Source organism: Streptomyces sp. NPDC031497 (assembly GCF_055580905.1).
Genome location: NZ_JBVIKO010000007.1, coordinates 114,092 through 170,840, shown reverse-complemented (window position 1 = coordinate 170,840; position 56,749 = coordinate 114,092). Strand labels below are relative to the sequence as shown.

Sequence of the window (56,749 nt, the reverse complement as noted above, 5' to 3'; positions counted from 1 at the left end):
TCAGTCGTACGGGGGATCGAGTGCGCTCGGGGAGACGGCGTATCTGCCGCCGGTCGACGAGGAGACCGTGGCGCTGCGGATCCCCGATCCGCCGCCTATATCGGCTTCTGCGGGCACGGCAGCCTCTTCTGCCCCTGGACTCCCAGGCGGCGGCCGTGCGGCCCGCAGAAAGGCAGCCAAGCGGCGCGGTGGCCGTCATGGCGGCGCGTCGGAGGCGGCGCCGTCGGAGAACAGCCCGTCGGGGCGGCCGCTCTCCCGGGTCGAGGCCCGTCGGCAGGCGCGGTTGCGCAAGCCGAGCCCGGCTGTCATGGCGAGCCGGGCGATAGGCGAGGTGTTCATCACCACCGGTGTGCTGATGCTGCTGTTCGTCACCTACCAGCTGTGGTGGACGAACGTCCGTGCCCATGCCCAGGCGGGCAAGGAGACCAGCAGCCTCCAGCAGGACTGGGCGAGCGGCAAGCGGGCCCCGGGTGTCTTCGAGCCGGGTCAGGGTTTCGCCATCCTGCACATCCCCAAGCTGGATGTGGAGGCGCCGATCGCCGAGGGCGTCAGCAACAAGAAGGTTCTCGACAAGGGCATGGTCGGCCACTACGGCGAGGGTGTGCTGAAGACCGCGATGCCGCAGGACAAGACCGGCAACTTCGGCCTCGCCGCGCACCGCAACACGCACGGTGAGCCGTTCCGGTACATCAACAGGCTGGTTGCCGGTGACTCGGTCGTCGTCGAGACACAGGACGAGTACTTCGTGTACAAGGTGACGTCGATGCTGCCGGTGACGTCGCCGAGCAACGTGAGTGTGCTGAACCCGATTCCGAAGGGTTCGGGTTTCACCAAGGCGGGCCGGTACATCACCCTGACCACCTGCACACCGGAGTTCACCAGCAAGTACCGGTTGATCGTGTGGGGCAAGATGGTCGAGGAACGCCCGCGCAGCAAGGGCAAGCCAGACGCGCTCGTCGAGTAAGGGCAGAGGCAGAGGAACAGTGGCAGCGACCGCCGACGACACCGAAGAGCAGACCGACGCGCCGGACGGGGCGCCCGCGCCAGGCCGTCGGCCGATCGGCCCGATCGCGATGGCGGTCAGCGTCTTCGGCGAACTCCTCATCACGGCGGGCCTGGTGCTGGGCCTGTTCGTCGTCTACTCGCTGTGGTGGACGAACGTCGTCGCGGACCGCAAGGCGGACCGGGAGGGCGACAAGGTCCGTGACACCTGGGCCCAGCAGGACACCGGCCCGGGTGCGCTGAACACGAAGAACGGCATCGGCTTCCTGCACGTGCCGTCCATGAAGAACGGCGAGGTGCTGGTCGAGAAGGGCACGTCGACGGACGTCCTGAACGACGGGGTGGCCGGCTACTACACCGACCCGGCCAAGGCCACGCTCCCCACCACCGGCAAGACCGGCAACTTCACCCTCGCCGCCCACCGCGACGGCCACGGCGCGAAGTTCCACAACATCGACAAGGTGAAGGTCGGTGACCCGGTCGTCTTCGAGACGCGGGACGACTGGTACGTCTACAAGGTCTACGACATCCTCCCGGAGACCTCGAAGTACAACGTCAAGGTCCTCTCCCAGGTCCCCAAGGAGTCCGGCAAGACCAAGCCGGGCCACTACATCACCCTGACGACCTGCACACCGGTGTACACAAGCCGGTACCGGTACGTGGTGTGGGGCGAGTTGGTCCGCGTGCAGAAGGTGGACAGCGAGCGGACTCCGCCGAAGGAGCTGAGCTGACTGAGCTCCTTGCAGGAGCTCGGTCACCTAGCATGGCGGAGGCCCGAAGCCGCAACTTGCTCTTGCGACTTCGGGCCTCTGTGTGTCGCGTCCCGCCTACTCCAGAACCTTCAGCGGTTCGCCGGCACTCCAGTCCTCCAGCGCCCCGCGGTGTACGGCGGTGATCCCGGCTTCGGCGGCGATGCTCAGTGCCTCCGGAGTGAAGGGGCACGTGGCCACACACGCACCTGACGTGCGACTTCGCTGTCGCGGAGGAGCATGGCGACGTTGAGGACGGCTCGGCGGGAGAAGAGAGCCAGGCTGGAGCGGGGCTGTGGTCCACCATAGGAACTCAAGTTGAGTTCCTTAAACTCGCGTAGTTCAGGGCCGCGGAGCACGCGTAGCCCGCTGGACTCAAGCTCCTGCCGATGACGGCTGAGCAGGTTGTTGATCACAGTTTCGGCGACTTCGAAGTACACCGCCACCATCGCCGTAGTCACATGCATCCCGTCCGGCAGCAGCGACAGAGCCTTCACTTTGTCGAGGACGTCGGTGCGCTCCAGCACGCTGTCGCGCAGGCTCTTCGATTCCAGCAGTGCTGATTCGTTGATCATGGTTCTGCCCTTCTGTCGGGTTCAGGGCAGAGCACGCGCACCCCACCCCATCCGATCAACGCGTCGGGATGAAGGAAGGCACGAGCGAGCGAGTGGGGAAGGTACGTGCGGCTGTGGTGGGCAAGACGAAGCCCCGACGTCCTTCCGGGAGGAGGGGCGCCGGGGCTCCGCTGAACGGGAGCGGGGTCAGCCGTCGGTACCGCCGAAGAAGTTGGTACCGCCGTTGTTGTTCCCGCCGTTGTTGTTGTTGCCGCCGACCGTGGTGAGGGTGATCGTCGTGTTGCCCGGGTCGTCGACGCCGGTGTTGGGCTGCGGGTCCTCGTTGGTGACGATCGCGTCGTCGCTGGAGTTGCCGTTGAACTGGATCTTGGTGAAGCCGGCCGCCTGCAGGGTCTGCTTGGCCTGGCTCACGGTCTGACCCCGTACCTCCGGCACGGCCGTCTGCTGCTTGGCCTGGCCGATCTGGATGTTCACCGCGGTGTTCTTCTTGACCTGATCGCCGGGCTGCGGGTCGGTCGAGACGACCTTGTTGACCAGGTTGGGGTCGGTGGTGTCCACCTGGGTGCAGTTGCCGGTCAGGCCGGCGGCCGTCATCAGGGCCTTGGCCTCGTCGCAGCTTTTGCCGCTGGCGTCGGGGACGGTCGACTTCTCCTCGGCCTTGGCGACCGTGAGGGTGATCGTGGTGCCCTTCTCCCGCTCCGAGTCGCCCACGGGGTCCTGGCCGATGACGACTCCCGCGGTCTGTTCGGAGACCTGGGTCTTCTTCTCGACCTTGAAGCCCTTGGCGGTGAGCTGTTCCTCCGCCTTGTCGAAGGTCAGACCCTGGACGTCGGGCACCGCGATCTTCGGCGAACCCGTGGACACCACCAGCGTGATCGTGTCGCCCTTGTTGACGTCCGAGGTGGCCGCCGGGTCCTGGGAGCAGACGCTGCCCTTGGGGGCGTTGTCGCAGGCCTTCTTGGTCGGTGTCCCCAGCTTCAGGCCCGAATTCACGGCCATCTTCTGCGCGTCCGCGTAGGTGTGGCCGACGAAGTTCGGGGCGGCGAAGGGCTTGTCCGCGCCGTTCCCGCTGACCACCCATTTCCCGATCAGGATGGAGCCGACCAGCACCAGGATGCCGGCGACCACGAGCAGAATTGTGGAGGTGTTGTTCTTCTTCTGCTGGCGGCGTCGGTCCGGGCGTTCGTCGTAGCCGTAGCCGCCGTCGTCCGGGTTCATCGGCGGGAGCATGGTGGTCGCGCCGGCGTCGGAGCGCAGCGCGGTGGTCGCCTGGTCGTCCGGGTAGCCGTAGCCCACCGAGCCCATCGCCGCGGTGGCGGCGACCGGCTGGCCGTCGAGGCACGCCTCGATGTCGGCGCGCATCTCGTCGGCCGACTGGTAGCGGTAGTTCGGGTCCTTGACCAGGGCCTTCAGGACAATGGCGTCCATCTCGGGCGTGATCTCGGGGTCGAACACCGACGGGGGCTGCGGTTCCTCGCGGACGTGCTGGTAGGCGACGGCCACCGGGCTGTCGCCGACGAACGGGGGTCGTACCGTCAGCAGCTCGTAGAGCAGGCAGCCCGTCGAGTAGAGGTCCGAGCGGGCGTCGACCTGCTCGCCCTTCGCCTGCTCCGGGGAGAGGTACTGGGCCGTGCCGATGACCGCGGCCGTCTGGGTCATGGTCATGCCGGAGTCGCCCATGGCGCGGGCGATGCCGAAGTCCATGACCTTGACCTGGCCGTTGCGCGTGAGCATGACGTTCGCCGGCTTGATGTCACGGTGGACGATGCCGCTGCGGTGCGCGTACTCCAGGCCCTGGAGGATGCCGATGGTCATTTCCATCGCGCGCTCGGGCAGCAGCTTGCGGCCGGAGTGCAGCAGCTCGCGGAGCGTCGAACCGTCTACGTACTCCATGACGATGTACGGGATCGAGACCCCGTCGATGTAGTCCTCGCCCGTGTCGTAGACCGCGACGATCGCGGGATGGTTGAGCGAGGCGGCCGACTGGGCCTCCCGGCGGAACCGGGCCTGGAAGGACGGGTCGCGCGCGAGGTCCGCTCGCAGCGTCTTCACCGCCACCGTGCGGCCGAGCCGGGTGTCATGCGCGAGGTAGACCTCCGCCATGCCACCACGGCCGAGCACGTGGCCCAGCTCGTACCGGCCGCCTAGGCGACGCGGCTCTTCCATAGTTCCCTACCAGCCCTCTCCGTCGGTCCCGACCGGCACGGGTGTGCGGTCGGAGGCTGCCGTCCGGGCCTACCGTACCCGGCTGTGTTTGTGTGACCTGGCCAAGCCCGTAACCCGATACAGGACCGGTATGTCAACGTGCACCGATGTGAAGGGGACGTGAGCGGGGTCACTTCTTGGAGTTGATGACCGCCTCCATCACGCTCTTCGCGATCGGGGCCGCGAGGCCGCCGCCGGAGATGTCGTCACGGTTGGCCTGGTCGTCCTCGATCACCACGGCGACCGCGACCGGCTTGCTGCCGTCGGGGAGCTTGGCGTACGAGATGAACCAGGCGTACGGGTTCTCGCTGTTCTCCACGCCGTGCTGGGCGGTACCGGTCTTGCCGCCCACGGTGACGCCGTTGATCTGCGCGTTCTTGCCGGTGCCGTCCTTGACGACCGTCTCCATCATGGACTGGAGGACCTGGGCGTTGGAGGAGGACAGCGGCTCGCTCAGTTCCTGCGGGTCGGTCTGGGAGATGGTGTCGACGCCCGACGTCTGCAGCTTGTCGATCATGTACGGCTTCATCAGCTTGCCGTCGTTGGCGACCGCGGAGGCGACCATGGCCATCTGCAGCGGGGTGGCGGCGGTGTTGAACTGGCCGATCGAGGACAGCGCGGTCTGCGACTGGTTCATGTTGTCGGAGAAGACCGAGGCGCTGGAGCGGACCGGGGTGAACTGTTCCTCGTCGAAGCCGAACTTCTTGGCCTCGGCGAGCATCTTGTCGTTGCCGAGGTCGGCGCCGATCTTGCCGAAGACGGTGTTGCAGGAGTACCGCAGCGCGATCCGCATGGTCGCGTTCTTGCAGGGGATGCTGCCCTCGTTCTTCAGCTCGGTGGTGGTGCCCGGCATGACGTACGGCAGCGGGGACTTCGTGGCCTCGTCGGCGGAGGTGTACAGCCCGTTCTGGAGCGCGGCCGCGGCGGTGACCACCTTGAAGGTGGAGCCCGGCGGGTAGGTCTCGCGCAGCGCCCGGTTCAGCATCGGGTCGTTGGGGTTGTACTTCTTCTGCAGCTTCTTCCAGGCCTCGGCGTCGGTGTCCGAGGTGCCGGCGAAGGCCGAGGGGTCGTACGACGGGTAGGAGGCGAGGGCCAGGATCTTGCCCGTGGAGGGGTCGAGGGCGACGACCGCGCCCTTGCCGCCCTGCTTCTTCAGCCCGTTGTACGCGGCGTTCTGGGCGGCCGCGTTGAGGGTGGTGACGACGTTGCCGCCCTGCTTCTGCTTGCCCGTGATCATGTCGAGGGTGTTGCGGAAGAAGAGCCGGTCGTCGTTGCCGGTGAGGATGCCGTCCTCGAGGGACTCCAGCTGGTTGGCGCCGAAGGCCTGGGAGGCGTAGCCGGTGACCGGGGCCCACATGGGGCCGTTCTTGTAGGTGCGCTTGTACTTCAGGTCGTTCAGGCCCGAGGAACTGGACGCGGTGGACCCGGTGATCGGATTGCCGTCGACGATGATGTCGCCGCGCGCGGTGGAGTAGCGGGCGATGGTGACCCGGCGGTTGGCGGTGTCCTCGCGCAGGGTGTCGGCCTTGACGTACTGGAGCCAGTTGTCGCGCAGCAGCAGGGTGAGGACCAGGAGGCCGCAGAAGATCGCGATCCGGCGCAGGGGCTTGTTCATGAGGGACGGACCACCTGGGTCATCTCGGCGTCGGGGTTGGCGGCAGGGGCGGGGGCCGGGCGCCGGGCGGTGTCGCTGATGCGGATCAGGATGCCGATCAGGGCCCAGTTGGCGATCACGGAGGAGCCGCCGTACGCGAGGAACGGCATGGTCATACCGGTCAGCGGGATGAGGCCCATGACACCGCCGGAGACGACGAACACCTGGAGGGCGAAGGCGCCGGAGAGGCCGATGGCGAGCAGCTTGCCGAACGGGTCGCGGGCGGCGAGGGCGGTGCGTACGCCGCGTTCCACGATCAGGCCGTAGATCAGCAGGAGCGCCATGATGCCGGCCAGGCCCAGTTCCTCGCCGAAGGTGGCGAGGATGAAGTCGGAGTTGGCGGCGAACCGGATGAGTTCGGAGTGGCCCTGGCCGAGGCCGGTGCCGAGGGTGCCGCCGGAGCCGAACGCCCACAGGGCCTGCATCGCCTGCTCGGAGTGGCCGGCGACGCCCTGGCGGCTGAGGGTGAACTCCTTCATCGGGTCGAGCCAGGCCTGGACGCGCTGCTGGACGTGCGGTTCGAAGCTGGCCACGCCGACCGCGCCGGCCCCCGACATCAGCAGACCGAAGACGATCCAGCTGGTCCGCTCGGTGGCGACGTACAGCATGATGACGAACATTCCGAAGAACAGCAGCGAGGTGCCGAGGTCGGTCTCGAAGACCAGGATCAGGATCGAGATGAACCAGACGACCAGGATCGGGCCGAGGTCGCGGCCGCGGGGCAGGTACAGGCCCATGACGCGGCGGCTGGCGAGGGCGAGCGCGTCGCGCTTGACCATCAGGTAGCCGGCGAAGAACACCGCGAGGACGATCTTGGCGAACTCACCGGGCTGGATGGAGAAGCCGGCGACGGAGATCCAGATCTTGGCGCCGTAGATGTTCTGGCCGAGGCCCGGTACCAGCGGCAGCAGCAGCAGGAAGAGCGCGCCGACCATGGAGATGTAGGTGTAGCGCTGCAGGGCGCGGTGATCCTTGAGGAAGATCAGCACGACGATGAACAGTGCGATGCCCATCGCGGTGTACAGCAGCTGGCGCGGTGCCGCGGTGCCCGCCTGCTTGATCGACTGAAGCAGCTTGGACTGGTCGAGCCGCCAGATGACGACGAGCCCGAGCCCGTTCAGCAGGGTGGCCAGGGGCAGCAGCAGCGGGTCCGCGTACGGGGCGAACTTGCGTACGGCGAGGTGGGCGACGCCGGCCAGGAGGCCGAGGCCCAGGCCGTAGCTCAGCAGTCCGGCGGGGACCTTGTCGTTGATGGCCAGGCCCACGTTGGCGTAGGCGAACACCGGGATGGCGACGGCGAACACCAGCAGCGCGAGCTCGGTGTTGCGTCGGCTCGGGGTGCCGATGGAGCCGATGGTGGACGTGTGGTTCGTCGACGTGTTGGTAGTACTGCTCATCGTGTGACGGGGCCTCTCACGGCTTGCCTATTGCTTACCGCACAGCGAGACGACCTTCTGCTCATCCTCCGAGAGGGTGGGGCCGGGGCTGGGGGTCGCTGAGGGGGACGGGGACGATGACGCCGAGGGGGACGCCGAGTTCGTAGGGCTTGGCGAGGCCTTGGACGTGAGAGAGGTCTTGGTGGTTCCCGTGGTGCCTCCGGCCTCGCCCTGGCCGGTCTTGGAGTTGGTCTTGGACTCGGACGCGGTGCGCTCCGACTCCTTCTTGCAGGCGGAGGCCTGCACGGCCAGTTCCTGGACCTTCGACTGGGCGTCCGGGAGACCGCCCTCGGCGATGGTGGCCTTGACCTGCTTCTGCTGGTAGGGCGGCAGGTACTTGAGTTCGATCTCGGGGTGGTCCTTCTCCACCTTCGAGAGCGACACCCAGGCCAGGTCCTGGCTGATGCCCTGGTACAGCGCGACGTGCGTGCCGTTGGCGCCGACGTAGTACTGGGTCTGCGTCCAGCGGTAGCCGCCGTACAGGCCCCCGCCGATCACGGCGAGGGCGAGGATGCTGTAGAAGGATCTCTTCAGCCACCTGCGGCCCTTGCGGGGCTTGACGAAGTCGTCGTCGGTGTAGTCGCCGAAGCTGCCGGCCGGGACGTATCCGGTGGTGTCGCCGGAGCCGGGCGGGCCGAACTCGCCGCCCCCGCCCTGGCCGGGCACCTGGCGGCCGAGGTTCGCGGCACGGCCGGCCGGGGTCTGCATGAAGCCGTTGTCGTGCAGGTGGTGCTGGTTCTCGGCGACGGCGCCGACCACGACCGGGGTGTCGGAGAGCTGCCCGGCGAGGGTGTCTCCGGTGTCCAGGTCGAGGACGTCGGCGATGATGACCGTGATGTTGTCGGGGCCGCCGCCGCGCAGTGCGAGCTGGATCAGCTCCTGCACGGTCTCCTGGGGTCCCTGGTAGCTGGCGAGGGTCTCCTCCAGGGTCTGGTGGGAGACGACCCCGGAGAGCCCGTCGGAGCAGATGAGATAACGGTCACCCGCGCGCACCTCGCGGATGGACAGGTCGGGCTCGACGTGGTCGCCGCTGCCCAGCGCGCGCATCAGCAGCGAGCGCTGCGGGTGGGTGGTGGCCTCTTCCTCGGTGATCCGGCCCTCGTCGACGAGCCGCTGCACCCAGGTGTGGTCCTGGGTGATCTGCGTGAGCAGCCCGTCCCGCAGCAGATACGCGCGCGAGTCGCCGACGTGTACCAGGCCGAGCCGCTGGCCGGTCCACAGCAGGGCGGTGAGGGTGGTCCCCATGCCCTCCAGCTGCGGGTCCTCCTCGACCATGGCGCGCAGCTGGTCGTTGGCACGCTGCACGGCGTGGCCGAGGGAGGTGAGGATGTCGGAGCCGGGCACGTCGTCGTCGAGCGTGACCAGGGTGGAGATCACCTCGGAGGAGGCGACCTCACCGGCGGCCTGGCCGCCCATGCCGTCGGCGATGGCGAGCAGGCGGGGACCGGCGTAACCGGAGTCCTCGTTGCCCTCGCGGATCATGCCTTTGTGCGATCCGGCGGCGAAGCGCAGTGACAGACTCATGCGCACCTCGCCTGTCGGCTCCGGGTACATCCGCACGGTGCCCACCCTCCGGTCGGGAGCGCGCAACGGGCCGGCGTCAGGTCCGCCGCTGCGTGCTCGCTCCGCTCGCGCCTATCCATGATGTAGCACTACTTCCGCAGCTCGATGACGGTTTTGCCGATGCGGATCGGCGCGCCCAGCGGGATCGGTGTGGGAGTCGTCAGGCGGGACCGGTCCAGGTACGTGCCGTTCGTGGACCCGAGGTCCTCGACGATCCACTGGCCGTCGCGGTCCGGGTAGATCCTGGCATGGCGGCTGGAGGCGTAGTCGTCGTCCAGCACGATCGTGGAGTCGTGGGCACGGCCCAGGGTGATGGTCTGTCCCTGGAGCGCGACCGTCGTACCCGTGAGCGTGCCCTCGGAGACGACGAGCTTGCTGGGGGCGTTGCGGCGTCGGCCGCCGCCCGCGGCCGGCTGCTGGCCGCGCTGCTGCGGTGGCGCGGTCTGCTGCCGGGCGGCGGGCTGCTGCCGACGGCTTTCTTCCCTACGCGATCCGCGCTGGGTGACGCGCGTCCCGAACAGGTCGCTGCGGATGACCTGCACGGCCACGATCACGAACAGCCACAGTACGGCCAGGAAACCCAGCCGCATGACCGTGAGGGTCAGCTCTGACATTGCCCCCGCTTCACCCTTCGGCTTGCCGGTAAATGATGGTGCTGCTGCCCACGACGATCCGCGAGCCGTCGCGGAGCGTAGCGCGGGTGGTGTGCTGCCCGTCCACCACGATGCCGTTGGTGGACCCGAGATCCTGGATCGTCGAGGGCGTTCCGGTCCGGATCTCGCAGTGCCGGCGGGAGACGCCGGGGTCGTCGATCCGCACGTCGGCCTCGGTGCTGCGGCCCAGCACGAGCGTCGCGCGGGAGATCTGATGGCGGGTGCCGTTGATCTCGATCCAGTAGCGGGTACGGGCGCCGGGCGCCGGGGCGCCGACCGGCCCGGAGGGCCCTGCGGGCCGCTGGGCGGCGGGCTGGGCCGGCTGCGGGTAGCCGTAGCCGCCGGGGCGCTGCGGGGCGCCGGGGGGCGGTGCGCTCGGCATGGGCGGGGCCGCGGCGGACTGCGGGTAGCCGTAGCCGCCCGATCGCTGCGGGGCGCCGCCGGCCGCGGGCGCGCGCTCCGGGGCGGCCTGCTGGTTGCTGGAGGAGGCGAGGGTGCGGCTGCGCACCCGGTACAGGCCGGTGTCCAGGTCCTCGGCCTTCTCCAGGTTGACCTTGATCGGCCCCATGAAGGTGTAACGCTGCTGCTTGGCGTAGTCGCGGACCATCCCGGCGAGTTCGTCGCCGAGCTGTCCGGAGTAGGGGCTGAGCCGCTCGAAGTCGGGAGCGCTCAGCTCGACGATGAAGTCATTGGGTACGACGGTCCGGTCGCGGTTCCAGATGGTCGCGTTGTTGTCGCACTCGCGCTGCAGCGCACCGGCGATCTCCACGGGCTGGACCTCGGACTTGAACACCTTCGCGAAGGTGCCGTTGACCAGACCTTCGAGACGCTGCTCGAACTTCTTCAGGACTCCCACAGGGCACCTCCTCTGTCGCGTTGCCCGTACGGCTTGCCTTACCGCTACTACTCACTGATCGTATCTACGCGCCCGGCAATCAGCCGGTTCCCCCAGCGGCCCCCCTTCGAACTCCTCGGCACGCTTCTTCCTGTCAAGGATCGGCGCTTCTTCTGCCAAGGATCGTAGAGGTGGCCCATCACCAGTGTCCCGCACCTGACTGTGCACCTGATCCGTCTCCTGGGCAGATGGCCTGGACCGGTACGAGGTTGATACGTGAACGCCGACTGCTCGGTACGTGAGCGTCAGGTGAGCGCTGCCCGGAGACAAGGGATGTGAACCCACCCCCTCCCACGTGCTAGTGTTCTGCGTGTCGGAAGGCGCCGGGCCGAAGGAAACAGAGGCCGGGACCGGAGGACACACCCAATGCGCGGGTGGCGGAATAGGCAGACGCGCTGGATTCAGGTTCCAGTGCCCGCAAGGGCGTGGGGGTTCAACTCCCCCCTCGCGCACAGAGGAGCACCGACGAAAGTGCTCTAGTTGCACCGACGGAACGGGCGGCATCGTGATCACGATGCCGCCCGTTCCTCTTTGTGTGTGCTGTGAGACTCGTCTCTGGCATGCCGGAGCGGACCGTCGAGGGCCTGGTTGGCCATCAGCGGTCCGCGTTGCGTTTTGGATCTTCGGTGATGTGGTCGCTGGAGTTCCCTGTGAGGAAGGTCTCAGGGCTGGGTGAGGTAGCCCTCGGACGTCCAGGTGCCGATCGGCTTGGTCTTGCGGCGTCGGGTCGGACGGCGCCGCGGCCGGTCTCCGTTCAGGGCGATGGCGTCGGCCCAGGTGGCGAGCTTGCGGAGGTTGGCGTGGGCGAGCTGGAAGGCGGCAGGATGGCCGGGGATCCACGGCGCTCGCCTGGGTCCCCACTGTCAGAGGCTGAGCCCGCCCAGGCGATCCAGCGCCCGGCTGAAGAGATCTGTGAGGTCGGGCTCGCCGTCGTGCTCCGCCCAGAACATGAGCGTTTCGGTGATCACCGCGATGAGAACGGCCGCTGTCAGCCTGACCTCGTACGCGTTGGCATCCTTGTCGGCGCGATTGGCGAGCAGCGCCGCTGTGTGGGCCACCCGTCCTTCCTGCTGCTGCCACATGCGTGCCCGCAGGGGTTGCACCCGCGAGGCCAGCTTCAGGCGTGCCAGCATGGTTTCCCGGTCCTGGCTGATTCGCTGCTCAAGTAGGTCGAAGAGCGTTGCACGCACCACGTCAGGAATCGGCTCCGACGGATCCCGTCCGGTGATCGCCTCCTCCACGAACGGGTCGTAGTCGTCTGTGAAGATCACGTCTTCCTTCGTCGGGAAGTAGCGGAAGAACGTGCTCGGTGAGATGTCGACCGCGTCGCAGATCTGCTCGACAGTGGTGCTGTCGTACCCCTGCTCCAGGAAGAGGCGGAGGGCCTCCTGCTGCAAGAGGCGGCGGGTCTTGGCCTTCTTCCTCTCCCGCAGACCGGGCCGGGCTGTCATGGGCATTCACCTTCCTGAAGCGTGGCTCTTGTCCGCGCTCATGGGTGCGGCACAGTCGCGGCACAGCCACGGCGCCGACGCAAGCAGGTTACGGAGACAGACAGGGCCTCTCAAGCGAGAGGCCCATCTCAAGAGACATTCATACGAAAATGAGAGACATTGGCATTTCCTCATCGCCCGTCCGGGACGATCGCCCTGGCTTCCGCCGGCTCATCCGCCTCCTCTGGCGTGGCCTTCGGCGATTGCCGCGGCAGGAACAACCCCGAAAGCAGTGCACCGGCCAGGCACACCATGGCGCAGATCCACATGGTGACCGTCATACCGGAGACGAAGGCGTGCTGCGCGAACGAGCGCAACTCCGCTTTGTAGGGCGCCGGGAGCGCGCCTTGAGGGGGCAGTGTGCGTTGCCTGCTGTGTCCCGCCATCGGACCCCCAGCGGCGTGCGGCAGGCGGGGGGCGGAGTCCGTCCTCGTGTGACCTGTCCGAACAAGTGCGGGGCCTGCGCCTTTACCTCCCGCTGGAGATCTCGTTGCGTACTGGTCATCTGTTCTTGGTCAACATCCCCCAAAGGGAACTTATGTTCGCGGTCAAGTAATGGGCAAGAACAGTAACGGAGGACGTTGTGTCCCTGGATGTTCGTAGGGCTCGGCGGTTCGCCGCTCCCGCAGCCGCCGCAGTCGCCGCTGCGGTCGTGACGATGGTGGTCAACCCGACGCTGGGCGCGTCGGCCTCGGCTCCGCACGCCTCGGCCAAGACCCCGACCGCCAAGAACGTCATCTTCATCAACGGCGACGGCATGGGCGCTGCCACGCGCCAGGCCGCCCGCCTGCACCTGGCCGGCCTGGGCGGTCAGCTCGCGATGGACAAGCTCCCCACCTCGGGCCAGCTGACCACCGAGCCGGACGACCCCAAGGCCGTCGTCACCGACTCGGCCGCCGCGGCGACCGCGTGGGCCACGGGCGAGAAGACCTACAACGGCGCGATCAGTGTCGACGTGGACGGCAACCCGCTGGCCACCCTCGGCCAGCAGGCCAAGGCGGCCGGCAAGGCCACCGGCCTGGTCACCACCGCGCAGGTCACCGACGCGTCGCCGGCGGCGTTCTTCGCGAACACCGCCAACCGTTCGGCGCAGGACGAGATCGCCCGCCAGTACATCGAGGTCAGCAAGCCCGACGTCATCCTGGGCGGTGGCGAGGACTGGTGGCTGCCCGCGGGCAGCGCCGGCGCGTTCAAGGACCAGCCCGCCGAGGATCCGTCCGAGGCGAGCAAGGGCACCAAGGGCAACCTCATCGCCAAGGCCAAGAAGGCCGGTTACTCCTACGTCTCCGACGCGGACCAGCTCAGCCGGGCCAAGGGCGGCAAGCTCCTCGGTCTCTTCGCCAACGAGGAGATGTTCCAGCAGCGCGCTGAGGGCCAGGGCGACGTGTACAGCCCGGTGGTCGGTCTCTCCACCATGACCAGCAAGGCCCTGGGCACGCTGGACAAGAACAAGAAGGGCTTCTTCCTCATGGTCGAGGAAGAGGGTGTCGACGAGTTCGCCCACTCGAACAACGGCACCCGCGTCCTGCAGTCCATGCAGGAGCTCGAGAAGGCGGTGGCCGTGGCCCGTGCCTACGTCGCCACCCACCCCGACACCCTGTTGGTCGTCACCGGCGACCACGAGACCGGTGGCCTGGCCGTCGAGGACTCGGACGCCGCTGACGAGTCCGGCACCGGCATCTCCGCCGAGGACGGTCCCTTCAGCATCCGCGGCAGCGAGAAGAGCTTCTACATCGACTGGACCACGTCCGGCCACACCGGTGTGGACGTCCCCGTGACCGCGGCCGGCCCGCTGTCCGACCGCTTCACCGGCAAGCACGCCAACACCTACGTGTACGACGTGCTGCGCCAGGCCCTGACGCGCCGCTGAACGACGCGCTAACCGACTTGGGGGCAGAAGGGCGTCGTCCGCCCTGTGGGAAATGTTCCTGATGTGCACGGGAAGCGCTTGCTGACCGAGCACTTCAGGCCCTGATCAGCGCATTTCGTCGGTTCCCCACAGAACAGAACAGGGGCAAAGGGCCCATCGTGATCACGATGGGCCCTTTTGCTGTGTCGTTGTGGTTCACGGGGGCGGGCGGGCGGGTGGTCGGTCAGACCGCGTTGGCGGTGTGATTCCTGTTGGTGTGAGGTGTCTCTCACCGGACGGATCGCCGGGTGGATCACTGGGCGGACGCGGACGGGTGTGGTGTTCGGGTGGCCGCGGCGGCTGTGGCGGTCGCGGCCAGGACCGCGAGGGCCGCGCACCCGGCGGTGGTGGCGGCCAGCGCCGGCCAGGGGAGGGTGAGGGCGTCCGGGGCGTGCAGGACGTGCAGGGCGGCCCCGACGGCCGCCAGGTTCAGGACCGTGACCAGCAGGCCCAGCAGGGCGCCGACCACGGCCACCGTCAGCGCCTCGGCGCCGACCAGCCGCAGCACCTGGCGGCGGGTGGCGCCGGCCAGCCGTAGCGCGGCCAGTTCGCGGACCCGGTCGGAGGTGGCCATCACCATGGTGTTGACCAGGGAGATTCCGGTGTAGAGGAGCGCGATGCCGAGGACCAGGAGGAAGCCGAGGCGGGTGGTGCGGTCGGTCCGCGGGTAGGTCGACGCGATCCACTGGTCCGCGGTGCGGACCCGCCCGCCGTCCGCCCGGACCGCCCGGCGCAGGCCGGCGGCCACCGCGGCCGCGTCCGCGCCGTCCGCCAGGGCCACGTCCACCCGGTCGACGGCCGCGCCGGCTGCGTTGGCCGGGGTGACGTACACGCCGTTGTCGCCGGTGCCCCTGGTCATCACGGCGGCGATGCGCAGGGTCTTCCGGGTGCCGTCGCCCAGCCACACCCGCACCCGCTGCCCGACGGTGTGCCGCTCCCACTCCTCGTTGACGATGATCGAGCCGTCGTCCAGACCGGTGGTCCGGCCGGCGGAGAGCGGGAGGCGGGCGGTGGCGGCCAGGGCGTCGGGATCGGCGGCCCTGGCCTCGGACCTGACCAGCGCGACCCCGTCCTCCAGGACGTACACCGCGCTCGCCGAGGTCACGGACACCTCGGTGCCGGGCACCGCGCGCAGCGACTTGAGCGTCGCGCCGTCGAACCCGCCCGCCGAGGGCGTGACGACGAAGGCCGCCGTGGTCCGGGCCCGGTTCTCGGCGGCCCTGGCCGCGTCGAGCGTGGCGGTGGCGCCGAGCAGCGAGCCCGCGAGGGCGACCGTCACCAGCACGGGCGCCGCGACGGAGGCCGTACGGCGCACCGCGGCGGCCGCGTTCTCGCGCACCAGCAGGCCGACGGCGCCCGGGAGCCGCGCCGGGGCCCAGGCGAGCAGCCGGGTCAGCGGGCGGACCAGGGCGGGTGCCAGCAGGGCGACCGCCGTGATCAGCAGCATCGGACGGCTCACATAGCTCTTGCGGTGCAGCAGACCGCCCGGGTCGCCGAGGAACGGCAGCACCGCCGCAGCCAGCAACAGCACCCCGCCGCACAGCCAACGCCCCCAGGTCATCGGCCTGTTGTCCACAGCCGCTTCGCGCAGCGCCTCCGCCGGCCCGGTCCGGCCCGCCCGCCAGGACGCGGCGACCACTCCGCAGAGCGCGACCAGCACTCCGGTCGAGAAGGCCGCGCAGTACGGCCAGACGGCGTCCCCCGTCGCGAACCAGTCCGGGGCGAGTCCGCCGTCGACCGTCCAGCGGACCAGGCGGGGTGCGCCGTACCGGCCGAGCGCACAGCCCGCCGCCGAGGCGGCCACGCCGACCACCAGCGCCTCGGCGGCCACCGTCCGGCGCAACTGCCCGGGCGTCGCGCCGGCGGCACGCAGCAGACCGAACTCGCGACGGCGCTGGGCGACCGCGAAGGCGAACGTCGACGCCACCACGAACACCGACACGAAGGCGGTGACCCCGCCGGCCGTGCCGAACAGGGCGTTCAGCGCGGTCAGCGCCTCCCGGTCACGGTCGGGATCCGGATCGGCGTAGCGGCGGTCGGCGCCTGTGAGGACCCGGACGCCCGTGATGTTCTTCACCGCGTTCCGTACGGCCGTGGCGTCGGCGTCCGTGGCCAACTGCACACTGCGGGGCTGGAGGTGGGCGGCCCGGGCGTCGGTGTAGAAGACGGCGTGTTCGATGCCGCGGTCGGCGACCGTGCCGACGACCCTGACGCTGCCGCGCTGCGTGCGCAGGCGCTGGCCGGGTTTCGCCCAGGTCCCGCTGACCACCACCTCGTCGGCGGCGCGAGGGGCACGCCCCGAGGCGATCTCGTACGGTGCGAACGCGGCGACCGACCAGGGGTGGCCGACCAGATCGCCGGGTCCGCCCCGCGCCCGTACGGCGAAGGACCGGTCCGGGGTGACCCGGCCGAGCCTCTCCAACTCGGCGACGGCCGCGGGGGGTATGGCACGCGGCTCGGCCAGCTTCTGGCTGCGGTCGCCGATCGGGGTGGGCACGCGCAGGGTGTCGGCGCCCTTGACGACGACCGGGGCGGCGGCGAACCGCTCCGGGGCGCGGGTCGGCGCGTCCAGCGAGGCGGCCAGGGTGAGGCCCATCACGGTGAGCAGCCCGACGCCGAGCGCGAGGGCGACGAACCCGCCGACGAAGGTGACCCAGCGGGCGCGCAGGGTGCCCAGGGCGACACTCAGCACGGGAGCGCCTCCGGCCGGGAGGCGGGGCGGGAGCCGGGGGCGGTCCCGCCTCGGGTCTGGGGTGTGGGTTCGGTGTCGGTCGGGGGTCGGGTCTGGGGTGTGGGTTCGGTGTCGGGCCTGGCGGGTGTCTCCAGTTCGGTCATCCGTGTCGCGATGGCGTCGGCGCTCGCGCTCGTCAGTTCGCCGTTGACCCGGCCGTCGACCAGGAAGACCACACGGTCGGCGTAGGAGGCGGCGACGGGGTCGTGGGTGACCATGACGGTGGTCTGGCCCCGGTCGTCGACCATGGCCCGCAGCAGCGTCAGCACCTCCCGGCCGGTCCGTGAGTCCAGGGCGCCGGTCGGCTCGTCGCCGAACAGCACCTCGGGGCGGGTGACCAGGGCACGGGCCAGCGCCACCCGCTGCTGCTGGCCGCCGGACAGCTCGGCCGGCCGGTGCCGGGCGCGTGGGCCGAGACCGACCTGCCCGAGCACCTCGCGGATCCGGGACTTCGGCACGTGCCGGCCGGCCAGCCGCAGCGGCAGCGCCACGTTCTGCTCGGCGGTCAGTGAGGGCAGCAGATTGAACGACTGGAACACGAACCCGACCCGCTCCCGGCGCAGCAGGGTCAGCTTCGTTTCGCTCAGCCCGGTCAGTTCGGTCCCGGCCAGCAGGACCGACCCGGAGGTGGGCCGGTCCAGGCCCGCCGCGCACTGCAACAGCGTCGACTTGCCGGAGCCGGACGGGCCCATGACGGCGGTGAAGGTGCCCCTCGGGAACCCCAGGGAGACCTGGTCGAGCGCGGTGACGGCGCTGTCGCCGGAGCCGTAACGCCTGCTGACGGAGCGCAAGGTGATCGCGTCGCCTGTGCCGCCTGTGTTGCCGGTGTTAGCGGTGTTGTGGGTGTCGCTGGTGTCGCTGGTCATGGGTCCCCACTGCTCCAAGGGTCGTCTGGGGGTGGCCGGGTGGTGATCGGGGGTGGTGGGTCCACGAAACCCTTCGGGGGCGGGGCGGCGCAGTGCGGCGGGACGGAGAGTCGGGGTAGGGCCAGGCATACCTCCACCTCGGTGGCTGGACGGATGGCCGGGGCCGCGGCCCGCCGCCTACGGTGACCGGCATGCAGCCCCCTCCCCGCAGCGTCTGGCAGGCCATGGCCGGGCCCGGCTTCCTGGTTTCCGGCTGGCCCTGGCGTGCCGCCGGTTACCTGCTGACCGGCGCGGTCACCGGTGCCGTACTCCTCGTGGGGCTGGTCACCGCGGTCACGGCCGGCATCGCGCTCGCCGTCGTACTCGTCGGACTGCCACTACTGCTCCTCACGGCGCTCGCGGGCCTTCCGGTGGCCCGGCTCGAACGGCACCGGCTGCGGCTGGTCGACCGGCATCCGGCGTACGACCCGCATGTACGGCCGTCCGCGACCGGCCTGCGGGCCTGGCTGACCACCCGGCTGCGGGAGCGGGCGACCTGGCGCGAGCTCGGCCACGCGCTGCTGTTCGCGGGCCTGTTGTGGCCCCTGGACGCGCTCGCCGTGACCCTCGCCCTGCTCTGCCCGCTGTCGCTGGTCGCCGCCCCGCTGCTGCTCGCCACGGCCGGCGAAGGGCGCGGGACGAAGGTGCTGAAGGCGTGGACGGTCAGCACCTGGCCGGCCGCCTCCGGGGTGGCGGTCCTGGGGTTGTCGCTGCTGGCTCTCGGCGGTTATGCGCTGGGCGTCACGGCCGGCGCCCGGGCCGAGCTGACCCGGCTGCTGATCGCGCCGCGCGAGGCGGAGCTGGGGTCGCGCATGGTCGAACTGGCGCGGTCCCGGGCGCGGTTGGTGGACGCCTTCGAGGCGGAGCGGCGGCGTATCGAACGCGATCTGCACGACGGCGCCCAGCAACGCCTGGTCGCCCTCTCGATGACCCTCGGCCTGGCCCTGCTGGACGCCCCGCCGGGCCCGTATGCCGAGCAACTCGCCAAGGCCCAGCGGGAGGCGGGTGAGGCGCTCGCCGAACTGCGGGAGATCGTGCACGGCATCCATCCCCAGGTGCTCGCCGACCACGGCCTGGCGGCGGCGGTGGCCGACGCGGCCGACCGCACGGCCGTTCCCGTGGACGTCGACTTCCGGCTGCCCGTGCGGTTGCCGCAACCGGTGGAGGCGGCCGCGTACTTCGTGGTGCGCGAGGCGCTCGCCAACGTCGACCGGCACAGCGGCGCGGGCCGCGCCACTGTGCACGGCGGGCATCGGGACGGGCGGCTGTTCCTGGAGGTGCGCGACGACGGCCGGGGCGGCGCGGACGCCTCGGCGGGCAGCGGGCTCACCGGACTCGCGGACCGGGTGTCGGTGCTGGATGGCACACTCTCGGTGTCCAGTCCGCCGGGCGGACCGACCCTGCTGCGTGTGGAGTTGCCGTGCGAACCGACCGACCGCTGCGCGTAGTCCTGGCCGAGGACAGCGTGCTGCTGCGGGAGGGGCTCGTCGGGCTGCTGAGCCGCTGCGGACACGAGGTGGTCGCGGCCGTGGGGGACGCGGAGGCGCTGGTCGCCGCGGTGGCGGAGCATGCGCCGGACGTCGTGGTGACGGACGTGCGGATGCCGCCGGGCTTCCAGGACGAGGGCCTGCACGCGGCGGTGCGACTGCGTGCCGCCCGGCCGACGCTGCCGATCCTGGTGCTCAGTCAGTACGTGCAGCGCAGTTACGCGGCCGACCTTCTCGACTCCGGTGACGGGACGGGCGTCGGTTATCTGCTCAAGGACCGGGTGGGTCAGGTGGCGGACTTCGTCGAGGCGTTGTGCACGGTGGCCGACGGGGGGATGGTGGTCGACCCCGAGGTGGTACGGCAACTGCTGCGCCGGCGCCGGGATCCGCTGGAGCGGCTGTCCCCGCGCGAGCGGGAGGTGCTGGCGCTGGTCGCGGAGGGGAAGTCGAACGGCGCGATCGCCCGGGAGCTGGTCGTCTCGGAGGCGGCGGTGGGCAAGCACATCGGCGGGATCCTGACGAAGCTGGACCTGCCGCCGGCGGAGGAGACACATCGGCGGGTCCTGGCGGTGCTGGCGTTCTTGCGGGCTTGAGGGGGTGGCGACCGGCCCCGACCACCCGCAGAAGCCCGACGACGGCCGCCCCCCGGTTCCTGTCCCCCCTCGAAGTTATCCACAGGGTCTGACGCGTTTCCGGCCCCCACCTGTACCGTTTCCACGAGTTGATGTTCGTGTGGGTGCGTGTGTGGAGTACGGGGGAGGCGGTCGACGTGACCGGAGTGGAAGACCTGACGGCAGCCGGGGCGCGCAAGTTGCCCTCGCCGAAGGGCTTTGCGCAGTGGCCGGTGCAGGGCTCGCCCAAGGAGGAGGGCAAGTCGCTGCGTTCGGCCGTGCCGCGCCGCAGCCATGACGCCCTGGACCTGGACGGCTCCCGGCCCGACGCGGTGAGCGCGGTCGAGGAGTCCAACCGCGACCGTATTCCGGAGCTGATCCCGATAAGGGTCGGCAGGATGGCGGCGAGCCCGTTCGCGTTCCTGCGCGGCTCGGCCGGCCTGATGGCGCACGACCTGGCCCGCACCCCGATGACCAGGATCGCCACCCAGATCTGCGGCGATGCCCACGCGGCCAACTTCGGCCTGTACGGCGACCCGCGCGGCGACCTCGTCATCGATCTGAACGACTTCGACGAGACGGTGCTCGGCCCCTGGGAGTGGGACCTCAAGCGGCTCGCCGCCTCCCTGGTGCTGGCCGGCCGGGAGGCGGGCGCCGACGAGGACATGTGCCGCAAGGCGGCGGGTGACGCGGCCGGCGCCTACCGCCGCACCATGCGCCTGCTGGCGAAGCTCCCGGTGCTGGACGCGTGGAACGCGATCGCGGACGAGGAGCTGGTCTCCCACTCCGACGCCCACGACATGCTCGGCACCCTGCGCCGGGTTTCGGAGAAGGCCCGCGCCAACACCAGCGGCCGGTTCGCGGCCCGTTCCACCGAGCCCACCGAGGACGGCGGGCGCCGCTTCGTCGACGCCCTGCCGGTGCTGCGCCGGGTCGCGGACGAGGAGGCGGAAGCGGTCGTGGCGGCCCTGGAGCACTACGTCACCACGCTCTCCGAGGACCGCCACCCGCTGCTCTCCCGGCATGCCCCGCACGACGTCGCCTTCCGGATAGTCGGCACCGGCAGCGTCGGCACCCGGTCGTATGTCGTGCTGCTCCTGGACCATCGCGGTGAGCCGCTGATCCTCCAGGTCAAGGAGGCCCGCCCGTCCGCGCTCGTCCCGCACCTGGCGACGGCCGGCTTCGAGGCGCCCGCCATCGATCACGAGGGGCGCCGGGTGGTCCTCGGGCAGAAGCGGATGCAGGTGGTCAGCGACATCCTGCTCGGCTGGACCACGGTGGCGGGCCGTCCCTTCCAGGTCCGACAGTTCCGCAACCGCAAGGGCAGCGTCGACCCGGCCGCGTTGTCGCCCGACCAGATCGACGACTACGGCCGGATGACCGGCGCCCTGCTGGCCCGCGCCCACTCCCACAGCGCCGACCCACGCCTGATCGCCGGCTACTGCGGCAAGAACGAGGAGCTGGACGAGGCGATCGCCGCGTTCGCGGTGACCTACGCCGACCGCACGGAGGCGGACCACGAGGAACTGGTGACCGCGATCCGGACGGGCCGGATCCCGGCGGAACTCGGGGTGTGACCGCCGGTGACAGGTCCTGAGGTGCAGAGGTGAAGTACGTCGTCATCGAGGACGGCGAGAGCGAGGATCCGGTCTTCGCCGACGGCGAGAACGCCGGGCCGGTGTCCGTCGATGACGGCGGCGCTGGGCCGGTGTTCGTCGACGGCGAGGGCGTGGAGCCGGTCCGTATCGACGCGGGCCCCTATCTGGCGCGACTCCCGGAGTTCGCCGGTGAGCTGCCGCCCGGTGCCCGCGCCTTCGCCACCGACCCGGACCACTACGACTTCGGCGGCCACCGCTGTGTGAAGGACCTGCGCCCGCTGGAGATGCGGCGCACGGCCCCCGACGACATCGAGATCCGCTTCGGTCACAACTGCTTCAGGCACGACGAGGACCTGGTCGTCCGCTACTCGGGGGTCTCCCGCTTCCAGACGGACGTCCTGGGCGCCTGCGACCTGACCTCGCTCGGCGAGGTGATCCTCGACGAGATCCTCCCGTACTCCGGCGGGTGCACCCACGAGCTGGCCTGCCGCCCCGGAATCCTCGTCGTGGCCTGCAGAGATCTGGTCGCCGAGTGGGTGGCGGCCACCCACGAGGACGACAGGCCCTAGTCTGGTCGGGTGACGACCCCGGAAGCTGAGCAGTCTGAGGCACCGCGGCCCGAGGAACGCCTGGAACGGGCCGTGCGGGCCGCCGAGCAGGCGTTGATCGAGTACGAGATCGCGGTCGAGACCTTCCGTGTCGAGGTCGAGAACTTCTCGCGCCTGCACGAGCAGAAGCTCGGCCCTCTCTATCTCCGCCTCGAAGAACTGGACGCGCGGATCGCCGAGGCCAAGGCCGCCCGGACCGGTGATCCCGAGGACATCCGCGCCGCCGAGGAGGCCCGGGCCCGGGTCCTGCCCATTCCCGGCGTCGAGGAACTGCTGCACGGCTGGATGGACGGCAACGGCCTGTTCCCGGAGGCCGCCGCGATGCTCACCGACCAGGAGGTACGGCCCCCGCAGCGGGTGCGGCCCAGCGAGGAGGCCCGCCGGCTCTACCGCGAGCTGGCCCGCAAGGCCCATCCCGACCTGGTGCAGGACAAGGCCGAGCAGGAGCGGCGCGAGGAGTTCCTCAGCCGGGTCAACGCGGCCTACGCCCGTGGCGACGAGGCCCTGCTGCGGGAGCTGGTCGAGGAGTGGGCGGCCGGCCCGGTCCCGCCCGAGCGCAAGCCGAGTCGCGCCGAGGAGCTGTACGCCCGCCTCGAATGGCTGGCCGAGCGCAAGGAACTGCTCGCCCTGGTCGCCAAGGAACTGGAGGACGGCCCCATCGCCGGCCTGCTCCGGCTGGCCCCCGACGACCCGGACAGCCTCCTCGACGAGATCGCCGAGAAGCTCCACAAGGACGTGGCCGAGCGGGAGACGGAACTGGCCGCGCTGCTCGCCCAGGAGTAGCGGTCGGGTAGCGTCGGAGCCATGAACTTCGCAGCGCGTGTGCCCACGGTGGAGGTCGCGGACCTCAAGGACGGCGACTTCCTGCTGGACGTCCGCGAGGACGACGAGTGGCAGGCGGGCCACGCCGCGGGCGCCCTGCACATCCCGATCAGCGAGTTCGTGGCCCGCTACGGCGAGTTCACCGAGGCCGCTCCCCAGGACGGCCGCGTCCACGTCATCTGCCGCTCCGGCGGCCGCTCGGCCCAGGTCACGATGTACCTGGGCCAGCAGGGCATCGACGCGGTGAACGTGGACGGCGGCATGCAGGTGTGGCAGGCGGCGGGCCGCGAGGTCGTCACGGACGCGGGAGAACCGGGCTTCGTCATCTGAGCCGACTCACCGTCCCCCGCACGGAAGCGCCCCGTAAGGGGCGCGGGGCTGTGTCGACGCGCGGCTTCGCCGCGTGGGCGCGACCAGCCCCCACCGTCCCGCGGATCCCCTCCGACCGAGCGCCCCCCTGATCCCTGATCCCCTACCCCAGTGGATGCGCGGCCAGCAAATCCCCCAGCGCCTCCTCATGGACCCCGGCCCCTCCGAGCGCCAGCTCGATCTGCTTCGCCCAGGCGTGGTACCGGTGGAGCACGTACTCCGTGTCGGCCCCGAAGCCCCCGTGCAGATGCTGCGCGGTCTGCACCACCCGCCGCACCCCCTCCGCCGCCCAGATCTTCGCCACCGCCATGTCCCCGGCCGCCGGCAGCGCCCCGGCCGCCCCGGAGGCGATCCGCCACGCCGCCTGCCACAGCGTCGCCTCCATGGCCCGCAGGTCGATGTACCGGTCGGCGGCCTGCACGGCGACCGCCTGGAACGTGGCGACGGGATGCCCGAACTGTTCCCGCTTCCCCACGTACTCACTGGTCATCCGCAACACCCGCTCACCCACCCCGAGCGCCAGCGCACACGTCCCGGTCGCCAGCAGCTCCCGCAGCCACTCCCAGGCCCCCGCCGCGGTCACCACATCCCGCCCCGCGACCCGCGCCGACTCCAGCCGCAGCTCACCGAGCCGTTCCCCGCTGGTCGACACCTGCTCGGCGAGCGTGACCCCGTCACCCGACGGCGCCACCAGCGCCAGCACGCTCCGGTCGCCGTCGGTATGCGCCGGTACGACGACGAGATCGGCGTCGTACACCCACGGCACCGCCGTCTGCACCCCGTCCAGCACCCAGAGCCCGTCCTCTCGTCGTGCGGTCACCGCCAGGTCGGCCGGGTCGTGCCCGGTGCGCCCGCTCGCGGCGACGGTCAGCACCAGCTCGCCGCGCCCCGCCCGCGTCAGCAGCCGGCCCCCCAGCTCCTCGTCCCCGTAGGCCTGGACGGCCGCCAGGGCCGCGCTGTTCTCCAGCAGCGGTACCCGGGCCAGCACCTTCGCCGACTCCCGGAGCACCAGGCAGAGCGCGATGGCGTCCAGGGCCGCCCCGCCGTACTCCTCGGCCGTCAGCAGACTCAGCAGGTCCGCGGCGGCCAGCCGCTCCCACAGGTCCCGGTCCATGTGCTCGGCCACGGCGCCGGTGGTCAGCGCGGGACTCGGCACTGCGTCCGGTGCCACCCCGGCGAACACCCCGCGCGCCGCCTCGGCCGCCGCCAGCTGCTCCTCGGTGAAGGTGAAGTCCACGGTCCTGTCCTCCCGGCGGGTCCGCTGATCTGACGGTCCGTCAAGATAGAACAGGTCCTGGAAGAAGGGAACCGAAAACCTCTGCGATCACCAGCTCCTTCCGTCGTAGGCTGGCGCCCGCTGCCCGCCGACGGGGGACGGGCACACGAGGGAGGACACATGGGGATCCGAAGCCTGACCCGCACCGAGGCCGAGCGCCGGTCCGCTCTGATCACGGTCGAGCGGTACGACGTGGACATCGACCTCACCGCCCTGCCCGGCGGACCGGAGATCCGGTGCGTCTCCACGGTGGCCTTCGGCTGCGCCGAGCCGGGCGCCGAGTCCTTCGTCGACTGCGCGGCCGAGGTCCGCTCCGCCACCCTCAACGGCACCCCTCTCACCCCCACCGACGACGGCCGGATCCCGCTGCCCGGCCTGGCCGCGCACAACGTGCTGCGCGTGGAGAGCGTCCAGGCCGACACCACGGTCAGCCCGGGCGTCCACAAGGCCGTCGACCCCGCCGACGGCGAGGTCTACGTCTGGACCAGCTTCGAACCGGACGAGGCCCGCTTCGTCTGGGCCTGCTTCGACCAGCCCGACCTCAAGGCCCCGCACGCCTTCACCGTGACCGCCCCGGCCGCCTGGACCGTCCTCAGCAACTCCGGCGGCCCGCGCGTCGAGGAGCAGGGCGCGGCCCGCCGCTGGAGCTTCCCGGACACCCCGCCGCTGTCCGTGTACAACACCGTCGTCAACGCGGGCCCTTTCCACGAGATCCGCCGCGAGTCCGACGGCCACGACCTCGGCGTCTTCGCCCGCCGCTCGCTCGCCGAGATCCTGGAACGCGACGCCGACGAGATCTTCACCCTCACCAGCCAGGGCCTCGCCTTCTACGCCGAGGCCTTCGCGATGCCGTTCCCGCAGCGCAAGTACGACCAGGTGTTCATGCCCGAGTTCGGCGGCGCCATGGAGAACTACGGCTGCGTGACCTGGTCGGACATGTTCCTGCGGCGGGCCGCGCCGACGCCCGCCGAGCGCGAGCTGCTCGCGATCGTGCTGCTGCACGAGATGGCACACATGTGGTTCGGCAACATCGTCACCATGCGCTGGTGGGACGACCTCTGGCTGAACGAGGCCTTCGCCGAGTTCGCCTGTCACTGGGCCGCGGAGGGTGCCACCCGCTACACCGACGTCTGGGCCGGCCACCTCGCCGGTGGCAAGCTCAAGGCCTACCTCTCCGACCAGGGCCCGATCTCCCACCCGATCCACCAGCCCATCCACGACGTTGCCCAGGCCGCGTCGATCTTCGACAACATCACCTATCCCAAGGGCGCCTCCGTCCTCCACCAGTTGATGACCTACGTCGGCGAGGACCGGTTCCGCACCGGCATGGCCGCCTACTTCGCCCGCCATGCCTGGGGCACCACCACCCTCCAGGACCTGATCGACGCCCTCGCCGAGGCGAGCGGCCGGGACCTCGCCGGCTGGCGGAAGGCCTGGCTGGAGACGGCCGGCACCGACCGCTTCACCCTGGAGCACGACGGCGACACCGTCACCCTCGTCGCCGACGGCACCCCGCGCCCGCAGGTCCTGGCGGTCGGCGCGTACGACCGCGACGGCGACGCCCTCGAACGCACCGCCCTGGTCCGCGTCGAGGTCACCGAGGACCGCACCCCGGTCACCGGCCTTCCCGCCACGTCCGACCTCCTCCTGATCAACGACGACGACCTCACCTTCGCCACCACCCGCCCGGACCCCGCCACCCGGGACACCCTCTTCCGCACGGCGGCCCAGCTGCCCACGGCCATCTCCCGGGGCGTGGCCGTCGCCACCGTCTGGGACATGCTCACGGCCGGCGAGGCCACGCCGGCCGAAGCCGGACGGTGCCTCACCGCGGTCCTCGCCGCCGAGACGTCCGACGCCGTGATCGAGCCCTTCCTGACCCTTGTCACCGACATCGCCGAACTCTGGGCCCCGGACGCCGACCGCCCCGCCCTGACGGAGGCCGCGGCCGAGGCCTGCCGGCGGCTCGCCGACGACCCGGGCCGCCGCCAGGTGGCCCTGCGCGGTCTGGCCCGCACCGCGACCGGTGCCGAGGACCTGGCCTGGCTCAGCGACCAGGCCGGTGACGACACCGACCTGCGCTGGCGCGCCCTCGGCCGCGAGGCCGAACTCGGCGGCGACGTCACCGCCGAGTCCGCCGCCCTGCTCGAACGCGACCCCGACCCCGACGCCTGGGTCCGCGCCCTCACCGTCCGGGCAGCCACCCCCGACCCGGCCGCCAAGGCCGAGGTCTGGCAGCGGCTGGCCGTGGACCGCACGGTGCCCGTCCAGTCGGTCAGGGCGGTGGCGGACGCCTTCTGGCGCCCCGGCCAGGACGCCCTGCTCGCCCCCTACGCCGAGCGCTATCTGGCCGCGATCCCCCAGCTGGGCCAGGGCGGAATGATCCCGGCGATGATCTACACCTCCGCGCTCTTCCCGTCGTACGCCATCGACTCCGCCTACCTCGAGAAGGCCCGGCAGGCGGCCCAGGACGCGGCCCCCGTGGTCCGCAAGACGCTCCTGGAACGCTCCGACGCCGTCCGCCGTATGCTCCACGCCCGGGCCGTGAACGCCTGATACACCCGCCGTACCCGCTACACCCGATGTGACCGGTCCCGGGGCACATCCACAGTTTCGTGGGTGGGGCCCACGGGTTCAACCGCTGTGGAAAACCTTCGGCGCGGCCTGTGGACAACTCGCCCGGCGGGGGTCCGCGGGCCGCTCTCGTCCGCCGTACGACCTGCTGTGACCTGGGTCGTAGGGTCCGGCGGGGCGCTGCGGGGACCGCGGCCGAGGCCGACCGGAGTGGCGATGGCCACGCTCCCGGGCCGGTCCCCGGGGCTGCGCCCGGCGGCCAGGGCTGAGTACCGTTCCGTGCGAGTGCCGGGCAGCGGCACACCGGCCGGTCCAGGATGGGCCCTCCGGACGACACGGGACGACACGGCGGGATCGGGGAACGGGGCGTAATGGACGCGTACGACGGGGACTCGGACGTCCGGCGGGGGCCGGAGGGTCCGGGCGGGCCGCGTCCTGATCCGGGACCTTTCCCAGAGTCCGGTCCGGAGCAGCCGACCCTCGGCACCCGGCAGCCCCCCGCCGCCCCCCGTACCGGCGTCGCCGCCCTCTCCCCTCGCTACCAGGTCGGCGCGGCCCTCGCGCTGGCCCTGGTCGCGGTCGCCGCCTGTGTGCACCTCGGGATGGTGTTCCTGAGCCTCGCGCCGGCGAACACGGTGACGAAGCAGCACGGCAAGGCGATCGAGGAGTGGGTGTACCCGGAGTTCGAGCAGAACTGGAAGCTGTTCGCGCCGAACCCGCTCCAGCAGAACATCGCCGTGCAGGTGCGCGCCGACGTGCGGATGCGGGACGGCACCACGACCACCACCGGCTGGAACGACCTGTCCGCGCAGGACGGCAGGGCCATCGACGGCAGCCTGCTGCCGAGTCACACCGTGCAGAACGAGCTGCGCCGGGCCTGGGACTTCTTCGCCAGCACCCACGGCACCGACAACCGCCCCGTCGGCCTGCGCGGCTCCCTCTCCGAGCAGTATCTGCGCCGGATCGTCGTGATGCGCATGTACGAAGGGGACGCGACCAGCGAGAAGGGCACCATCGAGCGCGTCCAGGTGCGCTCCAGCACCACCAACGTGCCCCCACCCAACTGGAGCGGAGAAAAGGTCTCCGACACCCCCGTCTACCGGGTACTGCCCTGGTGGACGGTCACGGCGGACGAGGCCGACGGAGGTGTGCGATGAGCCGCCTCGCCCTGTGCCTGTCCCGTGCCATCGCCCGGGTCACCGAGTCTGCGCTCGGCCCGTACCAGACGGCCGTCGTACGCATCGGCTTCGCCGGCACCTGGCTGCTGTTCCTGCTGCGCGAGTACCCGCACCGCCAGGAGATGTACGGCCCCGACGGCCCCTGGAGCTTCGACCTCGCCCAGCAGCTGACCTCGGACAACCACGCGTTCACGGCGCTGCTGGCCTCCGACGGCCGGGCCTTCTTCGAGGTCTTCTACTTCCTGGCCGTCCTCTCCAGCGCCCTGCTGGCGGTGGGCTGGCGCACCCGCACCATGTCCCTGCTGTTCATGGTCGGCGTGCTGTCCCTGCAGAACCGCAGCGTCTTCATGGGCGACGGCGGCGACAACGTGCTGCACCTGATGTCCTTCTACCTGGTGTTCACCCGCTGCGGCCAGGTGTGGTCCCTGGACGCGCGCCGGGCGGCACGCGCGCGTGCCGGGCGGCAGCAGGTCACCGACCGGGTCGGACCGGCGCTGTGGGCGGTGTCCGGTCTGCTGCTGGTCCTGGCGGCCCTCACCGGCCGCACCGGCGGCGGCTGGCTGGTACCGGCCGTCATGTGGGCGACCTGGGCGGGTGCCGCCCTGTGGTGGGCGGCGGGCCGCTGGGCGCGCACGTCCGAGCCGCGGATCCTGCTGGACGTCATCGCCAACATCCTGCACAACGGCGCCCTGTTCGTGATCATGGCCGAGGCGTGCCTGATCTACGCCACCGCCGGCTGGTACAAGATCCAGGGCTCCCGCTGGCAGGACGGCACCGCCATCTACTACCCGCTCCACCTGGACTACTTCTCGCCCTGGCCGGCCCTGGCCGACCTGCTGTCCGCCAACGGCACGCTGGTGATGCTGGTGACCTACGGGACGGTCATCGTCCAGGTCGCCTTCCCGTTCACGCTGTTCAACCGCCGGGTCAAGAACGTGCTGCTGGCCGCGATGATGGCCGAGCACGCGGTGATCGCGGTCGTTCTCGGCCTGCCCTTCTTCTCGCTCGCCATGATCGCGGCGGACTCGGTCTTCCTGCCGACGGCCTTCCTGCTCGGGGTCGGCGACCGCGCGTCACGCACGCGTGACCGTGTCCTGCGGCGTAGCGCCCCCGCACTGCCGCCCACGCGCTCGCCGGAGACGGAGGAGCAGCCCCGCGTAGGCTTCGGGGCATGACCGACCCCCTGGACCACTGGGCGCGGCTGGCGGGCTCCGCCGTCCTCCTCGACGGCTTCCACGCCCTCAAACACGCCCTGCGCTTCGGAGCGGAGGTGCCGGTGGCGGTCACCACGGACCGGGCGGCGGCGCTGGCCCTGGCGGACGAGCTGGCGCCGGACGTACGGGAGGCGCTGGCCGCGCTCCTGACGGAGGTGCCGTCGCCGACGTACGCGTCTCTGGTTTCCCGCCCGCACCCCACGGCGGTGGCCGCCCTGGCCGTACGGCCGCCTCGCGAGGCCAACCTGCGTGAGCTGGCCCGCGTCCCGCGCACGGCCCCGGTCGTGGTCCTTGACGAGCCGCGCAACCTGGGCAACGCGGGAGCCGTGATCCGCTTGGCGGCCGGCTTCGGAGCGACGGGCGTCATCACCACTGGAACCCTCGACCCCTGGCATCCGACGGTCGTCCGGGGCGGCGCGGGCCTCCACTTCGCCACGGCGGTGGAACGGCTGACGGTGGCCGAACTGCCGTCGGGCCCGCTGTACGCCCTGGACCCGGAGGGCGAGGACATCAGGGCGGTGAAACTCCCCGACGACGCGATCCTCGCCTTCGGCTCGGAGCGGACCGGGCTGTCGGGGGAGCTGCGCGCGCGTGCCGACCATCTCCTACGGCTGCCGATGCGCCCTCAGGTGAGCAGCTACAACCTGGCCACCAGTGTTGCCATGACCCTGTTCCACTGGAGCGCCCCGTAAGGGGGCTGGGCCGAGGCGTCCCGTCAGGGGCGCGGGGCTGTTCTGGAGATGCGGCTGCCGCCGCGTGGGCGCGACCAGCCGCGACGGCGCCGCACCGGCCACGCAACCGTCCGCCACTACGGCGGCACCGCCCGGCTCGGCACCGCCGATCAACGCCGTCGTGGCGGAGCGCCGTTGCGGCGGCCAAAAGGGTGGCGGCGACAGCCAGGAACGGAGCCCGCCGCTGACGTCGGCCGGTCGCGCGCCCCGCGCGCCTACGCCTCCCTGCGCACCTCGATCACCCGGAACCGGCTCGCCACGAACGCTCCGTCGCACAGCGCGGCGTTCGCCGCCGGGTTTCCGCCCGAGCCGTGGAAGTCGGAGAACGCCGCCGTCTGGTTGACGTACACCCCGCCGACCAGGTTCAGCGACAGCTGGGCCGCCTCCTCCAGGCAGACCTCCTCCACGGCGCCCTCCACGTCCGCGTCGACGGTGTACGCGCCGACCGTCATCGCGCCCTTGTCCCGGACCGTCCGCCGCAGCAGCTCCACCGCGTCGGTGGCCGAGTCGACGGCGACCGCGAAGGACACCGGCCCGAAGCACTCGCTCATGTACGCGGCCTCGTCGTCAGGCTTGGCCCCGTCCAGCTTCACGATCACCGGCGTGCGGACGACCGCGTCCGGGAACTCCGGGTTGGCGATCTCCCGGGAGGCCAGGGCGACCTCGCCGAGTCCGGCGGCGGCCTCCAGGCGGGCCTTGACGTCGGGGTTGACGATGGCGCCGAGCAGCGCGTTCGCGCGGGCGTCGTCGCCGAGCAGACCGTCGACCGCGCGGGCGAGGTCGGCGACCACCTCGTCGTACGTCTTGGGGCCCTCGTCGGTGCGGATGCCGTCGCGGGGGATCAGCAGGTTCTGCGGGGTCGTGCACATCTGGCCGCTGTAGAGGGAGAGCGAGAAGGCCAGGTTGGAGAGCATCCCCTTGTAGTTGTCGGTGGACTCCACCAGCACCGTGTTGACGCCGGCCTTCTCCGTGTAGACCTGAGCCTGCCGGGCGTTGGCCTCCAGCCAGTCGCCGAAGGCGGTCGAGCCCGTGTAGTCGATGATCTTGATTTCCGGGCGGGTGGCGAGCGTCTTCGCGATGCCCTCGCCGGGGCGTTCCGCGGTCAGTGCCACCAGGTTCGGGTCGAAGCCGGACTCGGCGAGCACCTGCCGGGCGACCTGCACGGTCAGGGCGAGCGGGAGCACCGCGCGCGGGTGCGGTTTCACCAGTACCGCGTTGCCCGTGGCCAGGGAGGCGAACAGGCCGGGGTAGCCGTTCCACGTCGGGAACGTGTTGCAGCCGACGACGAGGGCGATCCCGCGCGGGACCGGCTTGAACGTCTTCGTCAGCGCGAGCGGGTCGCGCTTGCCCTGCGGCTTTGACCACTCGGCCGTGTCGGGGGTGCGGACCTGCTCCACGTACGCGTACGCCACCGCCTCCAGGCCGCGGTCCTGGGCGTGCGGGCCGCCCGCCTGGAACGCCATCATGAACGCCTGGCCGCTGGTGTGCATGACCGCGTGCGCGAACTCGTGCGTCCGGTCGCTGATCCGCTTGAGGATCTCCAGACACACCACCGCGCGCGCCTCCGCGCCCGCGTCGCGCCACGCGCGCTGGCCGGCCTTCATGGCGGGCAGCAGTGTGTCGACGTCGGCGTGTGGGTAGGTCACGCCCAGTTCGATGCCGTACGGGGAGACCTCGCCGCCCAGCCAGTCGTCGGTGCCGGGCTGGCCGAGGTCGACACGGCTGCCGAGGAGGGCGTCGAAGGCGGCCTTGCCGGCCGCGGCGTCCAGGCTGCCGTGCTCGCCGTAGGCCTTGGGGTGCTCGGGGTGGGGGGACCAGTACGCGCGCGTGCGGATCGCCTCCAGCGCCTGGTCAAGCGTGGGCCGGTGCTTGGCGATCAGCTCGTGCACGGTGAGTTCGGCGGTCATGCGGGACCAACTCCTCGTCTGATGAGCTCCCCTTCGAGCTCATGACCTGGGCGGAAACGGCCGGACAGAGCTAGAGTAACCGAACGATCGGTCGGGACAAGGGGGCCTGCCGCATCTGTGGAAAACCCCGTGCGGGAGGATCGCGCACATGACAGCACTCGACCTCAGCAGCCCCGTGGGGGTCGCCGGCGCCGGCACCATGGGCCAGGGCATCGCCCAGGTCGCACTCGTCGCGGGCCATCCCGTACGGCTCTACGACGCCGTCCCCGGGCGGGCCGGGGACGCTGCCGCGGCGATCGGCGCCCGTCTCGACCGGCTGGTCGAGAAGGACCGGATGACGGCCGCCGACCGGGACGCGGCCCGCGCCCGGCTGCTGCCCGCCGAGGAGCTCACCGAATTCGCGGACTGCACCCTGGTCGTGGAGGCCGTCCAGGAGCGGCTGGAGGCCAAGCAGGAGCTGTTCCGGGCCCTGGAGGACATCGTCGACGACGACTGTCTGCTGGCGACCAACACCTCCTCCCTGTCGGTGACCGCCATCGGCGGCTCCCTGCGCAGCGCCGCCCGCCTGGTGGGCCTGCACTTCTTCAACCCGGCCCCGCTGCTGCCGCTGGTCGAGGTCGTCTCCGGGTTCGCCACCGACGTCACGTCGGCCACGCGCGCGTACGAGACCGCCCGCGCCTGGGGCAAGACACCGGTCGCCTGCGCGGACACCCCCGGCTTCATCGTCAACCGCATCGCGCGGCCCTTCTACGCCGAGGCGTTCGCGGTCTACGAGGCGCAGGCCGCCGACCCGGCCACCATCGACGCGGTGCTGCGCGAGAGCGGCGGCTTCCGGATGGGCGCCTTCGAACTGACCGACCTGATCGGCCAGGACGTCAACGAGTCCGTCACGCACTCCGTGTGGCGGGCCTTCTTCCAGGACGTCCGCTTCACGCCCTCCCTGGCCCAGCGCCGGCTCGTCGAGTCCGGCCACCTCGGCCGCAAGACCGGGCACGGCTGGTACGACTACGCGGACGACGCCGAGCGCCCCGAGCCGCACACCGCCGAGCCGGCCGACCGGCCCGCCTACGTCGTCGCCGAGGGCAACCTGGGCCCGGCGGCCGAGCTGCTCGCGATGATCCGCGAGGCGGGCATCCAGGTCCGCGAGGAGGACGAGGACCACGGCACCCGCCTGGTACTCCCCAGCGGTGGCCAGCTGGTCCTCGCCGACGGCCAGACCTCGGTGGAGTTCCGGGACGTCGTCTACTTCGACCTGGCGCTCGACTACCGCCGCGCCACCCGCATCGCCCTGTCCGCCGGACACGACACCCTGCACCAGACGCTCGGCGAGGCCATCGGTCTCTTCCAGGCGCTCGGCAAGCAGGTCAGCGTCATCGGTGACGTCCCCGGGATGATCGTCGCCCGTACGGTCGCCCGGATCGTCGACCTCGCGCACGACGCCGTCGCCAAGGGCGTCGCCACCGAGGAGGACATCGACACCGCGATGCGCCTGGGCGTCAACTACCCGCTCGGCCCCTTCGAGTGGAGCCGCCGCCTCGGCCGCGACTTCGCCTACGACCTCCTCGACGACCTCCATCTGCGCGACCCGAGCGGCCGCTACGCGCCCTCCCTCGCGCTCTACCGCCACGCGTACGCCACCGAGAAGCGGGAGGGCGCCTCATGACCACCGCCAAGCGCGACACCTACACCCCCGAGACCCTGCTTTCGGTGGCCGTCCAGGTCTTCAACGAACGCGGCTACGACGGCACCTCCATGGAGCACCTCTCCAAGGCGGCCGGCATCTCCAAGTCGTCGATCTACCACCATGTCTCCGGCAAGGAGGAACTGCTGCGCCGGGCCGTCAGCCGCGCCCTGGACGGCCTGTTCGGGATCCTCGACGAGGAGGACGCGCGCGTGGGGCGTGCCGCCGACCGCCTGGAGCACGTCGTGCGCCGCATGGTCGAGGTGCTGATCGCCGAACTGCCGTACGTTACGCTGCTGCTGCGGGTGCGGGGCAACACCGACACCGAGCGGTGGGCGCTGGAGCGGCGCCGGGACTTCGACCACCGGGTGGCCGAGCTGCTGAAGGCGGCCGCCGCCGACGGGGACGTCCGCGGTGACATCGAGGTGCGCCTCGCGACCCGGCTGGTCTTCGGCATGGTCAACTCGATCGTGGAGTGGTACCGCCCGGACGGGCGCGGCGGGACCGAGCGCGAGGTCTCCGACGCGGTGGTGCGCCTGGTGTTCTCGGGGCTCCGCGCGGCCTGACCCCGGCCGTCCGGCGTCAGCCGCCCGGTCCCAGGTCCTCCTCCTCGAACACCAGCAGGGTGCGGGTGCTGAGCACCTCCGGGATCGCCTGGAGCCGGGTCAGCACCAGCTCGCGCAGCGCCCTGTTGTCGGGCGTGTGCACCAGGAGCAGGACGTCGAAGTCGCCGCCCACCAGGGCGATGTGGTCGGCGCCGGGCAGCTGCCGCAACTCCTCGCGCACCGTGCGCCAGCTGTTCTGGACGATCTTCAGCGTGATGTAGGCGGAGGTGCCGTGCCCGGCCCGCTCATGGTCCACCCGGGCGCCGAAACCGCGTATCACCCCGTCCTCGATCAGACGGTTGATACGCGCGTAGGCGTTGGCGCGCGAGACATGGACACGTTCGGCGACCGACCGTATCGAGGCCCGGCCGTTCGCCTGGAGGATCTGCAGGATGTCCTGATCAATGGCGTCCAGCGGGCGCGCGGGCGGCAGCGCGGCGCGGTCCTGCGGGCCCTCGGCCATTTGTTCAGGTGGCATGTCCCCCCGCCTTCCTACCATGGACGTAATGCGTTCATTCCAGGCTGTGGAGAACCGTTTGTCCACAGCCTGGAGCCGCCTGTAGCCAAAATGTGCTGACGACCGAACAATCGGTAGGTGAGACGGCTCACAGCCGACCCGTCTCCCGTAGCCACCCCCACGAGGAGGTGCCGTCATGACGGTCCTGGAGCAGCGAGGCGCGTATCGCCCGTCGCCGCCGCCCGCCTGGCAACCCCGGACGGACCCCGCGCCCCTGCTGCCCGACGAGCGGCCCTACCGCGTCCTCGGTACCGAGGCGGCCGCCAAAGTCGACCCGGAGCTGCTGCGCCGGCTCTACACCCGACTGGTGCACGGCCGCCGGTACAACACCCAGGCCACCGCCCTCACCAAACAGGGCCGCCTCGCCGTCTACCCGTCCAGCACCGGCCAGGAGGCCTGCGAGGTCGCCGCCGCGCTGGCCCTGGAAGAGCGCGACTGGCTCTTCCCCAGCTACCGCGACACCCTCGCGGTCGTGGCCCGGGGCGTGGACCCCGTGGAGGCGCTCACCCTGCTGCGCGGCGACTGGCACACCGGCTACGACCCCTACGCCCACCGCGTCGCCCCCCTCTCCACCCCGCTCGCCACCCAGCTCCCGCACGCCGTCGGCCTCGCCCATGCGGCCCGCCTCAAGGGCGACGACGTGGTCGCGCTCGCCATGGTCGGCGACGGCGGCACCAGCGAGGGCGACTTCCACGAGGCGCTGAACTTCGCCGCCGTCTGGCAGGCCCCGGTCGTCTTCCTGGTCCAGAACAACGGCTTCGCCATCTCCGTCCCGCTCGACAAGCAGACCGCCGCCCCCTCCCTGGCCCACAAGGCCGTCGGATACGGCATGCCGGGCCGCCTGGTCGACGGCAACGACGCGGCCGCCGTGCACCAGGTCCTCTCCGATGCCGTGCGGCACGCGCGCGAAGGAGGCGGCCCCACCCTGGTCGAGGCGGTCACCTACCGCATCGACGCCCACACCAACGCCGACGACGCCACCCGCTACCGCGGCGACACCGAGGTGGACGCCTGGCGCGACCACGACCCGATCCTGCTGCTGGAGCGCGAGCTGACCGACCGAGGACTGCTCGACGAGGACTTCGCACGGCAGGCGCGCGAAGGCGCCGAGACCATGGCCGCCGACCTGCGCGAGCGCATGAACCGCGACCCGGAGCTCGACCCCATGGCCCTCTTCGACCAGGTGTACGCCGAGACCACCACCCAGCTGCGCGAGCAGCGCGCCATGCTGCGGGCCGAGCTGGAGGCCGAGCAGACCGACCAGGAAGGCGGCCACTGATGACGACCGTCGCCGTCAAGCCCGCCACCATGGCACAGGCCCTCAACCGCGCGCTGCGCGACGCGATGGCCGCCGATCCCGCCGTGCACGTCATGGGCGAGGACGTCGGCACGCTGGGCGGGGTCTTCCGGGTCACCGACGGCCTCGCCAAGGAGTTCGGCGAGGACCGCTGCACCGACACCCCGCTCGCCGAGGCCGGCATCCTCGGCACCGCCGTCGGCATGGCCATGTACGGACTGCGCCCGGTCGTGGAGATGCAGTTCGACGCCTTCGCCTACCCCGGGTTCGAGCAGCTGATCAGCCACGTCTCCCGGATGCGCAACCGCACCCGCGGCCGGATGCCCCTCCCGATCACCGTCCGCATCCCCTACGGCGGCGGCATCGGCGGCGTCGAGCACCACAGCGACTCCTCCGAGGCCTACTACATGGCCACCCCCGGCCTGCATGTCGTCACCCCGGCCACGGTCGCCGACGCCTACGGCCTGCTGCGTGCCGCCATCGCCTCCGACGACCCGGTCGTCTTCCTCGAACCCAAGCGCCTGTACTGGTCCAAGGACGCCTGGAACCCCGAGCAGCCGACGGACGTTGAACCCATCGGCCGCGCGGTGGTGCGCCGCACAGGGCGCAGTGCCACGCTCATCACGTACGGCCCGTCCGTAGCGGTCTGCCTCGAAGCCGCCGAGGCCGCCCAGGCGGAGGGCTGGGACCTCGAAGTCGTCGACCTGCGCTCCCTGGTGCCGTTCGACGACGAGACGGTCTGCGCCTCGGTACGGCGCACCGGGCGCGCGGTCGTCGTACACGAGTCGGGCGGGTTCGGCGGACCGGGAGGGGAGATCGCGGCCCGGATCACGGAGCGCTGCTTCCACCACCTGGAGGCGCCGGTGCTGCGCGTGGCCGGGTTCGACATCCCCTACCCGCCGCCGATGCTGGAGCGCCACCACCTGCCCGGCGTCGACCGCATCCTGGACGCGGTGGCGCGCCTGCAGTGGGAGGCCGAGGGCTGATGGCACAGGTGCTGGAGTTCAAACTGCCCGACCTCGGGGAGGGACTGACCGAGGCGGTGATCGTCACCTGGCTGGTCCAGGTCGGCGAGGTCGTCGCGATCGACCAGCCGGTCGTCGAGGTCGAGACGGCCAAGGCGATGGTCGAGGTCCCCTGCCCCTATGGCGGTGTGGTCACCGCCCGCTTCGGTGAGGAGGGCGCCGAACTGCCCGTCGGTGCCCCGCTGCTGACGGTCGCCGTCGGCGAGGCCACCCCGGTCCCCGAATCGGAGGGCTCCGGCAACGTCCTGGTGGGCTACGGCACCGGGGCACCCCCGGCGCGCCGCCGCCGGGCCCGGCCCACCGCACCGGAGCAGGCCAACGGCACGGCCGGCCGGGCGGCCGCCGTCGAAACGGCGGTCCACGCGCGCGTGCCCGCACCGTCCCCGCTCCCCGAGGGCCCGGTCCCGGTGATCTCCCCGCTGGTCCGCCGGCTCGCCCGGGACAACGGCCTGGACCTGCGCGCGCTGTCCGGCTCGGGTCCCGACGGTCTGATCCTGCGCGCCGACGTCGAGGACGCCCTGCGGGTCAGCGCGGCCCGTGCCGCCACCAAGACCCCGCCCGGTCCGCTGAATTCCTCGGCCGGCCCGGCGGACGCCCGGACCGGCACCCGCACGCCCCTCAAGGGCATCAGGGGAGCGGTCGCCGACAAGCTGTCCCGCAGCCGCCGGGAGATCCCGGACGCGACCTGCTGGGTGGACGCGGACGCGACCGAGCTGATGCGCGCGCGGACCGCGATGAACGCGGCGGCGGGCCCGAAGATCTCCCTGCTCGCGCTCCTCGCCCGGATCAGCACGGCCGCCCTGGCCCGCTATCCCGAGCTGAACTCCTATGTCGACGTCGAGGCCCGCGAGATCGTCCAACTCGACCACGTCCATCTGGGCTTCGCCGCCCAGACCGACCGGGGCCTGGTGGTCCCTGTCGTCCGGGACGCCCATACCCGCGACGCCGAGGCCCTGACGGCGGAGTTCGCCCGGCTGACCGAGGCGGCTCACGCCGGAAGGCTCACCCCGGGCGAACTCACCGGCGGCACCTTCACGTTGAACAACTACGGCGTCTTCGGCGTCGACGGCTCCACGCCGATCATCAACCACCCCGAGGCGGCGATGCTGGGCGTGGGCCGTATCGTCCCGAAGCCGTGGGTGCACGAGGGCGAGCTGGCGGTCCGGCAGGTCGTCCAGCTGTCGCTGACCTTCGACCACCGGGTCTGCGACGGCGGCACGGCGGGAGGGTTCCTCCGTTACGTGGCCGACTGCGTCGAAAACCCGGCGGTACTGCTCAGGACACTCTGACCGCAACGCGCCCCTTCAGAGACGCGGGGAACTGCGTGACCAGCTACAGACCAGCCGCACTCACGCACGTACCCGCGGCCCCTCCCCATGAGGCGCTGCACGACCGCCTGTTCCCCGTGATCAGAAAGCCCCCCATACTCGAAAGGTGACCGACACCGAGCCGCCGGCCTACGACGCCATCGTGTTGGCCGGCGGCGCAGCGAGACGCCTCGGCGGGGCCGACAAACCCTCCGTCCGGGTGGGCGGCCGTCCCCTGCTCGACCGTGTGCTCACGGCCTGTGCCGGCGCCCGGAACACCGTCGTCGTGGCGGCCCCCCGCCCCACTTCCCGCCCGGTCCGCTGGGCCCGCGAGGACCCCCCGGGCGGCGGCCCGGTCGCCGCCCTCGAGGCCGGCCTGCGCCACACCACCGCCGACCGCGTGGTCGTACTCTCCGCGGACCTCCCGTTCCTCGAAGAGGCGACCGTGGAGCGGCTGTTGGCGGCCCTGCACACCAGCGGCGCCGACGCCGCCCTGCTCACCGACGCCGACGACCGGGACCAGCCCCTGGTGGCGGCCTACCGCACCGCTCCGCTGCGCCGCGCGCTGTCCGCCCTCGTCGAAGAGGGCGACGGCCCCGGCCTCACCGGACTCCCCCTGCGGCGCCTGACCGCCGCACTCGACCTCACCCGCGTCCCGGACCCCCTCGCGTCCTTCGACTGCGACACCTGGGACGACATCGCCGACGCCAGGGCACGCATCAGGGAGCATGGGCACGTGTTGGATGAATGGATCTCCGCAGTCAAGGACGAACTGGGCATCGACCTGGACGTCGACACCGGCGTCCTGCTCGACCTGGCCAGGGACGCCGCGCACGGCGTCGCCCGCCCGGCCGCCCCGCTGACCACGTTCCTCGTCGGCTACGCGGCCGCACAGGGCAACGGCGGCCCCGAGGCGGTCGCCGAGGCGGCCCGCAAGGCCGCCGCGCTGGCCCTGCGCTGGGAGGAAGAGGCGAACGCTGCCGAGCAGCCGGCTTCCGGGAAGCCCGCCCCCGGGCCCGGCCGGTGACCGCCCCCGGCACCCGGGTCGGCGCGTCCGCCGGGGACACCGACGACGATCTCGACGTCGAGGAGGCACTCGCCCTCGTGAGAGAGCCCAGGGAGTCCCGTGAGCCCCGGGAGTTCGCAGGGGGCGCCACCGGCGGCCAGACGCCCCCGGCCGCTGCCCCGGGCGAGCACGCCCACGGTGCTCGTTCGGCGCACCAGCACCGCGCCACCCCCTGGCCCCAGGCCCGCGAGATCGCCGCCCGTGCCGCCCGCTCCGGCGCCCGCCGGGCCCCCGTCTCCGTGTCGCTGGCCGACGCCCTCGGGCTGGCCCTGGCCAGCCCATTGGACGCACTGACCGACCTGCCCTCCTTCGACACCTCCGCGATGGACGGCTGGGCGGTGGCGGGCCCCGGTCCCTGGGACGTGCGCGAGGAGGGCGTGCTGGCCGGTCACGCGCAGCCCGAGCCGCTCACCGACGGCGAAGCGGTACGGATCGCCACCGGCGCCCGGATCCCGGCGGACACCACCGCGGTGCTGCGCAGCGAACACGGCCGTATCGACAGCCAGAGCAGGCTGCACCCCACCCGTGAGGTCGTGCACGGCCAGGACATCCGCCCGCGCGGCCAGGAGTGCCGCAGCGGCGACCAGTTGCTGTCCGTCGGCACCCTCGTCACCCCGGCCGTCCTCGGCCTCGCCGCGGCCGCCGGGTACGACACCGTCACGGTCGTCCCCCGTCCCCGGGCCGAAGTCCTGATCCTGGGCGACGAGTTGCTCACCGAGGGGCTCCCGAGCGAAGGACGCATCCGGGACGCGCTCGGCCCGATGCTGCCGCCCTGGCTGCGCGCGCTCGGTGCCGAGGTGACCGCCGTACGCAGGCTCGGCGACGACGCCAAGGCCCTGTACAAGGCGATCACCTCCTCCGGCGCCGACCTCGTCATCACCACGGGTGGCACCGCCTCCGGCCCGGTCGACCATGTCCACTCCACCTTGGAACGCATCGGCGCCGACCTCCTCGTCGACGGCGTCAAGGTCCGCCCCGGCCACCCCATGCTGCTGGCCCGCACCCAGCAGAACCAGCACCTCGTGGGTCTCCCCGGCAATCCCCTCGCCGCCGTCTCCGGCCTGCTCACCCTCGCCGAACCCCTGCTGCGCACCCTCGCCGCCCACCCGGCCCCCGAGCCGTACGCGCTGCCCCTGGCGGAAGCGGCGCACGGACACCCGTACGACACCCGGCTCATCCCGGTCGTCCTGCGGGGTGACGCGGCCGTCCCGCTGCACTACAACGGCCCGGCGATGCTCCGCGGCATCGCCGCCGCCGACGCGCTCGCGGTCGTACCGCCGGGCGGGGCGCAGCGGGGTGAGGAGACGGAGCTCCTGGACCTGCCGTGGGCGGCCGCGGGGATCGAGGTGTGTTTCACGTGAAACTTCCGGGCCATGACGCCATCGCCCGCCAGGCGGACGAACATCTGGTGACCCAACGGGTGAAACTTCCGACGAAAGTGGTGGAGCGCCCGATCCGCCAGGTCAGCAAACGGCTGTCACTGGCCCTGCTCCTGCTGGTCGCCACCGCGTTCATCGTCTACGCCGACCGCGAGGGCTACAACGACACCTCGGACGGCAGCGTCGACCTCCTCGACGCCTTCTACTACGCGACCGTCACCCTCTCCACCACCGGATACGGCGACATCACCCCGGTCAGTGACGCCGCCCGGCTCACCAACATCTTCGTCATCACGCCTCTGCGCGTGCTGTTCCTGATCATCCTGGTCGGCACCACGCTGGAAGTCCTCACCGAACGCACCCGGGAGGAATGGCGCCAGAACCGCTGGAGGTCCGCCTTGCGGGATCACACCGTCGTCGTCGGCTTCGGGACGAAGGGGCGGTCGGCGATCCAGACCGTCTGTGCGACCGGGCTGAAGAAGGAGCAGGTGGTCGTGGTCGACCCCAGCGCCAAGGCGATCGAGGCGGCCACCGCCGAGGGCTACGCCGGGGTGGTCGGGGACGCGACACGCAGTGAGGTGCTCAAGCGGGCCGAGGTACAGCGGGCCCGGCAGATCATCATCGCGACCCAGCGGGACGACACGGCCGTGCTGGTGACCCTGACCGCCCGGCAGCTCAACAAGGGCTCGAAGATCGTGGCCGCGGTCCGTGAGGAGGAGAACGCGCCGCTGCTCAAGCAGTCCGGCGCCGACGCCGTCATCACCAGCGCCAGCGCCGCCGGGCGGCTGCTGGGCCTGTCCGTGCTCAGTCCGGCCGCCGGCATGGTCATGGAGGACCTGATCCAGCAGGGCACCGGCCTGGACCTGGTGGAGCGCCCGGCGGTCAAGGCCGAGGTCGGCAAGACCCCGCGCGAGACGGCCGACCTGGTGGTGAGCATCCTGCGCGGACACCGGGTGCTCGGCTACGACGACCCGGCCGTCGGCACCATCCAGCTGACGGACCGGCTGATCACGATCGTGCGGGCCTCCCCGGGCACCCAGATCGCCCCGGACATACGGCCGCTGCCCCGGGCCTGACCGCGACATACGGCCGCTGCCCGGGCCTGACCGGGAGCGCGGCCGGTCGGGGGGTAGCGTCGGCCGTATGTATGCGATCACGATTCCCGAACCTGGTGGGCCCGAGGCGCTGGTGTGGGACGAGGTCCCCGATCCCGTGGCCGGGGAGGGCGAAGTGCTGGTCGAGGTGGTGGCCAGCGCCGTCAACCGTGCCGACATCCTGCAACGGCAGGGCCAATACAACCCGCCGCCGGGCGCCTCCGCCTATCCCGGTCTGGAGTGCTCCGGCCGGATCGTCGAGCTCGGCCCCGGTGTCTCCGGCTGGTCGGTCGGCGACGAGGTGTGCGCACTGCTCGCGGGCGGCGGCTATGCGCAGAAGGTCGCCGTCCCGGCCGGGCAGCTGCTGCCGGTGCCCGAGGGCGTGGACCTCAAGCAGGCGGCCGCGCTGCCCGAGGTGGCCTGCACGGTCTGGTCGAACGTCTTCATGATCTCCCACCTGCACCCCGGCGAGACGCTGCTCGTGCACGGTGGCACCAGCGGCATCGGCACCATGGCGATCCAGCTGGGCAAGTCGGTCGGCGCCAAGGTCGCGGTCACCGCGGGCACCAAGGAGAAGCTGGACTTCTGCGCCGAGCTGGGCGCGGACATCCTCGTCAACTACCGCGACCAGGACTTCGTCGCCGAGGTGCGGCAGGCCACCGACGGCGCCGGGGCCGACGTCATCCTCGACAACATGGGCGCCAGTTACCTGGACCGGAACGTGCGGGCCCTCGCGGTCAACGGACGGCTCGCGATCATCGGCATGCAGGGCGGGGTGAAGGGCGAGCTGAACATCGGCGCGCTGCTCGGCAAGCGGGCCGCGATCAGCGCGACCTCGCTGCGCGCCCGCCCGCTCGCCGAGAAGGCGGCCATCGTCGCGGCCGTGCGGGAGCATGTGTGGCCGTTGATCGCGGGCGGCCATGTCCGGCCGGTCGTCGACCGCGAGCTGCCGATGGCAGAGGCGGCCGAGGCCCAGCGGCTGGTGGAGGCCAGCGCGCACATCGGCAAGGTTCTTCTCGTGGCCCCTTAGACCGGCGCCCCTTGGGCTTCGTGCCTAGGGCCTGTCTGACAATTCCCGTCGTCGCCCGGAGGGCGGCCTCGCGGCGTCAGGTGCGTGCTCTCGGCGCGCCGGGCGTAGGCCCTCGTACTGGACGTACTTGGGTCTGCGCCCGGTGCGGCGAGAGTGCGTGCATGGCGTCGTGAGGCAGACGGGAATTGTCAGACAGGCCCTAGCTCCGTCGCACCCGCAGGGCGACGAAGGCGAGGCCGAGCCCGAGGCCGATCAGGACCAGGCCGCTGCCCAGCGGCAGGATGTGCAGCACAGGCTCGGAGGAGTCCTCCTCGCTGTGGGCCACGGCCTGGTGCGTGGGGTGCGGGGACGGGGTGGGCACCAGTCCGGCCTCCCGGGGCGGCTGTGCCGAGGTGGCGGCCGGGCTCGCGCCGCCGGTCTCCTCGCCGGTCCCTTCGCCGGGCTCGTCCTCGTCCTCCCCCGAGCCGTCTTCGTCCTGTCCCTGGACGGCCGCCGCCGGGCCCTGGGGCCGTCCCGGCCGCATCCGGCCCTCGCCGGCCAGGGTTCCGGCCCTGGACGGCTCGGGGGAGGCCGAGGCGTCGGCGGAGTCCGAGGGCACGGACTCGGGGTCATGGGCGACCACGGGCTCGGGGTCGTACGCGACGGCAGTGCCGTACGGCAGCAGGACCGTCGCGAGGACGAGCAGCAGGCGGACGAGCGCGAGCCGCACGCCGCCGAGGGTGGATCGCGGCCTTGGAGTCACGTCGGTGACCTCCTGGAGCACAGTCGTCAGAGCCGACGAACACCAGACTCACATTCACCGACAGGACCGGCATTTCTGATTCGGCCGATGGGTCTACGCCCGTCCTGGCGCGGCTCGGAAAGCTGGATCAGTCTCAACCGGGGGCACCACGGTGATGAGGTGTACGGGTGCGAGACAATGGCGGCATGGAGATGCCGAGGAACGAACGGTCGCCGGAGAATCCGCAGATCCTGGTCGTGGGCCAGGACGGGATGGCACTCGGGGGCGGCAACGGGGACGAGGACTCCCGCGAGATCCCGGTGACGGAGATGGTGGAACAGCCCGCCAAGGTCATGCGGATCGGCAGCATGATCAAGCAGCTCCTGGAGGAGGTGCGGGCGGCTCCCCTCGACGAGGCCAGCCGGGTCCGGCTCAAGGAGATCCACGCCAGTTCCGTGAAGGAGCTGGAGGACGGTCTGGCGCCGGAGCTGGTGGAGGAGCTGGAGCGGCTCTCCCTGCCCTTCACCGACGACGTGACCCCGACCGACGCGGAACTGCGGATCGCGCAGGCCCAGTTGGTCGGCTGGCTGGAGGGGCTTTTCCACGGGATCCAGACCACCCTGTTCGCCCAGCAGATGGCCGCCCGCGCCCAGCTGGAGCAGATGCGGCGCGCGCTGCCGCCGGGCGTCGGCCACGAGGGCGAGGAACACGGACCGGCGGCCGGCCGTTCCGGCGGACCGTACCTCTAGGACTCCGAACAGGACTCCTGAGCAGGACTCCCGAGACGGCGAAGGGCCCGGCGTACACCGCCGGGCCCTTCTTACTACCGCGACCACTACTGCGACCACTTCTGCGACTACTGCTGCGACCGCTGTGCCGCGCCTCAGCCGGTGGCCGGGTTGCCCGTCGACACCTTGAGCTCGATGGTCGGCATGTCCTGGGGGTCGACATCCGTGCCGGAGGACGGGAACTGCTCCATGACCGTGCCGTCGCCGTACGTGTTCTCGTCCATGGAGGTGATCTTCATCCGCCAGCCGGCGGCCTGGAAGCACTCCTTGACCGACTTGACGTACTTGAACTTGAAGTCCGGGACCTGGATCTTGTCGGCGTCGTCGTACGACTCCTGCGGCTCGGTGCACTCGGTCTTCTCGATGGTCTTCGCGGTGTCCGGCCCGCGGTAGCCCGACGCGTGCGAGGCCCCGGCGCTCGCGGTGCTTCCGCCGTTGCCGCCGCTTCCGCCGTTGTCGTCCGCACCGCCGCCGTTGTTCAGCGCCAGCGCGACGACCAGACCGATCACCGCGACCAGCGAGACCGCGATCGACCCGATGACCACCGGCCGGTTGCCCCTTCCCCCACCACCGGAGGACGGCGACTGGGGGCTGATGGTGTACGGCGGCGGGGTCGACGGCGCCGGCTGCGCGTACCCGGCCGGCGTCTGGTAACCCGCCTGTTGCGGATAGCCATACGCGGGAGCGGGAGCCGGACCCGGGACCGGGGTGCCGTACGGGTTCGGATGCGGGTTCGGCGTCGGCTGGTACGGCGTCTGCACCGGCCCGGGCGGCGCAGACGCCGCCTGGTCGACCGGCGGGAACACCGCGGAGCCGACCCCGGAACCGCTCTGCGTCGGCGGGATGCCCGGGACGATGCTGGGCGCGGCCGGCTGGAGCGAGGCGGCCACCCGCAGGCACTCGTCGCGCATGGACTCGGCGGTCGGGAAGCGCTCGTTCGGGTTCTTCTTCAGGGCGCGGGCGACCAGCGCGTCCACGGCCGGGGGAAGGGCACGGTTGACCGAGGAGGGAGCGACCGGCTCCTCCTGGACATGCGCGTAGGCGATCGCCAGCGGCGAGTCCGCGTCGAACGGCAGCCGGCCGGTGACCAGCTGGAACAGCATGATGCCGACCGAATAGAGGTCGGAACGGGCGTCCACGCCCCGGCCGAGGGCCTGCTCCGGGGAGAGGTACTGCGGGGTGCCGACGACCATGCCGGTCTGGGTCATCGAGGTGACCCCGGACTGCATGGCACGGGCGATGCCGAAGTCCATCACCTTGACGACCCCGCGCTTGGTCACCATCACGTTGCCGGGCTTGATGTCGCGGTGCACCAGCCCCATCTCGTGGCTGATCTCCAGCGCGGCCAGCACATCGGCGGTGATCTTCAGCGCCTTGTCGGCGGGCATCGCGCCGTACCGCGTCACGTCCTCGTCGAGCACCGAGCCGAGCGGACGGCCCTCGACGTACTCCATGACGATGTACGGCATGGTCGAGCCGTCGAGGTCTTCTTCCCCGGTGTCGAAGACGGAGACGATGTTGGTGTGCGTGAGCTTGGCCACTGCCTGGGCCTCGCGGCGGAAGCGCTCGCGGAAGGCCTGTTCCCGGCCGAGTTCGGTGTGCAGGGTCTTGATCGCGACCTGCCGGTCCAGGACCGAGTCGTACGCCAGGTGCACGGAGGCCATACCGCCCGCGCCGAGCAGGTCGCGCAGTTGGTAGCGGCCACCCGCCAGAGCCCGCCCCACGTAACGGCCGTGTGCGCCGTCCTGGCTCATTTTCCCCGTCCCCCGTCGGGCGCTCAGGCACCCTTGTTGATCGAATGTCTCATTCCCGGCCAAGTCTGCCGGAGGGCACCGACACGTCAAGCGCGGTGCCCGTTCCGTGACCGTACGCGAAAGAAGAGCCGCGGAAGCGTTACAGCTGCCGTACGTCCGGTACACAGAATTTGCACGACAGCGCGTGGTACGGGTTTGATGGCCGGTCCGTCCACGGGCCGGAACCGGGACCTGGGGGTTGCGCGGAGGCTGTAGCGTGGCCGACGGAGACCGTGACAACACCGCGCGCACCGCGGGCAGAAACGACGGCGAGGACCGATGGCACAGACGCACAGCGCCCAGGGCCCGTCCGACCCCGAGGCGACTGGCGGCGGTATGTCGGACGCGCCTGAGCTGTGGGGCAACGGCGGCCTGGTCGGCGACGGCCGTTATCGGCTCACGCATCGGCTCGGCCGTGGCGGCATGGCCGAGGTGTTCGCCGCCGAGGACGTACGGCTCGGCCGGACCGTGGCCGTCAAGCTGCTGCGCGCCGATCTCGCCGAGGACCCGGTCTCCAAGGCCCGTTTCACGCGCGAGGCTCAGTCGGTCGCCGGGCTCAACCACCACGCGATCGTGGCGGTGTACGACTCCGGCGAGGACGTGGTCGGCGGCCAGTCCGTGCCGTACATCGTGATGGAGCTGGTCGAGGGCCGCACCATCCGCGACCTGCTGATCAACGCCGAGGCGCCGGGCCCCGAGCAGGCCCTGATCATCACGTCCGGGGTGCTGGAGGCGCTGGCTTACTCGCACCAGCACGGCATCGTGCACCGCGACATCAAGCCCGCCAACGTGATCATCACCCACAACGGCGCCGTCAAGGTGATGGACTTCGGCATCGCCCGCGCCCTGCACGGCGCGTCCACGACGATGACGCAGACCGGCATGGTCATGGGCACGCCCCAGTACCTCTCGCCGGAGCAGGCGCTCGGCAAGGCCGTCGACCACCGCTCCGACCTGTACGCCACCGGCTGTCTGCTGTACGAACTCCTCGCGCTGCGGCCCCCGTTCATCGGCGAGACCCCGCTGTCGGTGGTCTACCAGCACGTGCAGGACATCCCGGTGCCGCCGTCCCAGACCTCCGAGGGCGCCGCCCCGCCGGAGTTGGACGGCCTGGTCATGCGCTCGCTCGCCAAGGAACCCGACGACCGCTTCCAGACCGCGGAGGAGATGCGCGGCCTGGTCCAGTACGGCCTGCAGATGCTGTACGACCAGGGCAGCCACACCGGCACCTGGAACACCGGCCCGGTCACCGTGCACGACGGCCGGCACGCCTCGGCGGGCGGTTTCGCCGGCACGACGGTGATGCAGAACCCGACGGACTCCAACGGGACCTCGCAGATCCCGCAGCCGATCCTGCCGTCCGGCTACGGCGGCGGTGACGACGGCGGCTTCGAGGGGCACGGCAACCGGGGCAGCGGCCGCGGCAAGCTGTGGATCCTGGCCGTCTTCGCGGTGATCGCCATCGCGGCGGGCGTCGCGCTGGCGCTGAACAACGGCGGTGGCGACGGCGGTGACCCCGGGACGTCGACGTCGCCGAGCGTCTCGCAGACCACCAAGGACGAGACGCCCAGCGCGAGCCCCTCCGACGAGGCCAGCGACACGGCCACGGACACGGAGACCGACACCAGCGGCTCGGGCAACGACGACAACTCCCACTACACGCCGTCGGAGACTCCGTCCTACACCCAGTCCCAGACGGAGAGCACCGACCCGACCGACGAGCAGCCGTCCGACACGGCGAGCGCCTCGCAGCCCACCGACACCGCGAGCTCCCCCGAGACGGACCCCACCGAATCGACGGGCACGGACGGTGGCAGCGGCGCCACGGACGAGGGCAACACGATCTCCGGCGCCGGCCTGGGCAACCCCTGAAGGACACCGGCACCCCCGCGGGGCTGAGCGCCGGTCCTCACCCGGCGAACGCGTCGCACACCGCGTCGTACTCGCCGGTCCACCACACGGCCAGCGCCGAGGCGGCCGGGAACTGAGGGTCCGCGCGGGTGTCGCCGCGCTCGTAGTGCCAGCGCAGCATCCAGAAGTCGTTGAGCCGTTCCCACCACACGCGGTGCACGGCCGCCGCCAGCTCCGAGGGCGTGGCGCCGGCCGCGCGCCGGTACGCGCGCGCGTACGCCCGCACCTTCGGCAGGTCGAGCGCTCCCGCCGGGCGCACGAAGAAGATCGCGGCGGCGCGGACGGCCTCCTCCGCGCGGGGCTGCACGCCCAGCCGGTCCCAGTCGACGATCGCGGCGGGCGCGTCGTCCTTGTAGAGCAGGTTGAACGGGTGGAAGTCGCCGTGCACCCAGCCCACGGAGGCGCCGCGCGGGGGACGCCGGCCGGCGTGCTGCTCCAGGAGCGCACGGCGTTCGAGCAGCCGGTGCCGGGCGAGTTCGTCGAAGGCGTCGGCGGGCCGGTGCCGGCTGACGTGGGCGAGCAGGTCGTCGATGAGGGCGAAGGTGTCGGCGGGATCGGCGCTCTCGACGGGATGGGGGCTCGTGGCCGGGCGGGTGCGCCCCTTGGGTGGCATCACGCGCTCCAGGCAGGCGTGCACGGCGCCCAGGAGCGCACCGAGCCGCGCGCACTCCCCGCGCGTGAGCTGCCCGCCGTGCCGGTGCCGGCCGTCGATCCAGGGGTGCAGCGCGTAGGCGTGGCCGCCGACGACGGCGACCGTACGGCCCTCACGGTGGGCCAGCGGCGGGGCGACCGGGACGCCGAGGGCGGCCAGGCGCTGGGTGGCCAGATGGCGGCGTTCGATGGCGGCCGGGTCGGCGGTGTCGGGGTCGAAGTGGTGCTTCAGGAAGTAGCGGCCGCGGGTGGTGCGGACGCGGTAGCCGCGGTTGAGCAGGCCCTGTTCGACGGGTTCGCAGGTGAGTGCGGAACCTGCGGCGTACAGCCGGAGCAGGGCGCCCAGAGGGGGTGCATGGGGCATGAGGGGTGGTACACATGGGCGCGGCACGCGGCAGATGCTAGGGCAACGCCTGGGCCTGTGAGCTGGGGATTGTCGCAGGCAGTCGCGGTTGGTCGCTTTCGGTCACGTGGTGGACCCGGGCGAACGCGGGTGCGAAGGAATCGTCCCAGGACGCACCAGCGGAGACGCGCTCACCGTGGAGCGCCCGTGTCGCGGACCGAGGGCCGTACATCTTCCCGTGGCCCGGGGTGGCGGGATAACGTGCGGTAGCTCCGGCCTCCCGCAAGGCTCTGACCAGCGACCTTCCGGCCTGCGTCGATTTACTAGGAAACCCAAGCAAAAAGTACTTGGATTTCCAAGCAAAATCGCAGGTCAGGAGGGGTTTCACAGAAATGTGGAGCACTGGGTAACGTGCATCTTGCAGGGCGCTCGCCGGGGCACCTGTCACGCCTGTTCCCGGCCGAGTGGCACCCACCCCGTGCCACGGGTGTCGGAAGCAGGTGAGCCGCACTGGTTCACCCGGCAACCCCGGGGGCCGGACCGACGGAGGAGCACACGTGACCGTGGACAGCAGTGCCGCGAGCGAACCGCGACGCAGCGCCGCAGGCAAAGCCGGCGCCACCGGCAGCAAGACCGGCACCAAGCGCACCACTCGCACCACCCCGCATCGCACCACCACGAAGAAGAGCACCGATCCCGAGCTCGTGCAGCTGCTGACCCCGGAGGGCAAGCGGGTCAAGAACGCCGAGTACGACTCCTACGTCGCCGGGATCACCCCCGACGACCTGCGCGGCCTGTACCGCGACATGGTGCTCACCCGCCGCTTCGACGCCGAGGCCACCGCCCTGCAGCGCCAGGGCGAGCTGGGCCTGTGGGCGTCCCTGCTCGGCCAGGAGGCCGCCCAGATCGGCTCCGGGCGCGCCACCCGCGAGGACGACTACGTCTTCCCGACCTACCGCGAGCACGGCGTCGCCTGGTGCCGTGGGGTCGACCCGACCAACCTGCTGGGCATGTTCCGCGGCGTCAACCACGGCGGCTGGGACCCCAACAGCAACAACTTCCACCTCTACACGATCGTCATCGGCTCCCAGACGCTGCACGCCACCGGCTACGCCATGGGCGTCGCCAAGGACGGCGCGGACTCGGCGGTCATCGCCTACTTCGGCGACGGCGCCTCCAGCCAGGGCGACGTCGCCGAATCGTTCACCTTCGCCGCGGTCTACAACGCCCCGGTGGTGTTCTTCTGCCAGAACAACCAGTGGGCGATCTCCGAGCCGACCGAGAAGCAGACCCGCGTCCCGCTCTACCAGCGCGCCCAGGGCTACGGCTTCCCCGGCGTCCGGGTCGACGGCAACGACGTGCTGGCCTGCCTCGCGGTCACCAAGTGGGCGCTGGAGCGCGCCCGCAGCGGCGAGGGCCCGACGCTGGTCGAGGCGTACACCTACCGGATGGGCGCCCACACCACCTCCGACGACCCGACCAAGTACCGGGCCGACGAGGAGCGCGAGGCCTGGGAGGCCAAGGACCCGATCCTGCGGCTTCGCCGGTACCTGGAGGCCTCAAACCACGCGGACGAGGGATTCTTCGCGGAACTCGAGGCCGAGTCCGAGGCGTTGGGCAGGCGAGTGCGCGAAGCGGTCCGAGCCATGCCGAACCCGGACAACTTCGCCATGTTCGAACACGTGTACGCGGACGGGCATGCGCTCGTCGACGAGGAACGAGCCCAGTTCGCCGCCTACCAGGCGTCGTTCGCGGACGTAGAGGGGGCCTGACCATGGCAGCGGAAAAGATGGCTCTGGCCAAGGCGATCAACGAGTCGCTGCGCCGTGCCCTGGACACCGACCCCAAGGTCCTCGTCATGGGCGAGGACGTCGGCAAGCTCGGCGGCGTCTTCCGGGTCACCGACGGCCTGCAGAAGGACTTCGGCGAGAGCCGTGTCATCGACACCCCCCTCGCGGAGTCCGGCATCGTCGGCACCGCGATCGGCCTCGCCCTGCGCGGCTACCGCCCCGTGGTGGAGATCCAGTTCGACGGCTTCGTCTTCCCGGCCTACGACCAGATCGTCACCCAGCTGGCGAAGATGCACGCGCGGTCGCTGGGCAAGGTCAAGATGCCGGTCGTCGTGCGCATCCCCTACGGCGGCGGCATCGGCGCGGTCGAGCACCACTCGGAGTCCCCCGAGGCGCTCTTCGCGCACGTGGCGGGTCTGAAGATCGTTTCCCCGTCCAACTCCTCGGACGCCTACTGGATGATGCAGCAGGCCATCCAGAGCGACGACCCGGTGATCTTCTTCGAGCCCAAGCGGCGCTACTGGGACAAGGGCGAGGTCAATACCGAATCCATCCCGGGCCCGCTGCACAAGGCGCGTGTGGTCCGCGAGGGCACCGACCTCACCCTGGCCGCCTACGGCCCGATGGTGAAGCTCTGCCAGGAGGTCGCCGACGCGGCCGCCGAGGAGGGCAGGTCCCTGGAGATCCTCGACCTGCGGTCCGTCTCCCCGCTGGACTTCGACTCCATCCAGGCCTCGGTCGAGAAGACCCGCCGTCTGGTCGTCGTCCACGAGGCACCGGTGTTCTTCGGCTCGGGCGCGGAGATCGCCGCCCGTATCACCGAGCGCTGCTTCTACCACCTGGAGGCCCCGGTGCTCCGGGTCGGCGGCTACCACGCCCCCTACCCGCCGGCCCGCCTGGAGGAGGAGTACCTTCCGGGCCTGGACCGGGTGCTCGACGCCGTCGACCGTGCCCTGGCGTACTGAGGAGAGGGTCGTGACGACGATGACGGAAGCGTCCGTACGCGAGTTCAAGATGCCGGACGTGGGCGAGGGGCTCACCGAGGCCGAGATCCTCAAGTGGTACGTCCAGCCGGGCGACACGGTCACCGACGGCCAGGTGGTGTGCGAGGTCGAGACGGCGAAGGCGGCCGTCGAACTGCCCATCCCCTACGACGGGGTGGTGCGTGAGCTGCGCTTCGCCGAGGGCACCACGGTCGACGTGGGCACGGCGATCATCGCGGTGGACGTGTCGGGCGGGGCGGCCGCTCCCGCGGCGGAACCCGCGCCGGCTCCGGAGCCGGAGGAGAAGCCGCAGGGCCGCCAGCCGGTCCTCGTCGGCTACGGCGTCGCGGCCTCCTCCACGAAGCGCCGCCCGCGCAAGGGCCCGGAGGTGACGGTCGCCGAAGCGGCGGTGCAGGCGGCGGTCCAGCAGGAGCTGAACGGCCACGGCCCTGCCGACGTTGCCGCGGTGGTCCCCGAGGCCCCCGCCACGGAGCGTCCCCGCCCGCTGGCGAAGCCGCCGGTGCGCAAGCTGGCGAAGGACCTGGGCGTCGACCTGGCCACGGTGACCCCGTCGGGCCCGGACGGCGTCATCACACGCGAGGACGTCCACGCGGCGGTGGCGGCCGTACCGACGGCGGCCCCGCAGCAGGCGCCCGCCGAGCCGACGGCTCCTGCCGTTCCGGCGACTGCCGTGGCGTCGTACGACGGTGTGCGGGAGACCCGGGTCCCCATCAAGGGCGTCCGCAAGGCGACGGCGGCGGCGATGGTGGGTTCGGCGTTCACGGCGCCGCATGTCACGGAGTTCGTGACGGTGGACGTGACCCGCACGATGAAGCTGGTGGAGGAGCTGAAGCAGGACAAGGACCTGCAGGGCCTCCGGGTGAACCCGCTTCTCCTCATCGCCAAGGCCCTGCTGGTCGCGATCCGGCGCAACCCGGACATCAACGCGTCCTGGGACGAGGTGAACCAGGAGATCGTGCTCAAGCACTACGTCAACCTGGGCATCGCCGCGGCCACCCCGCGGGGCCTGATCGTCCCGAACATCAAGGACGCCCACGCGAAGACGCTGCCGCAGCTGGCCGAGTCCCTCGGCGAGCTCGTGTCCACGGCCCGGGACGGCAAGACCTCGCCCGGCGCCATGCAGGGCGGCACGGTGACGATCACCAACGTCGGTGTCTTCGGCATCGACACGGGGACGCCGATCCTCAACCCGGGCGAGGCGGCGATCCTGGCGGTCGGCGCGATCAAACTCCAGCCCTGGGTCCACAAGGGCAAGGTCAAGCCCCGCCAGGTCACCACGCTGGCCCTGTCCTTCGACCACCGCCTGGTCGACGGCGAACTGGGCTCCAAGGTCCTCGCGGACATCGCGGCGATCCTGGAACAGCCGAAGCGGTTGATTACCTGGGGCTGAGAGCCGATAGGTTGGGAGAGTGGGCGGCCGCAAATTCGTCTTGCGACCGCCCACTCACTTTCAGAGCTGGTTCAGCACGTAGACCGGCGCCCCTTCCTCCGTCCCGCCCCGCGAGTGAATGCAGGCGTGCTTGCGCAGCAGCCGGAGACACTCGTTGACGCGGTGCACCGTCAGGCCGGTACGCGCGGCGATCGATTCGAGCGGCTCCCGCAGCTCACCCCGCTCGACGAGGACCGGGGCGATGACGACGGCCACCGTCCACACGTCCTCGGTCACCGACAACCGCCGTCGCCAGTCGGCGAGTACGGACTCGGTGGTCGGCAGCGCCAGGGGCGGCCCGTATGGCTTACGACGTTCGAGGACGAGTTCGTCGAGCCGGTCGGCGATTCGTTCCATGGCCCGGACCATGGCCTGCTGCACGGCGAGCGTGCTCTTCTGCAACTCGATCAGTTCGCGCTGCCCGTCCGCCAACTGCTGGTCCAGCTGAAGATTGTGCGCCTCCAGCCGGACGATGGCCTCCGCGACCTGCTCCGGCATGGCGTAGGCGACGGGGGCGCCCGGTTCGGTGGGCTGGACCTCGGCCTCTTCGAGAGTGTAGGAACCCTCTCGCTGAACGGTCGCGATGACTTCGGCGACCCACTCTTTGAAGGGGGCGCACGCGGGCTTCGTGCAGCCGTTGACGAGGATGATCAGGCCCTGGAGATCGATGAGATTCATGTCTCGACGCCAGTCCCTACCTGCGGGAATGCCGAGAGCGTGACTTCCAGTCACGCTCTCGAGACTCTCTCGATGCGTCTCCGGGACGTGATCCGCGAGTGCCTTGCTGGGCGTGGTGTAACCCAGTTCCTTGCACACATCCACCGCCGGGAACCAGTGCTTTCCGTCCGGCATGGTCAGTCGTCGTACCCGGGCTCCGGTCGCCGCGTATACGAAGTCGCTGACGTCGATCGCCTCGTGGGACTTGGCCGGCTTCGCTTGCTTGTTGGGTTCGTTCATGGGAACCACCTCCGCCGCGGAACTTAGGGCGAAGGAAATCGAATATGCCAGTCAAATACCGCGATGTTCACGATTGCGAGGGAAGGATACGAGTTTTGCTGCGCCGGGTCGCTCGGGTATGCGAAAAGGCCCGCCGCAGATGCTGCGGCGGGCCTTCGTCGTCTGTGTGCCGGGCTGTCAGCCGAGGCGGGCGAAGCCGTAGTTGAGGAGCTTCGTGGCGTCCGTGGCGCGCTGGGTGACCGAGGACGAGGCGAGGACGGTGCCGATGACCGTCTTGCCGTTGCGGGTCGCGGCGAAGACCAGGCAGTACTTGGCCTCGGGGCCGGAGCCGGTCTTCACGCCGATGGCGCCGCTGTAGCTGCCGAGCAGCGTGTTGGTGTTGGTCCAGGCACCCATGGTGCGGGTGGAACCGGTCTTGGTGATCGTCTTCGCCGTGTACTTCTTCGTCTTGACGACCGTGCGGAACGTGGCGTTCTTCATCGCGCTGCTGGCGATCTTCGTCAGGTCGCGCGGCGTGGAGTAGTTGTTGCCGTTGCCGATGCCGTCGAAGGAATCGAAGTGCGTGTTCGTCAGGTGCAGGTTCTTGGCGGCGGTGTTCATCTTGGAGATGAAGTTGGCGACCCGCTTGGCGCGGGTCGTACCGGTGCCGTACGTGTCGGCGAGCGCGTAGGCGGCGTCGCAGCCGGAGGGCAGCATCAGCCCGTAGAGCAGCTGGCCGACGGTGACCTTGTCGCCGACGATCAGGTGCGCCTGGGAGGCGTTGTTGGCGACGACGTAGTCGCTGTACGCCTTCTGGATCGTGACCTTCTTGGCGAGGTTCAGGTTCGACTGCGCGAGCACGACCTTGGCGGTCATGATCTTCGTCGTCGAGCCGGTGGACAGCCGGGTGTCGGCCTTCTTCGTGTACAGCGAGGCGGCGTTGGCGTTGTTCATGAGGTAGCCGCCCTTGGCCACAATGGTGGGCGCCGTGACAGCCTGCGCGGGTGCCGCGGTGAGGGCCCCGGTGGCGAGCAACGCGCCGGACGTGACGGCGACGGCGACAGCTCTGCGGAAGCGGGTGCCCTTAATGCCGGTAATCAAGTGAGTTACCCCGAGTCGAGTCGAATGCCCCTGTAGTGCGGCCAAGTTGAGGCGGCAGGGAAGTGCGGGCCGCACGTGTAGGACACGTAAGTAGCACAGATGGTTGTGCGGTTGCTGGGGGAGACATAGGTCACGTCCGCATGGTGGACGGTCCATCTGCATGCGTACGTGTTGTATCTATCCTGTGGGCATGAGCCTGGCCGTCAAGCAGCCCCCCGCCGCCGACCGTGTGTACTCCCATGTCAAGCAAGCTGTCCTGGACCGTCACTACGAGGGCGGCACGCTGCTCACCGAGGGCGAGCTGGCCGAGGCCGTAGGGGTGTCCCGCACCCCGGTCCGCGAGGCGCTGCTGCGCCTCGAGGTGGAGGGCCTGATCAAGCTCTACCCGAAGAAGGGCGCCCTGGTGCTGCCCGTCTCCGCGCAGGAGATCGCGGACGTGGTGGAGACCCGGATGCTGGTCGAGGAGCACGCGGTGCGCAAGGCCATACCGCCGTCGGCGCTGCTCGTGGCCCGCCTGGAGGAGCTGCTGGACCGTCAGAAGGCCGAGGCCGCCGCCGGCGACCTGGCCGCCGCGGCCGTCACGGACCGCTGCTTCCACGCCGAGATCGTCCGCGACGGCGGCAACGAGATCCTCTCCCGCCTCTACGACCAGCTCCGCGACCGCCAGCTGCGGATGGGCGTCGCGATCATGAACGCCCATCCCGACCGGATCGCCAAGTCGCTGACCGAGCACGAGGAGATACTGGACGCGCTGCGCGCCGGGGACGCCGACCGTGCGGTCGAGTTGGTGCACCGGCACGTCGACTGGTTCGCGCACCTGGCGCGGGGTGAGGTCCGGTGAACCGAGGCAGCGTCGCGTTGCCCGGTGATCCGCCGGGCGGCCGCCGGGCCGTCGCGGTGTGGTCCATAGGCGTCTCGGTCTACTTCGTCGCCGTCATCTTCCGTACGTCCCTCGGTGTCGCCGGCCTCGACGCGGCCGACCGCTTCCATGTCAACGCCTCGGCCCTGTCCACCTTCTCGATACTCCAGCTGCTGGTCTACGCCGGCATGCAGATACCCGTCGGCCTGCTGGTCGACAGCCTCGGCACGAAGAAGGTGCTGTCCATCGGCGCGGTGCTGTTCACGGCCGGTCAGCTGGG

General features: G+C 71.0%; 48 protein-coding genes and 1 tRNA gene (2 of these 49 cut by a window edge). 30 read left to right on the top strand and 19 right to left on the bottom strand.

Features of this window, described 5'->3' with window-relative positions:
• Both ACZ5K7_RS16760 and ACZ5K7_RS16755 read left to right on the top strand, forming a co-directional pair.
• Positions 1 to 964, top strand: partial view of a class E sortase gene (locus tag ACZ5K7_RS16760; protein ID WP_351695940.1) — the 3' portion only. It extends 47 nt beyond the left edge of the window; the window shows 964 of its 1,011 coding nt (coding positions 48-1,011); its start codon lies beyond the left edge, outside the window; the stop codon is at positions 962 to 964.
• Positions 965 to 983: 19 nt separating this feature from the next.
• Entirely contained in the window at positions 984 to 1,733 is a 750-nt protein-coding gene (locus ACZ5K7_RS16755) for a class E sortase (RefSeq protein ID WP_351695942.1), read from the top strand.
• A gap of 185 nt (positions 1,734 to 1,918) precedes the next feature.
• Here the strand turns inward: ACZ5K7_RS16755 and ACZ5K7_RS16750 are convergent, their stop codons facing one another.
• From ACZ5K7_RS16750 to ACZ5K7_RS16720, 7 genes are all read right to left on the bottom strand, one after another.
• On the bottom strand, positions 1,919 to 2,326 hold the full coding sequence (locus tag ACZ5K7_RS16750) for a hypothetical protein (protein WP_468914188.1): 408 nt from the start codon (positions 2,324 to 2,326) through the stop codon (positions 1,919 to 1,921).
• Between the two features lie 186 nt (positions 2,327 to 2,512).
• Positions 2,513 to 4,492, bottom strand: coding sequence for a Stk1 family PASTA domain-containing Ser/Thr kinase (gene pknB, locus ACZ5K7_RS16745; protein ID WP_468914186.1), 1,980 nt, complete (start codon positions 4,490 to 4,492; stop codon positions 2,513 to 2,515).
• Positions 4,493 to 4,661: 169 nt separating this feature from the next.
• The gene (locus ACZ5K7_RS16740) at positions 4,662 to 6,146 is read right to left on the bottom strand and encodes a peptidoglycan D,D-transpeptidase FtsI family protein (protein WP_351695952.1); all 1,485 of its coding nucleotides are present in this window, start codon (positions 6,144 to 6,146) and stop codon (positions 4,662 to 4,664) included.
• Positions 6,143 to 7,582: an FtsW/RodA/SpoVE family cell cycle protein gene (locus ACZ5K7_RS16735; RefSeq protein WP_351695954.1), complete on the bottom strand. Its 1,440-nt coding sequence runs from the start codon at positions 7,580 to 7,582 to the stop codon at positions 6,143 to 6,145. The genes ACZ5K7_RS16740 and ACZ5K7_RS16735 overlap by 4 nt, the downstream gene beginning before the upstream one ends.
• Positions 7,583 to 7,609: 27 nt before the next feature.
• Positions 7,610 to 9,175, bottom strand: a complete 1,566-nt coding sequence (locus ACZ5K7_RS16730; protein ID WP_351696272.1) for a Stp1/IreP family PP2C-type Ser/Thr phosphatase — start codon at positions 9,173 to 9,175, stop codon at positions 7,610 to 7,612.
• A gap of 98 nt (positions 9,176 to 9,273) precedes the next feature.
• Positions 9,274 to 9,798 carry an FHA domain-containing protein FhaB/FipA gene (locus tag ACZ5K7_RS16725; RefSeq protein WP_351695956.1) on the bottom strand — a complete coding sequence of 175 codons (525 nt, stop codon included), beginning with the start codon at positions 9,796 to 9,798 and terminating at the stop codon, positions 9,274 to 9,276.
• A 10-nt stretch (positions 9,799 to 9,808) separates the two neighbouring features.
• On the bottom strand, positions 9,809 to 10,693 hold the full coding sequence (locus ACZ5K7_RS16720; RefSeq protein ID WP_351695958.1) for a DUF3662 and FHA domain-containing protein: 885 nt from the start codon (positions 10,691 to 10,693) through the stop codon (positions 9,809 to 9,811).
• A gap of 407 nt (positions 10,694 to 11,100) precedes the next feature.
• On the opposite strand from ACZ5K7_RS16720, the gene ACZ5K7_RS16715 reads away from it, so the two are divergent.
• Positions 11,101 to 11,184, top strand: a tRNA-Leu gene (locus ACZ5K7_RS16715).
• Positions 11,185 to 11,595: 411 nt separating this feature from the next.
• Here ACZ5K7_RS16715 and ACZ5K7_RS16710 read toward each other — a convergent pair.
• Positions 11,596 to 12,183 (bottom strand): TetR family transcriptional regulator, encoded by a 588-nt coding sequence (locus ACZ5K7_RS16710; protein ID WP_351695962.1) that lies wholly within the window; start codon positions 12,181 to 12,183, stop codon positions 11,596 to 11,598.
• A gap of 170 nt (positions 12,184 to 12,353) precedes the next feature.
• Positions 12,354 to 12,539, bottom strand: a complete 186-nt coding sequence (locus ACZ5K7_RS16705; RefSeq protein ID WP_468914179.1) for a hypothetical protein — start codon at positions 12,537 to 12,539, stop codon at positions 12,354 to 12,356.
• 341 nt (positions 12,540 to 12,880) lie between these two features.
• Here ACZ5K7_RS16705 and ACZ5K7_RS16700 point away from each other — a divergent pair, with 341 nt between their 5' ends.
• A complete protein-coding gene (locus ACZ5K7_RS16700) occupies positions 12,881 to 14,092 on the top strand; it encodes an alkaline phosphatase (protein ID WP_351696273.1) in 1,212 nt (403 codons plus the stop codon).
• Positions 14,093 to 14,384: 292 nt separating this feature from the next.
• Here the strand turns inward: ACZ5K7_RS16700 and ACZ5K7_RS16695 are convergent, their stop codons facing one another.
• On the bottom strand, positions 14,385 to 16,823 hold the full coding sequence (locus ACZ5K7_RS16695; protein WP_468914176.1) for an ABC transporter permease: 2,439 nt from the start codon (positions 16,821 to 16,823) through the stop codon (positions 14,385 to 14,387).
• A complete protein-coding gene (locus ACZ5K7_RS16690) occupies positions 16,817 to 17,728 on the bottom strand; it encodes an ABC transporter ATP-binding protein (RefSeq protein ID WP_468914174.1) in 912 nt (303 codons plus the stop codon). Before ACZ5K7_RS16690 ends, ACZ5K7_RS16695 begins: the two co-directional genes overlap by 7 nt.
• Positions 17,729 to 17,952: 224 nt before the next feature.
• Here ACZ5K7_RS16690 and ACZ5K7_RS16685 point away from each other — a divergent pair, with 224 nt between their 5' ends.
• The 6 genes from ACZ5K7_RS16685 to ACZ5K7_RS16660 all read left to right on the top strand — a co-directional run bounded on the left by ACZ5K7_RS16685 (position 17,953) and on the right by ACZ5K7_RS16660 (position 23,223).
• Positions 17,953 to 19,215, top strand: coding sequence for a sensor histidine kinase (locus ACZ5K7_RS16685; protein ID WP_468914500.1), 1,263 nt, complete (start codon positions 17,953 to 17,955; stop codon positions 19,213 to 19,215).
• Positions 19,188 to 19,847, top strand: coding sequence for a response regulator (locus ACZ5K7_RS16680; RefSeq protein ID WP_468914171.1), 660 nt, complete (start codon positions 19,188 to 19,190; stop codon positions 19,845 to 19,847). Before ACZ5K7_RS16685 ends, ACZ5K7_RS16680 begins: the two co-directional genes overlap by 28 nt.
• A 131-nt stretch (positions 19,848 to 19,978) precedes the next feature.
• A complete protein-coding gene (locus ACZ5K7_RS16675; protein WP_468914169.1) occupies positions 19,979 to 21,442 on the top strand; it encodes a DUF2252 domain-containing protein in 1,464 nt (487 codons plus the stop codon).
• A gap of 29 nt (positions 21,443 to 21,471) precedes the next feature.
• Positions 21,472 to 22,032 (top strand): hypothetical protein, encoded by a 561-nt coding sequence (locus ACZ5K7_RS16670; protein ID WP_468914165.1) that lies wholly within the window; start codon positions 21,472 to 21,474, stop codon positions 22,030 to 22,032.
• A gap of 9 nt (positions 22,033 to 22,041) precedes the next feature.
• Positions 22,042 to 22,854, top strand: a complete 813-nt coding sequence (locus ACZ5K7_RS16665; protein ID WP_468914162.1) for a hypothetical protein — start codon at positions 22,042 to 22,044, stop codon at positions 22,852 to 22,854.
• 39 nt (positions 22,855 to 22,893) lie between these two features.
• Entirely contained in the window at positions 22,894 to 23,223 is a 330-nt protein-coding gene (locus ACZ5K7_RS16660) for a rhodanese-like domain-containing protein (protein WP_351696279.1), read from the top strand.
• A 142-nt stretch (positions 23,224 to 23,365) separates the two neighbouring features.
• Here the strand turns inward: ACZ5K7_RS16660 and ACZ5K7_RS16655 are convergent, their stop codons facing one another.
• Positions 23,366 to 24,499: an acyl-CoA dehydrogenase family protein gene (locus ACZ5K7_RS16655; protein ID WP_468914159.1), complete on the bottom strand. Its 1,134-nt coding sequence runs from the start codon at positions 24,497 to 24,499 to the stop codon at positions 23,366 to 23,368.
• Between the two features lie 159 nt (positions 24,500 to 24,658).
• On the opposite strand from ACZ5K7_RS16655, the gene pepN reads away from it, so the two are divergent.
• The 4 genes from pepN to ACZ5K7_RS16635 all read left to right on the top strand — a co-directional run bounded on the left by pepN (position 24,659) and on the right by ACZ5K7_RS16635 (position 30,196).
• On the top strand, positions 24,659 to 27,094 hold the full coding sequence (gene pepN / locus ACZ5K7_RS16650; protein ID WP_468914156.1) for an aminopeptidase N: 2,436 nt from the start codon (positions 24,659 to 24,661) through the stop codon (positions 27,092 to 27,094).
• 389 nt (positions 27,095 to 27,483) lie between these two features.
• A complete protein-coding gene (locus tag ACZ5K7_RS16645) occupies positions 27,484 to 28,269 on the top strand; it encodes a DUF5819 family protein (protein ID WP_468914153.1) in 786 nt (261 codons plus the stop codon).
• A complete protein-coding gene (locus tag ACZ5K7_RS16640) occupies positions 28,266 to 29,465 on the top strand; it encodes an HTTM domain-containing protein (RefSeq protein ID WP_468914150.1) in 1,200 nt (399 codons plus the stop codon). The genes ACZ5K7_RS16645 and ACZ5K7_RS16640 overlap by 4 nt, the downstream gene beginning before the upstream one ends.
• On the top strand, positions 29,462 to 30,196 hold the full coding sequence (locus ACZ5K7_RS16635; RefSeq protein WP_468914149.1) for a TrmH family RNA methyltransferase: 735 nt from the start codon (positions 29,462 to 29,464) through the stop codon (positions 30,194 to 30,196). The genes ACZ5K7_RS16640 and ACZ5K7_RS16635 overlap by 4 nt, the downstream gene beginning before the upstream one ends.
• 254 nt (positions 30,197 to 30,450) lie before the next feature.
• Here ACZ5K7_RS16635 and paaN read toward each other — a convergent pair whose 3' ends face one another.
• Positions 30,451 to 32,142 (bottom strand): phenylacetic acid degradation protein PaaN, encoded by a 1,692-nt coding sequence (gene paaN, locus ACZ5K7_RS16630; protein WP_468914146.1) that lies wholly within the window; start codon positions 32,140 to 32,142, stop codon positions 30,451 to 30,453.
• Positions 32,143 to 32,290: 148 nt separating this feature from the next.
• Between paaN and ACZ5K7_RS16625 the strand changes: the two genes are divergently transcribed.
• Positions 32,291 to 33,805 (top strand): 3-hydroxyacyl-CoA dehydrogenase, encoded by a 1,515-nt coding sequence (locus ACZ5K7_RS16625; RefSeq protein ID WP_351695989.1) that lies wholly within the window; start codon positions 32,291 to 32,293, stop codon positions 33,803 to 33,805.
• Positions 33,802 to 34,389 (top strand): TetR/AcrR family transcriptional regulator, encoded by a 588-nt coding sequence (locus ACZ5K7_RS16620; RefSeq protein ID WP_450971845.1) that lies wholly within the window; start codon positions 33,802 to 33,804, stop codon positions 34,387 to 34,389. Before ACZ5K7_RS16625 ends, ACZ5K7_RS16620 begins: the two co-directional genes overlap by 4 nt.
• Positions 34,390 to 34,405: 16 nt before the next feature.
• Here the strand turns inward: ACZ5K7_RS16620 and ACZ5K7_RS16615 are convergent, their stop codons facing one another.
• Positions 34,406 to 34,906, bottom strand: a complete 501-nt coding sequence (locus tag ACZ5K7_RS16615) for an Lrp/AsnC family transcriptional regulator (protein ID WP_450971846.1) — start codon at positions 34,904 to 34,906, stop codon at positions 34,406 to 34,408.
• Positions 34,907 to 35,081: 175 nt separating this feature from the next.
• On the opposite strand from ACZ5K7_RS16615, the gene pdhA (ACZ5K7_RS16610) reads away from it, so the two are divergent.
• The 7 genes from pdhA (ACZ5K7_RS16610) (at position 35,082) to ACZ5K7_RS16580 (ending at position 43,143) form a co-directional block, all read left to right on the top strand.
• On the top strand, positions 35,082 to 36,224 hold the full coding sequence (gene pdhA, locus ACZ5K7_RS16610; protein WP_351695993.1) for a pyruvate dehydrogenase (acetyl-transferring) E1 component subunit alpha: 1,143 nt from the start codon (positions 35,082 to 35,084) through the stop codon (positions 36,222 to 36,224).
• Positions 36,224 to 37,228, top strand: coding sequence for an alpha-ketoacid dehydrogenase subunit beta (locus ACZ5K7_RS16605; protein ID WP_468914141.1), 1,005 nt, complete (start codon positions 36,224 to 36,226; stop codon positions 37,226 to 37,228). The genes pdhA (ACZ5K7_RS16610) and ACZ5K7_RS16605 overlap by 1 nt, the downstream gene beginning before the upstream one ends.
• Positions 37,228 to 38,556 carry a dihydrolipoamide acetyltransferase family protein gene (locus tag ACZ5K7_RS16600; protein WP_468914138.1) on the top strand — a complete coding sequence of 443 codons (1,329 nt, stop codon included), beginning with the start codon at positions 37,228 to 37,230 and terminating at the stop codon, positions 38,554 to 38,556. The genes ACZ5K7_RS16605 and ACZ5K7_RS16600 overlap by 1 nt, the downstream gene beginning before the upstream one ends.
• 145 nt (positions 38,557 to 38,701) lie before the next feature.
• Positions 38,702 to 39,601, top strand: coding sequence for an NTP transferase domain-containing protein (locus tag ACZ5K7_RS16595; RefSeq protein WP_468914135.1), 900 nt, complete (start codon positions 38,702 to 38,704; stop codon positions 39,599 to 39,601).
• On the top strand, positions 39,598 to 41,001 hold the full coding sequence (locus tag ACZ5K7_RS16590) for a molybdopterin molybdotransferase MoeA (protein ID WP_450971847.1): 1,404 nt from the start codon (positions 39,598 to 39,600) through the stop codon (positions 40,999 to 41,001). The genes ACZ5K7_RS16595 and ACZ5K7_RS16590 overlap by 4 nt, the downstream gene beginning before the upstream one ends.
• Positions 40,998 to 42,095, top strand: coding sequence for a potassium channel family protein (locus tag ACZ5K7_RS16585; protein WP_351696003.1), 1,098 nt, complete (start codon positions 40,998 to 41,000; stop codon positions 42,093 to 42,095). Before ACZ5K7_RS16590 ends, ACZ5K7_RS16585 begins: the two co-directional genes overlap by 4 nt.
• 67 nt (positions 42,096 to 42,162) lie before the next feature.
• Positions 42,163 to 43,143, top strand: a complete 981-nt coding sequence (locus ACZ5K7_RS16580; protein ID WP_468914131.1) for an NAD(P)H-quinone oxidoreductase — start codon at positions 42,163 to 42,165, stop codon at positions 43,141 to 43,143.
• 199 nt (positions 43,144 to 43,342) lie between these two features.
• On the opposite strand, the gene ACZ5K7_RS16575 is transcribed toward ACZ5K7_RS16580, so the two are convergent.
• The gene (locus ACZ5K7_RS16575) at positions 43,343 to 43,885 is read right to left on the bottom strand and encodes a hypothetical protein (RefSeq protein WP_468914128.1); all 543 of its coding nucleotides are present in this window, start codon (positions 43,883 to 43,885) and stop codon (positions 43,343 to 43,345) included.
• 185 nt (positions 43,886 to 44,070) lie between these two features.
• On the opposite strand from ACZ5K7_RS16575, the gene ACZ5K7_RS16570 reads away from it, so the two are divergent.
• On the top strand, positions 44,071 to 44,613 hold the full coding sequence (locus ACZ5K7_RS16570) for a bacterial proteasome activator family protein (RefSeq protein ID WP_351696009.1): 543 nt from the start codon (positions 44,071 to 44,073) through the stop codon (positions 44,611 to 44,613).
• A gap of 134 nt (positions 44,614 to 44,747) precedes the next feature.
• Here ACZ5K7_RS16570 and ACZ5K7_RS16565 read toward each other — a convergent pair whose 3' ends face one another.
• Positions 44,748 to 46,406: a protein kinase domain-containing protein gene (locus ACZ5K7_RS16565; protein ID WP_468914125.1), complete on the bottom strand. Its 1,659-nt coding sequence runs from the start codon at positions 46,404 to 46,406 to the stop codon at positions 44,748 to 44,750.
• A gap of 318 nt (positions 46,407 to 46,724) precedes the next feature.
• Here ACZ5K7_RS16565 and ACZ5K7_RS16560 point away from each other — a divergent pair, with 318 nt between their 5' ends.
• On the top strand, positions 46,725 to 48,317 hold the full coding sequence (locus ACZ5K7_RS16560) for a protein kinase domain-containing protein (RefSeq protein WP_351696013.1): 1,593 nt from the start codon (positions 46,725 to 46,727) through the stop codon (positions 48,315 to 48,317).
• Positions 48,318 to 48,354: 37 nt separating this feature from the next.
• On the opposite strand, the gene ACZ5K7_RS16555 is transcribed toward ACZ5K7_RS16560, so the two are convergent.
• On the bottom strand, positions 48,355 to 49,371 hold the full coding sequence (locus ACZ5K7_RS16555) for a phosphotransferase (protein WP_351696015.1): 1,017 nt from the start codon (positions 49,369 to 49,371) through the stop codon (positions 48,355 to 48,357).
• Between the two features lie 536 nt (positions 49,372 to 49,907).
• Between ACZ5K7_RS16555 and pdhA (ACZ5K7_RS16550) the strand changes: the two genes are divergently transcribed.
• Genes pdhA (ACZ5K7_RS16550) through ACZ5K7_RS16540 form a run of 3 tightly spaced genes read left to right on the top strand, consistent with a single transcriptional unit; the run spans position 49,908 to position 53,534 of the window.
• Positions 49,908 to 51,122, top strand: coding sequence for a pyruvate dehydrogenase (acetyl-transferring) E1 component subunit alpha (gene pdhA, locus ACZ5K7_RS16550; protein WP_468914120.1), 1,215 nt, complete (start codon positions 49,908 to 49,910; stop codon positions 51,120 to 51,122).
• Positions 51,123 to 51,124: 2 nt separating this feature from the next.
• Positions 51,125 to 52,105: an alpha-ketoacid dehydrogenase subunit beta gene (locus ACZ5K7_RS16545; protein ID WP_351696019.1), complete on the top strand. Its 981-nt coding sequence runs from the start codon at positions 51,125 to 51,127 to the stop codon at positions 52,103 to 52,105.
• Between the two features lie 10 nt (positions 52,106 to 52,115).
• On the top strand, positions 52,116 to 53,534 hold the full coding sequence (locus ACZ5K7_RS16540) for a dihydrolipoamide acetyltransferase family protein (protein ID WP_468914116.1): 1,419 nt from the start codon (positions 52,116 to 52,118) through the stop codon (positions 53,532 to 53,534).
• A 60-nt stretch (positions 53,535 to 53,594) separates the two neighbouring features.
• On the opposite strand, the gene ACZ5K7_RS16535 is transcribed toward ACZ5K7_RS16540, so the two are convergent.
• Together ACZ5K7_RS16535 and ACZ5K7_RS16530 are read right to left on the bottom strand one after the other, a co-directional pair.
• Positions 53,595 to 54,530 carry a BRO-N domain-containing protein gene (locus ACZ5K7_RS16535; protein WP_468914113.1) on the bottom strand — a complete coding sequence of 312 codons (936 nt, stop codon included), beginning with the start codon at positions 54,528 to 54,530 and terminating at the stop codon, positions 53,595 to 53,597.
• A 177-nt stretch (positions 54,531 to 54,707) separates the two neighbouring features.
• Positions 54,708 to 55,610 carry a D-alanyl-D-alanine carboxypeptidase family protein gene (locus tag ACZ5K7_RS16530; RefSeq protein WP_468914111.1) on the bottom strand — a complete coding sequence of 301 codons (903 nt, stop codon included), beginning with the start codon at positions 55,608 to 55,610 and terminating at the stop codon, positions 54,708 to 54,710.
• A gap of 190 nt (positions 55,611 to 55,800) precedes the next feature.
• On the opposite strand from ACZ5K7_RS16530, the gene ACZ5K7_RS16525 reads away from it, so the two are divergent.
• Positions 55,801 to 56,451 carry a GntR family transcriptional regulator gene (locus ACZ5K7_RS16525; protein ID WP_468914108.1) on the top strand — a complete coding sequence of 217 codons (651 nt, stop codon included), beginning with the start codon at positions 55,801 to 55,803 and terminating at the stop codon, positions 56,449 to 56,451.
• Positions 56,448 to 56,749, top strand: partial view of an MFS transporter gene (locus tag ACZ5K7_RS16520; RefSeq protein ID WP_468914106.1) — the 5' portion only. 1,000 nt of this gene lie beyond the right edge of the window; the window shows 302 of its 1,302 coding nt (coding positions 1-302); the start codon lies at positions 56,448 to 56,450; its stop codon lies off the right edge, out of view. The genes ACZ5K7_RS16525 and ACZ5K7_RS16520 overlap by 4 nt, the downstream gene beginning before the upstream one ends.

What these genes read in the sequence shown, in the direction of transcription:
- ACZ5K7_RS16730 (WP_351696272.1), bottom strand. Translation starts at nt 9,175, where the DNA reads ATGTACCCGGAGCCGACAGGCGAGGTGCGCATGAGTCTGTCACTGCGC.
- ACZ5K7_RS16700 (WP_351696273.1), top strand. Translation starts at nt 12,881, where the DNA reads ATGGTGGTCAACCCGACGCTGGGCGCGTCGGCCTCGGCTCCGCACGCC.
- ACZ5K7_RS16560 (WP_351696013.1), top strand. Translation starts at nt 46,725, where the DNA reads ATGGCACAGACGCACAGCGCCCAGGGCCCGTCCGACCCCGAGGCGACT.
- pepN (WP_468914156.1), top strand. Translation starts at nt 24,659, where the DNA reads ATGGGGATCCGAAGCCTGACCCGCACCGAGGCCGAGCGCCGGTCCGCT.
- ACZ5K7_RS16580 (WP_468914131.1), top strand. Translation starts at nt 42,163, where the DNA reads ATGTATGCGATCACGATTCCCGAACCTGGTGGGCCCGAGGCGCTGGTG.
- ACZ5K7_RS16570 (WP_351696009.1), top strand. Translation starts at nt 44,071, where the DNA reads ATGGAGATGCCGAGGAACGAACGGTCGCCGGAGAATCCGCAGATCCTG.
- ACZ5K7_RS16685 (WP_468914500.1), top strand. Translation starts at nt 17,953, where the DNA reads ATGGCCGGGCCCGGCTTCCTGGTTTCCGGCTGGCCCTGGCGTGCCGCC.
- ACZ5K7_RS16725 (WP_351695956.1), bottom strand. Translation starts at nt 9,798, where the DNA reads ATGTCAGAGCTGACCCTCACGGTCATGCGGCTGGGTTTCCTGGCCGTA.
- ACZ5K7_RS16565 (WP_468914125.1), bottom strand. Translation starts at nt 46,406, where the DNA reads ATGAGCCAGGACGGCGCACACGGCCGTTACGTGGGGCGGGCTCTGGCG.
- ACZ5K7_RS16535 (WP_468914113.1), bottom strand. Translation starts at nt 54,530, where the DNA reads ATGAACGAACCCAACAAGCAAGCGAAGCCGGCCAAGTCCCACGAGGCG.
- ACZ5K7_RS16600 (WP_468914138.1), top strand. Translation starts at nt 37,228, where the DNA reads ATGGCACAGGTGCTGGAGTTCAAACTGCCCGACCTCGGGGAGGGACTG.
- ACZ5K7_RS16690 (WP_468914174.1), bottom strand. Translation starts at nt 17,728, where the DNA reads ATGACCAGCGACACCAGCGACACCCACAACACCGCTAACACCGGCAAC.
- ACZ5K7_RS16635 (WP_468914149.1), top strand. Translation starts at nt 29,462, where the DNA reads ATGACCGACCCCCTGGACCACTGGGCGCGGCTGGCGGGCTCCGCCGTC.
- ACZ5K7_RS16605 (WP_468914141.1), top strand. Translation starts at nt 36,224, where the DNA reads ATGACGACCGTCGCCGTCAAGCCCGCCACCATGGCACAGGCCCTCAAC.
- ACZ5K7_RS16740 (WP_351695952.1), bottom strand. Translation starts at nt 6,146, where the DNA reads ATGAACAAGCCCCTGCGCCGGATCGCGATCTTCTGCGGCCTCCTGGTC.
- pknB (WP_468914186.1), bottom strand. Translation starts at nt 4,492, where the DNA reads ATGGAAGAGCCGCGTCGCCTAGGCGGCCGGTACGAGCTGGGCCACGTG.
- ACZ5K7_RS16545 (WP_351696019.1), top strand. Translation starts at nt 51,125, where the DNA reads ATGGCAGCGGAAAAGATGGCTCTGGCCAAGGCGATCAACGAGTCGCTG.
- ACZ5K7_RS16525 (WP_468914108.1), top strand. Translation starts at nt 55,801, where the DNA reads ATGAGCCTGGCCGTCAAGCAGCCCCCCGCCGCCGACCGTGTGTACTCC.
- pdhA (WP_351695993.1), top strand. Translation starts at nt 35,082, where the DNA reads ATGACGGTCCTGGAGCAGCGAGGCGCGTATCGCCCGTCGCCGCCGCCC.
- ACZ5K7_RS16555 (WP_351696015.1), bottom strand. Translation starts at nt 49,371, where the DNA reads ATGCCCCATGCACCCCCTCTGGGCGCCCTGCTCCGGCTGTACGCCGCA.
- ACZ5K7_RS16625 (WP_351695989.1), top strand. Translation starts at nt 32,291, where the DNA reads ATGACAGCACTCGACCTCAGCAGCCCCGTGGGGGTCGCCGGCGCCGGC.
- ACZ5K7_RS16710 (WP_351695962.1), bottom strand. Translation starts at nt 12,183, where the DNA reads ATGACAGCCCGGCCCGGTCTGCGGGAGAGGAAGAAGGCCAAGACCCGC.
- ACZ5K7_RS16620 (WP_450971845.1), top strand. Translation starts at nt 33,802, where the DNA reads ATGACCACCGCCAAGCGCGACACCTACACCCCCGAGACCCTGCTTTCG.
- ACZ5K7_RS16675 (WP_468914169.1), top strand. Translation starts at nt 19,979, where the DNA reads ATGTTCGTGTGGGTGCGTGTGTGGAGTACGGGGGAGGCGGTCGACGTG.
- ACZ5K7_RS16645 (WP_468914153.1), top strand. Translation starts at nt 27,484, where the DNA reads ATGGACGCGTACGACGGGGACTCGGACGTCCGGCGGGGGCCGGAGGGT.
- ACZ5K7_RS16615 (WP_450971846.1), bottom strand. Translation starts at nt 34,906, where the DNA reads ATGCCACCTGAACAAATGGCCGAGGGCCCGCAGGACCGCGCCGCGCTG.
- paaN (WP_468914146.1), bottom strand. Translation starts at nt 32,142, where the DNA reads ATGACCGCCGAACTCACCGTGCACGAGCTGATCGCCAAGCACCGGCCC.
- ACZ5K7_RS16735 (WP_351695954.1), bottom strand. Translation starts at nt 7,582, where the DNA reads ATGAGCAGTACTACCAACACGTCGACGAACCACACGTCCACCATCGGC.
- ACZ5K7_RS16750 (WP_468914188.1), bottom strand. Translation starts at nt 2,326, where the DNA reads ATGATCAACGAATCAGCACTGCTGGAATCGAAGAGCCTGCGCGACAGC.
- ACZ5K7_RS16640 (WP_468914150.1), top strand. Translation starts at nt 28,266, where the DNA reads ATGAGCCGCCTCGCCCTGTGCCTGTCCCGTGCCATCGCCCGGGTCACC.